This is a genomic window from Kribbella sp. (assembly GCF_035655035.1).
In the GTDB taxonomy this organism is placed as follows: domain Bacteria; phylum Actinomycetota; class Actinomycetes; order Propionibacteriales; family Kribbellaceae; genus Kribbella.
Genome location: NZ_DASRVN010000045.1, coordinates 1 through 55299, shown reverse-complemented (window position 1 = coordinate 55299; position 55299 = coordinate 1). Strand labels below are relative to the sequence as shown.

The 55299-nt window shown below is 70.0% G+C and carries 46 protein-coding genes; 21 read left to right on the top strand and 25 right to left on the bottom strand.

The genetic code is table 11. The annotated features are described in order from the left end of the window. From VFF46_RS03335 to VFF46_RS03320, 4 genes are all read left to right on the top strand, one after another. Positions 1-1189, top strand: a 1189-nt coding sequence (locus VFF46_RS03335; protein ID WP_325035507.1) for a DUF2264 domain-containing protein, incomplete at its 5' end; no start/stop codon positions are given. 95 nt (positions 1190-1284) lie between these two features. Further along, positions 1285-2256, top strand: coding sequence for an ABC transporter permease (locus VFF46_RS03330; RefSeq protein WP_325035506.1), 972 nt, complete (start codon positions 1285-1287; stop codon positions 2254-2256). Continuing rightward, on the top strand, positions 2253-3146 hold the full coding sequence (locus VFF46_RS03325; protein ID WP_325035505.1) for a carbohydrate ABC transporter permease: 894 nt from the start codon (positions 2253-2255) through the stop codon (positions 3144-3146). Before VFF46_RS03330 ends, VFF46_RS03325 begins: the two co-directional genes overlap by 4 nt. Positions 3147-3169: 23 nt before the next feature. Next, positions 3170-4801 carry a hypothetical protein gene (locus tag VFF46_RS03320; protein WP_325035504.1) on the top strand — a complete coding sequence of 544 codons (1632 nt, stop codon included), beginning with the start codon at positions 3170-3172 and terminating at the stop codon, positions 4799-4801. Between the two features lie 2 nt (positions 4802-4803). Here the strand turns inward: VFF46_RS03320 and VFF46_RS03315 are convergent, their stop codons facing one another. The 7 genes from VFF46_RS03315 to VFF46_RS03285 form a co-directional block, all read right to left on the bottom strand. After that, entirely contained in the window at positions 4804-5637 is an 834-nt protein-coding gene (locus VFF46_RS03315) for a hypothetical protein (RefSeq protein WP_325035503.1), read from the bottom strand. Continuing rightward, a complete protein-coding gene (locus VFF46_RS03310; RefSeq protein WP_325035502.1) occupies positions 5634-5939 on the bottom strand; it encodes a hypothetical protein in 306 nt (101 codons plus the stop codon). Before VFF46_RS03310 ends, VFF46_RS03315 begins: the two co-directional genes overlap by 4 nt. An 86-nt stretch (positions 5940-6025) precedes the next feature. Next, positions 6026-6895, bottom strand: a complete 870-nt coding sequence (locus tag VFF46_RS03305) for a sigma-70 family RNA polymerase sigma factor (protein ID WP_325035501.1) — start codon at positions 6893-6895, stop codon at positions 6026-6028. A gap of 24 nt (positions 6896-6919) precedes the next feature. Continuing rightward, positions 6920-7615 (bottom strand): NAD(P)-dependent oxidoreductase, encoded by a 696-nt coding sequence (locus VFF46_RS03300; protein WP_325035500.1) that lies wholly within the window; start codon positions 7613-7615, stop codon positions 6920-6922. A 69-nt stretch (positions 7616-7684) separates the two neighbouring features. Further along, positions 7685-8512: a carbohydrate ABC transporter permease gene (locus VFF46_RS03295; RefSeq protein WP_325035499.1), complete on the bottom strand. Its 828-nt coding sequence runs from the start codon at positions 8510-8512 to the stop codon at positions 7685-7687. A gap of 24 nt (positions 8513-8536) precedes the next feature. Further along, a complete protein-coding gene (locus tag VFF46_RS03290; protein WP_325035498.1) occupies positions 8537-9517 on the bottom strand; it encodes a sugar ABC transporter permease in 981 nt (326 codons plus the stop codon). Between the two features lie 7 nt (positions 9518-9524). Next, complete coding sequence (locus tag VFF46_RS03285; RefSeq protein ID WP_325035497.1) at positions 9525-10880, bottom strand: ABC transporter substrate-binding protein; 1356 nt, start codon at positions 10878-10880, stop codon at positions 9525-9527. A 169-nt stretch (positions 10881-11049) separates the two neighbouring features. Here VFF46_RS03285 and VFF46_RS03280 point away from each other — a divergent pair, with 169 nt between their 5' ends. After that, positions 11050-15603 carry a hypothetical protein gene (locus VFF46_RS03280; RefSeq protein ID WP_325035496.1) on the top strand — a complete coding sequence of 1518 codons (4554 nt, stop codon included), beginning with the start codon at positions 11050-11052 and terminating at the stop codon, positions 15601-15603. 91 nt (positions 15604-15694) lie between these two features. On the opposite strand, the gene VFF46_RS03275 is transcribed toward VFF46_RS03280, so the two are convergent. From VFF46_RS03275 to VFF46_RS03260, 4 genes are all read right to left on the bottom strand, one after another. Continuing rightward, on the bottom strand, positions 15695-16372 hold the full coding sequence (locus VFF46_RS03275) for a FadR/GntR family transcriptional regulator (RefSeq protein WP_325035494.1): 678 nt from the start codon (positions 16370-16372) through the stop codon (positions 15695-15697). Between the two features lie 27 nt (positions 16373-16399). Continuing rightward, on the bottom strand, positions 16400-17158 hold the full coding sequence (locus VFF46_RS03270) for an SDR family oxidoreductase (protein ID WP_325035493.1): 759 nt from the start codon (positions 17156-17158) through the stop codon (positions 16400-16402). Beyond that, complete coding sequence (locus tag VFF46_RS03265) at positions 17155-18015, bottom strand: fumarylacetoacetate hydrolase family protein (protein ID WP_325035492.1); 861 nt, start codon at positions 18013-18015, stop codon at positions 17155-17157. Before VFF46_RS03265 ends, VFF46_RS03270 begins: the two co-directional genes overlap by 4 nt. Before the next feature lie 229 nt (positions 18016-18244). Continuing rightward, on the bottom strand, positions 18245-19213 hold the full coding sequence (locus VFF46_RS03260) for an L-threonylcarbamoyladenylate synthase (RefSeq protein ID WP_325035491.1): 969 nt from the start codon (positions 19211-19213) through the stop codon (positions 18245-18247). Between the two features lie 48 nt (positions 19214-19261). On the opposite strand from VFF46_RS03260, the gene VFF46_RS03255 reads away from it, so the two are divergent. After that, positions 19262-20623 (top strand): MGH1-like glycoside hydrolase domain-containing protein, encoded by a 1362-nt coding sequence (locus VFF46_RS03255; protein WP_325035490.1) that lies wholly within the window; start codon positions 19262-19264, stop codon positions 20621-20623. Here the strand turns inward: VFF46_RS03255 and VFF46_RS03250 are convergent. After that, entirely contained in the window at positions 20607-22934 is a 2328-nt protein-coding gene (locus tag VFF46_RS03250; RefSeq protein WP_325035489.1) for an alpha-L-rhamnosidase C-terminal domain-containing protein, read from the bottom strand. The genes VFF46_RS03255 and VFF46_RS03250 overlap by 17 nt on opposite strands. A 40-nt stretch (positions 22935-22974) precedes the next feature. Here VFF46_RS03250 and VFF46_RS03245 point away from each other — a divergent pair, with 40 nt between their 5' ends. Continuing rightward, positions 22975-23736, top strand: coding sequence for an SDR family NAD(P)-dependent oxidoreductase (locus VFF46_RS03245; RefSeq protein ID WP_325035488.1), 762 nt, complete (start codon positions 22975-22977; stop codon positions 23734-23736). After that, positions 23733-24980: a wax ester/triacylglycerol synthase domain-containing protein gene (locus VFF46_RS03240; RefSeq protein ID WP_325035487.1), complete on the top strand. Its 1248-nt coding sequence runs from the start codon at positions 23733-23735 to the stop codon at positions 24978-24980. The genes VFF46_RS03245 and VFF46_RS03240 overlap by 4 nt, the downstream gene beginning before the upstream one ends. Here VFF46_RS03240 and VFF46_RS03235 read toward each other — a convergent pair. Continuing rightward, entirely contained in the window at positions 24936-26123 is a 1188-nt protein-coding gene (locus VFF46_RS03235) for a helix-turn-helix domain-containing protein (RefSeq protein WP_325035486.1), read from the bottom strand. The genes VFF46_RS03240 and VFF46_RS03235 overlap by 45 nt on opposite strands. A gap of 100 nt (positions 26124-26223) precedes the next feature. Here VFF46_RS03235 and hpnC point away from each other — a divergent pair, with 100 nt between their 5' ends. From hpnC to VFF46_RS03195, 8 genes are all read left to right on the top strand, one after another. Beyond that, on the top strand, positions 26224-27054 hold the full coding sequence (hpnC, locus tag VFF46_RS03230; protein ID WP_325035485.1) for a squalene synthase HpnC: 831 nt from the start codon (positions 26224-26226) through the stop codon (positions 27052-27054). Continuing rightward, on the top strand, positions 27051-27905 hold the full coding sequence (gene hpnD, locus VFF46_RS03225) for a presqualene diphosphate synthase HpnD (RefSeq protein WP_325035484.1): 855 nt from the start codon (positions 27051-27053) through the stop codon (positions 27903-27905). Before hpnC ends, hpnD begins: the two co-directional genes overlap by 4 nt. Next, positions 27902-29242 (top strand): hydroxysqualene dehydroxylase HpnE, encoded by a 1341-nt coding sequence (hpnE, locus tag VFF46_RS03220; protein ID WP_325035483.1) that lies wholly within the window; start codon positions 27902-27904, stop codon positions 29240-29242. Before hpnD ends, hpnE begins: the two co-directional genes overlap by 4 nt. Then, complete coding sequence (locus VFF46_RS03215; protein WP_325035482.1) at positions 29239-30279, top strand: polyprenyl synthetase family protein; 1041 nt, start codon at positions 29239-29241, stop codon at positions 30277-30279. Before hpnE ends, VFF46_RS03215 begins: the two co-directional genes overlap by 4 nt. After that, positions 30276-32183 carry a squalene--hopene cyclase gene (gene shc, locus VFF46_RS03210; protein WP_325035481.1) on the top strand — a complete coding sequence of 636 codons (1908 nt, stop codon included), beginning with the start codon at positions 30276-30278 and terminating at the stop codon, positions 32181-32183. Before VFF46_RS03215 ends, shc begins: the two co-directional genes overlap by 4 nt. Further along, positions 32180-33637 carry a 4-hydroxy-3-methylbut-2-enyl diphosphate reductase gene (ispH, locus tag VFF46_RS03205; RefSeq protein WP_325035480.1) on the top strand — a complete coding sequence of 486 codons (1458 nt, stop codon included), beginning with the start codon at positions 32180-32182 and terminating at the stop codon, positions 33635-33637. Before shc ends, ispH begins: the two co-directional genes overlap by 4 nt. Before the next feature lie 2 nt (positions 33638-33639). After that, positions 33640-34635 carry an adenosyl-hopene transferase HpnH gene (gene hpnH / locus VFF46_RS03200; protein WP_325035509.1) on the top strand — a complete coding sequence of 332 codons (996 nt, stop codon included), beginning with the start codon at positions 33640-33642 and terminating at the stop codon, positions 34633-34635. A gap of 97 nt (positions 34636-34732) precedes the next feature. Next, positions 34733-36106, top strand: coding sequence for a protein kinase domain-containing protein (locus tag VFF46_RS03195; RefSeq protein WP_325035479.1), 1374 nt, complete (start codon positions 34733-34735; stop codon positions 36104-36106). Positions 36107-36148: 42 nt separating this feature from the next. Here the strand turns inward: VFF46_RS03195 and VFF46_RS03190 are convergent, their stop codons facing one another. The 3 genes from VFF46_RS03190 to VFF46_RS03180 all read right to left on the bottom strand — a co-directional run bounded on the left by VFF46_RS03190 (position 36149) and on the right by VFF46_RS03180 (position 38937). Next, on the bottom strand, positions 36149-37195 hold the full coding sequence (locus tag VFF46_RS03190) for an ABC transporter substrate-binding protein (protein WP_325035478.1): 1047 nt from the start codon (positions 37193-37195) through the stop codon (positions 36149-36151). A 30-nt stretch (positions 37196-37225) separates the two neighbouring features. Further along, on the bottom strand, positions 37226-37999 hold the full coding sequence (locus VFF46_RS03185) for an ABC transporter permease (RefSeq protein ID WP_325035508.1): 774 nt from the start codon (positions 37997-37999) through the stop codon (positions 37226-37228). Between the two features lie 98 nt (positions 38000-38097). After that, complete coding sequence (locus VFF46_RS03180; RefSeq protein ID WP_325035477.1) at positions 38098-38937, bottom strand: ABC transporter ATP-binding protein; 840 nt, start codon at positions 38935-38937, stop codon at positions 38098-38100. 113 nt (positions 38938-39050) lie between these two features. On the opposite strand from VFF46_RS03180, the gene VFF46_RS03175 reads away from it, so the two are divergent. After that, entirely contained in the window at positions 39051-40688 is a 1638-nt protein-coding gene (locus VFF46_RS03175) for a sensor histidine kinase (protein WP_325035476.1), read from the top strand. After that, a complete protein-coding gene (locus VFF46_RS03170; RefSeq protein WP_325035475.1) occupies positions 40685-41365 on the top strand; it encodes a response regulator in 681 nt (226 codons plus the stop codon). The genes VFF46_RS03175 and VFF46_RS03170 overlap by 4 nt, the downstream gene beginning before the upstream one ends. Here the strand turns inward: VFF46_RS03170 and VFF46_RS03165 are convergent. From VFF46_RS03165 to VFF46_RS03130, 8 genes are all read right to left on the bottom strand, one after another. Beyond that, positions 41362-43581 carry a hypothetical protein gene (locus VFF46_RS03165; RefSeq protein WP_325035474.1) on the bottom strand — a complete coding sequence of 740 codons (2220 nt, stop codon included), beginning with the start codon at positions 43579-43581 and terminating at the stop codon, positions 41362-41364. The genes VFF46_RS03170 and VFF46_RS03165 overlap by 4 nt on opposite strands. 67 nt (positions 43582-43648) lie before the next feature. Beyond that, the gene (locus VFF46_RS03160; RefSeq protein WP_325035473.1) at positions 43649-43861 is read right to left on the bottom strand and encodes a hypothetical protein; all 213 of its coding nucleotides are present in this window, start codon (positions 43859-43861) and stop codon (positions 43649-43651) included. Next, entirely contained in the window at positions 43858-44646 is a 789-nt protein-coding gene (locus VFF46_RS03155; RefSeq protein ID WP_325035472.1) for a hypothetical protein, read from the bottom strand. Before VFF46_RS03155 ends, VFF46_RS03160 begins: the two co-directional genes overlap by 4 nt. A gap of 127 nt (positions 44647-44773) precedes the next feature. Continuing rightward, positions 44774-45340, bottom strand: coding sequence for a Chromate resistance protein ChrB (locus tag VFF46_RS03150; protein WP_325035471.1), 567 nt, complete (start codon positions 45338-45340; stop codon positions 44774-44776). Between the two features lie 12 nt (positions 45341-45352). Beyond that, positions 45353-46066, bottom strand: a complete 714-nt coding sequence (locus tag VFF46_RS03145) for a VIT1/CCC1 transporter family protein (RefSeq protein WP_325035470.1) — start codon at positions 46064-46066, stop codon at positions 45353-45355. Between the two features lie 86 nt (positions 46067-46152). Further along, positions 46153-47640, bottom strand: a complete 1488-nt coding sequence (locus VFF46_RS03140; protein ID WP_325035469.1) for an amidohydrolase — start codon at positions 47638-47640, stop codon at positions 46153-46155. Next, positions 47637-48245, bottom strand: a complete 609-nt coding sequence (locus VFF46_RS03135; RefSeq protein WP_325035468.1) for an FMN-binding negative transcriptional regulator — start codon at positions 48243-48245, stop codon at positions 47637-47639. Before VFF46_RS03135 ends, VFF46_RS03140 begins: the two co-directional genes overlap by 4 nt. Before the next feature lie 104 nt (positions 48246-48349). Continuing rightward, entirely contained in the window at positions 48350-50023 is a 1674-nt protein-coding gene (locus tag VFF46_RS03130; RefSeq protein WP_325035467.1) for a helix-turn-helix domain-containing protein, read from the bottom strand. Between the two features lie 145 nt (positions 50024-50168). Here VFF46_RS03130 and VFF46_RS03125 point away from each other — a divergent pair, with 145 nt between their 5' ends. Together VFF46_RS03125 and fes are read left to right on the top strand one after the other, a co-directional pair. Continuing rightward, positions 50169-51530, top strand: a complete 1362-nt coding sequence (locus VFF46_RS03125; RefSeq protein ID WP_325035466.1) for a M14 family zinc carboxypeptidase — start codon at positions 50169-50171, stop codon at positions 51528-51530. Beyond that, a complete protein-coding gene (gene fes, locus VFF46_RS03120; protein WP_325035465.1) occupies positions 51520-52722 on the top strand; it encodes an enterochelin esterase in 1203 nt (400 codons plus the stop codon). Before VFF46_RS03125 ends, fes begins: the two co-directional genes overlap by 11 nt. A 29-nt stretch (positions 52723-52751) precedes the next feature. Here the strand turns inward: fes and VFF46_RS03115 are convergent, their stop codons facing one another. After that, complete coding sequence (locus tag VFF46_RS03115; protein WP_325035464.1) at positions 52752-53927, bottom strand: amidohydrolase; 1176 nt, start codon at positions 53925-53927, stop codon at positions 52752-52754. A 142-nt stretch (positions 53928-54069) separates the two neighbouring features. Here VFF46_RS03115 and VFF46_RS03110 point away from each other — a divergent pair. Continuing rightward, positions 54070-55299, top strand: a 1230-nt coding sequence (locus VFF46_RS03110; RefSeq protein WP_325035463.1) for an ABC transporter substrate-binding protein, incomplete at its 3' end; no start/stop codon positions are given.

The following is a 55299-nucleotide window of genomic DNA, read 5'->3' as shown; positions in this document are numbered from 1 at the left end:
GGCGTACGTCGCCGGCGCGGCGGAACTGTTCGGCGCGGACGGCGCACCGCTCTACCAGGGCAGATCGTTGGTGTACCGGCACGCCGTCGTCGGCGCGCTCTGGACCGGCGCGGTCTTCGACGCGAACCCGCTCCCGCCCGGGCGACTCCGTCGTACGTGCCTGGGCGCGATCAAGTACTTCGTCGAGCGCGGCGCGTATGACAAGGTCGGCCTGCTCAGCCTCGGCTGGCTGGACCGGTTCGAACCGATGCGGCAGCCGTACTCCGGTCCGGGTAGTCCATACTGGGCGAGCCTCGGCTTCGCCGGGCTGCTGCTGCCGGAGACACATCCTGTGTGGACCGAACCCGAGCAGCCCGCGCCGATCGACGTCCAGGACCGGGTGCAGGCGATCCGCCCGATCGGCTGGCTGGTGTCGGGTACGACGTCGGACGGCATCGTGCGGGTGATCAACCACGGCGTCGACCACAGCACCGCGACGCCGCACGCGGAGAGCCCGCTGTACAACAGGTTCGGGTACTCGACCGCGACGGCTCCCGTGCCGCTGGTGGACGGTTCGGCGGGGGAGGCCGTGGACAATCAGGTTGCGCTCGTCGATGCCGGCGGGCGCTGGTCGCAGCGACCGTTGATCGATCTCGTTGCCATCGACAACCACCGCGCCGAGAGCCGCCATCTCGCGCGCTTCGCTCGCCCCGACGGGGATCCCGACGCGGGCCCGGAGCTGCACTGCGTCTCAGTGGTCCGCGGACCGATCGAGGTCCGCGCGGTCCGCCTAACGCCCAGCCCCGCGCCCGCGACCCGAACGGAGCCCGGCCGCGAGGCCGCGACACGAACGGAGCCTGGCGCCGCGGGCGCGGGGCGAGCGGAGTCCGGCGGCGCGGCCGCGGCGTTGGTGATTTCCGGGTATGCGGTCCCGCGCAAGCCGGCCGACGGGGCGCGGGCGGATCTGGTCAGCGCCCTGGTGGCGCTCACGCCCGGTGGTGTGACCGGCCGTTCGGTGCATGCACTCGACACGCCCTTCGGGGCCGGCCTCGACGTCCCGTGGTGCCGCTTCGACGCCCCGGAAGCGGACCGCTGGTACGTAGTCGCGTCGTACCTCGGCGCGACCACGCCGGAGTGGCCAGCGGTCGTGGTGTCCGGAACCGGCCGCCCGACCGTGACCTGGCCGGACGGCGCCACGGACGAGATCTGACCGGCCGCAAATCCTGTCCTAGTTTCGGTCAATCCAGCCGGTGGCGGGCGCCGGACAGCGGTCAATAACATCCGGGAAATCGAGAGGAGGAGTTCATGGCCATGACCGTCAAGCACAAGCTCGCCACCGCCGGCCGGACAACGGTCGCGAGCGAGTCGCCGCGACGGTTCCAGCGGCTGCGGCGGGACCGGATGCTGGTGGCGCTCGGCGTACCGGGTGCGACGGCGCTGATCCTGTTCCAGTACCTTCCACTGCTCGGCAACATCATCGCGTTCAAGGACTACCAGCCGTACCTGGGGATCACGGACGCGCCGTACGTCGGGCTGCAGAACTTCTCGTTCCTCTGGGACGGGAACCCGGCCTTCCGGAACGCGCTGGTCAACACGCTGATCCTGACCGTCGTCCAGGCCGTGCTGGTCTTCCCGATCCCGCTCGGCATCGCGCTGCTGCTGAACAGCCTGGCCGGTGAGCGGCTGAAGCGGCTGTTGCAGTCGGTGCTCTACCTGCCGCACTTCCTGTCCTGGGTGATCGTGGTCGCGATCTTCCAGCAGATGCTCGGCAACGCGGGCATGCTGAACACGTTCCTGATCCAGCACGACCTGCCGATGTTCCACATCATCGGCGTACCGGAGCTGTTCAAGGTGCTGCTGACCACGCAGGTGATCTGGAAGGACGCCGGCTGGGGGACGATCATCTTCCTCGCCGCGCTCGCCCAGGTCGACCAGGAGCAGTACGAGGCGTCGGCGGTGGACGGGGCGAACGCCCGGCAGCGGCTGTGGCACATCACGTTGCCGTCTTTGCGCGGGATCTTCGTATTGCTGCTGATCCTGCGGCTCGGCGACAGCCTGTCGGTCGGCTTCGAGCAGATCATCCTGCAGCAGGGACCGGTCGGTGCGGACGCCAGCGAAGTACTCGACACCTGGGTCTACAACAACGGCATCATCGGCGGCGACTGGGGGATGTCCACCGCGGCAGGCTTGGTGAAGAGCGTGGTCGGCGTGCTGCTGGTGATCGGCGCGAACAAGCTCGCCCACCTGTTCGGCGAACAGGGGGTGTATCAGAAATGACCACACGCCCGATCTGGATGGAGCAGCCGAACCCGCTGACGCAACTGGCGAAGTCCGTCGCGCTCGGCATCGCCGTACTGCTCGTCGTCATTCCGTTCTGGTCGGTGATCGCGACGTCGCTGGCGGACCAGAAGACGATCGACGCGTCCGGCGGCGGCATGGTGCTGTGGCCGGGCGGGGCGTCGATCGGGGCGTACCGGGCGATCCTGTCCGGGGGAGTGGTCACACGAGCGTTGACGATCTCCATCGGCGTCACGGTCGTCGGTACGTTGCTGTCCCTCACCGCCACCGCCGGGCTGGCCTACTGGCTGTCGCGGCGTGGAGCCGCCGGAGCGCGGCCCATGCTGATGGTGGTTCTCGGGGCGGTGCTGTTCAGCCCGGGCCTGATCCCCAGCTATCTCGTGGTCAAGCAGCTCGGCCTGCTCGACTCGTGGTGGTCGCTGATCCTGCCGGTGGTGGTGAACGCCTTCAACGTGCTGGTGATGCGGGCGTTCTTCCAGCAGTTGCCGCAGGAGCTGTTCGAGTCGGCGGCGATCGACGGGGCGTCCAGCGCGACCACGCTGGTCCGGATCGTGCTGCCGCTGTCCAAGGCGGTGCTGGCCGTGATGGGACTGTTCTACGCGGTCGGCTATTGGAACGCGTTCTTCAACGCGCTGCTGTACATCCAGAGCACGGACAAGTGGCCGATGTCTCTGGTACTGCGGACCTTCGTCGTGAACCAGACGACGATCGGCGGTGACCAGGTCGGCGCCGGGGCCGAGGCGATGCCGCCGCAGCTCCCGTTGCAGATGGCGATCCTGGTCGTCGCACTGGTACCGATCCTGGTCGTCTATCCCTTCCTGCAGAAGCACTTCGCCAAGGGAGTCATGATCGGCGCCGTCAAAGGTTGAGGCTTTCAGTCAGGAGAAATGCAATGGTGTACAGAGCAATCGGGCGCAGGTCCTTTCTGGCGGGTGCGGGAGGCGGAGCAGCAGCGCTCCTGGGCGTCTCGGGCTGCAGCAGCGGTGGCGGCAGCAGCCAGGCGAACTCGGTGGAGTCCAACAGCAAGGTCACGCTTCCGGCGTATACCGCGTACAGCGGGATCACGCCCGACCTTCCGGCCACCGCGAGTGGGGTCGACCCGGCGTTCCGGCACTTCCCGAAACAACGTCCGAAGTCGGTACCGGACAAGCCGGGGAACGGCGAGACGGTGAGCGGGATGAGCAACATCTTCCTGCCCGTCCCACCCGGTGCCGGAGGCAACAGTTACTGGGCGGGCCTGAACGACCGGCTCGGCGTGGACCTGAAGCTGCAGATGGTTCCGGCCGCGGACTACGAGCAGAAGTTCGCGACCACGATCGCGGGCAACGAGCTTCCCGACGTACTGCAGATGCGGCCGGTCGCGAACCTGCCTGCCCTGCTGGACAAGCGTTTCACCCGGCTGGACGAGCACCTGTCCGGGGACGCGATCACGAAGTACCCGAACCTCGCGAACATCCCCACGCGGACCTGGAAGTCGGCGGTGTACAACGGCGGGATCTACGGCGTACCGATCCCGCGCGGCGCCGTCCAGCTGTACAGCTTCATCCGGCAGGACCTGTTCGAGGCAGCCGGGGTGTCGCCGGAGCCGAAGAGCTTCGCGGAGCTGACCGAGACCGCGAAGACGCTGACCGACCCGAAGGCGCGGCGGTGGGCGTTCGGCGCCTGGAACCAGGTGCGGGACTTCCTGATGATGATGAACCAGGCACCGAACACCTGGCGTGCGGAGGGCGGGCGGCTCACCCACACGTACGAGACCGCGGAGTACAAGCAGGGCATCGCGGATCTCACACAGCTGTGGACGGCGGGTGTGATGCACCCGGACGCGTTCTCGGACCAGCTGCCGTTCAAGAACCTGTTCAACGCCGGGACGATCGCGATCAACGCGATCGACGGCTATCTCGGGTGGAACCAGTACATCCAGACAGCTGCCGGGAACCCGAAGTTCAAACTCGGGGTGATGCCGGTCTACACCCGCGCGGGTGGCGAGCTCGCTCCGTGGTGGCAGGGCAGCGGCATCTACTCGATCACCGCGCTGAAGAAGCAGACCGACCCGAAGAAGATCGAGCTGATCCTGCGGGTGCTGAACTGGCTGGCCGCCCCGTTCGGCACCGAGGAGTACGTGTACCGGGTGTTCGGCAAGGAAGGGGTTGACCACACCGTCAACAGCGACGGCGATCCGACACTCACCCAGGCCGGCCAGACCAACACGGCGATCCCGATCCGCTACCTGGCCGATGCGCCCGCGGTCGTCTACCAGCCGGGCCGGCCGCAGGACGCCGACGTACAGCACGCGTACCAGACGAAGGTCCTCGCGAAGGCGGCGGTCAACCCGACCGTCGGGTTGTTCTCCAACACCAACGCCGCCAAGAACGCCGTTCTGGACAAGGCGATCAACGACGGTGTGAAGGAGATCGTGCAGGGACGCAAGCCGATGACCACGTTCGACAGCCTGGTGAAGACGTGGCGCAACACCGGCGGCGACGCGATGCGCAAGGAGTACGAGACCCAGCTGCAGAACCGGTGAACCTAAGGGTTGGCAGCCCACGCGAATGCCACGAAGCCGAAGGCGGCGGCGATCGACAGCAGGATGACGATCGCCGTCGTGATGCGGTACCTCCGGCGGGTCCGGAGGTACTTGTCGACCCGGGCCACGCGCAGCAGGGCGTTGCGGTACTCCTGGAGCCGTGACTCCACGACGGCCCGTACTGCGTTCGCCCTCGCCGCCGTGGCTTGCTTCTCCGCGTCGGGTGCCTCGGCGATCGCCTTCTCCGCGTCGTACGCCGTGTCCTTGAGCTTGTGGTACTCGGTCCGTACCTCGTCGAACGCCGCCTTCAGCGCCTTCAGGCTGCCCGTGCCGCGGTGCAGCGTGCTGTCGAGCTCGACCTGACGCCGGAGGCGGCCGTTGAGTCCCCATCGGCGGGTCTCGGCGGCGAGCTTGGTGAGGCGGGTGAAGTCCGTGTTGGTCGGCGCCTGCGCGTGGTACAGCAGGCCGATCGCGATCAGGATTGCGGCGACCGCCGCGGTGACGCCGACCAGGGCGATGAGCAACCGATCGTGATCGGCGGACCAGCTGAGCTTGCCGATACTGGACAGCTGGCTGCCGGCGATCATCGCGGCGGCCACGGCGGCCAGCGCGCCGATCAGCCAGTTCACCGCCGTGCGCATCTGCTGCAGCGCTTCGGCGTGCACGTCGCCCCTGTCGACACTCGCACTGTCCGCCGGTTTGTCAGTTGCCGCGGGCAACGCAGATGCGGGCACCGGAGACGCCGAGGCCGCGCTCGGCGCGAGCTTGGCACCGAGCGCCTGCAACGCGGACCCGAGCACGTCCCGGGCCCGCAGGACCAGGCTCGCCGGGGTCACGACGTGCCTTCGGTTTCCCCGGTGTACTCGCCCTGCAGATTGCCGTCGACGAACACCCTGATCGTGACCTCGTTGGCCTCGGCGATCTCCCCGAGATCCTCGGTCCCGAGCTCCGCGCCCTCCGGGACCTCGACGTCGATCCGCAGCGCGTCCGGATGGTCGGCCAGCCAGCGGCCGATCCGTGCCCCGGACAGGCCCCGCGCACCGCGCACGGTGAAGATCTCGCCTTCGTCGCCCGCATCGTCCGAACCGATGATCCGGTAGGCGAAGATCTCGTCGTCGTCGCCATCCTTGCCGCCCATGTTCCCCCCACGCCTGCCCGGCGAGTCCGTCCCCTCCCAAGAGTTGCCCTCACCGTCACACGCTGTCAACAGGCACCGACAGGGGACTACTGGAGCCTCGCGAGCTTGCCGGTGTCGAGGACGAGGTCGATCTCGGTGATGCGGTCCCGGACGACCGTCATCCCGACCACCGCGACGATCCGGCCGCGGGTCTTCGCGATCACGCCGGCCGCGCCGTTGACGACGGCCGGGTGGCACAGGGTGGCGAACCGCGGGCCGTGCGCGGCGGCGTGTTCGGCGACGTCCGCGGCGCCGGTCAGCGGCGCGGGCGCGAGCCAGGTGCGGGACCCGGTGTCGACCCGGAACACCACCTCGGGATCGAGGACCTTGAGCAGCCCTTCGAAGTCGCCCGCCCGCGCCGCGTCCAGGAACGCGGTCGCGACCCGGAGTTGGGTGTCGAGGTCGGCGTCCGGGACCGACGGAGTACCGCGGATCCGCCGGCGCGCGCGACTGGCGAGCTGCCGGGCCGCGGCCGGGCTGCGTTCCAGGATCGGCGCGAGCTCGTCGAACGGTACGCCGAACATGTCGTGCAGGACGAACGCGAGCCGCTCGGCCGGATCCAGGGTGTCGAGGACGACCAGCAGCGCCAGCCCGACCGAGTCGGCGAGCAGGGCGGCCTGTTCCGGGTCGTGCTCGTTGCCGTCGGCGAGCAACGGTTCCGGCAGCGACGTACCGGCCGCCGTCTCCGGGTGGGTCCGGCGCGCCCGCAGGATGTCGATGCAGACCCGGCCGACCAGGGTGGTGAGCCAGGCGTTGATGTTGTCGATCGACGTGCTGTCGGAGCGGATCGAGCGGATCCAGGCCTCCTGCAGCGCGTCCTCGGCCTCGGTCGTCGAGCCGAGCATCCGGTACGCGATCGCCCGCAGCCGGGGCCGCTGCTCCGCGAAGTGGTCGGCGAACCACTGCTGGTCGTCCACGGTGTCTCCGGTCGTCGGTGCGGATCAGCGGCGGGCGAGGGCTTCGCCGAACATCAGCTGCAGCAGGCTCGGCGCGCCGTCGGTGGTGGTCACGGCGACGTTGCGATGCACCCACTCGGTGGTGTCCACCTGGGCGAGTACGGCCGCGGCCAGGTCGGCGCGGCTGGTACGGAAGCCGTCGGTGCGGTCTTCCTCCAGCCGGTACGCCGTCACTCGGTCGGCGTCGTACAGCCCGGCCGGGCGGACCACGGTCCAGTCGAGGTCCGTCGCCCGGAGGGCGGCCTCCAGCAGGCGCATGTCGGCGTACGTCGTCCTGCCGATCGTCGCGTTGACCAGCGGCTGGAGCACCTTGTTCATCAGGAAGCCCGCCTCGGCGTGCGGATGCGGATCGGTGGAGACCGAGGTGATCACCACGATCCGCTTGACGCTGTGGCGTTCCATCGCGGCGACGATGTTCGCCGTACCCAGGCTGTAGATCGTGACCGGTCGCCGGGTGAACGGTACGCCGAGCGCCGACAGCACGGCGTCCGCACCGGCGACGGCCGCCGCGACCTCCTCCGGATCGTTGACGTCGGCCTTCGCGACCGTGAGCCGCGTGTCGCTGATCGGGAACTCACCGGGCCGCCGAGTGACCGCGACCACCGTGTGCCCGGCGGCGAGCGCCTGCCTGGTCAGGTGCAGACCAGTACCGCCGTGAGCTCCGAACAGCGTCAACCTCATGCCAACCATCCTCCTCGAGTGCGTACGACCTACTTGTCGTCTCCCGAGGCAGGAATGTGACTGCGGTGCTTACTTGAGGCCGGCCAGCCGGACGCCGTTGACGATGTAGCGCTGGAAGATCAGGACCAGGATGATGGTCGGCAGGGCGGCCAGGGTGGAGCCGGCCATCAGCATGCCCCAGTCGTTGCCGCGCGACGAGCGGAACGTGGCGAGGTACTGCATGATCTGGGTCAGGTCCGGGTTCGACACGACCAGGACCGGCCAGACGTAGGAGTTCCAGTACGCGAGGAACGAGCCGATGCCGACCACGACGTACGGGCCGAGAGACTGCGGTACGAAGATCCGCAGGAAGATCTGCCAGCGGGTGGCGCCGTCGATCAGCGCGGCCTCCTCGACCGCGGCCGGCATGTTCAGGTAGAACTGGCGGAGGAAGAACATCTGCGCGCTGGACGCGACGCCCGGGACGATCAGCACCGCGAGCGTGTCCAGCATGCCGAGCTTGCTCACCACGACGAACGACGTCAGCAGGATCGCCATCGCCGGGATGAACATCGGCGTGATGCAGACGATCCACCACAGCCGCTTCCCGGCGAACTCGAGCCGGGCGAACGCGTACGCCGCGGTCGAGTTCACCACCAGGCTCGCGACGGTGAAGATGACCGCGCCGGCGAACGTGATCGCCATCGCGCGGACGAACGCCGGGTCGGCGAGGATCAGCCGGTAGTTCTCCACCCGCCACACGTCGGGGAAGAACTGGAACGGGCTGCGCAGCACCTCGGTCTGGCTCTTGAAGCCGGACATCGCCATCCACGCGAGCGGGAAGAGCGCGGTGACGGCGATGCCGGCCACCAGCAGGTACGACAGCAGCCGGCGTGGGGCGTACCACGTGCGGTTCATCGGAAAGGTCCTTTCGGTGACGCCTCAGGCGTCCGACGACTTCTCGGAGCTGACGACCCGGAAGATGATGATCGAGATGGTGCCGATGACGACGAACAGCAGCAGCGCCGCCGTCAGCGAGTAGCTCGTCGCGTACGGCGTACCGTCGCGGAAGCTGTTGAAGATGTACAGGTTCGGCGTGTTCGTGGCGTCCACCGGGCCGCCGTTCGTCATCACCAGCGGCAGCTGGAACTCCTGGATCGTCAGCGTCAGCCCGGTGACGAGCAGGAACAGGATGACGTTGCGCAGCGACGGGACCGTGATGTAGCGGGTGCGCTGCCAGAAGTTCGCGCCGTCCAGCCGGGCCGACTCGAAGTAGCTCTCCGGGATGTCGAGGATGCCCGCCAGCATGATCAGCGTGGAGACGCCGAAGCCGAGCCAGATCGCCGGGATCGCCACCGCCGGCAGCGCGGTCCCGGCCGTGTTCAGCCAGGCGACCGGTCCGTGGCCGAACAGCCCGATGAACCAGTTCGCGACGCCCTCGTCCTGGTAGATGAAGACGAAGATGATCGCCGCGACCACGCTCGAGACGACCGCCGGCACGTAGACCGTGGTCTTCATGAACGCCGCCAGCCGCTTCGACAACGTCGCGATGAAGCTCGCGAACAGCAGCGCGAGGACGAGGATCGCCGGTACCACCATCACCGCGAGCTTGAGGCCGACCCACAGCGACGCGTAGAAGTCCGGGTCGGTGAGCACGTACTGGTAGAAGTCGAACCCGACGAACTTGGCGTCCTTGTAGAAGGACATCTCGAAGAAGCTCAGGTAGAACGCGTAGACCAGCGGCCAGATCACGAAGATGCCGAGCAGGATCACCATCGGCGCGATCATGAGGTACGCGGTCAGGTGCGCCTTGAGGTGCCGCGGCACCTGCTCGCGGACCTTCCGCTCACGCCGGCGGGACGGGGCCTTCGAGCCGGCCACCTGGGTGACCGGGCCCGTCGGCTGGGTTGAGGTGTCGAGCATCGTCAGGTCAGCCCTTCGGTGCCGTGCCCTTGAGGTGCTGCTGCTTGATGACTCTGTCGATCGCGTCGCTGGCCTTCTGGGTCGCCGTCGGGATGTCGGACTTGCCCTTCATCACGGACTCGATCGCGGTCGCGAAGGCCAGCGAGATGTCGAACGGGTACGCCGGCTCCGCCTTGCCGGTGGCGACGACCTTCTCGCTGATGATCTTCATGAACGGGTCGGACGTGGCGGCCGGGTCGCTAGCCAGCACCTTGTCGACCGACGTACGTACCGTGTACTTCGAGAAGCCGCTCTGCCGGAAGAAGTCGGCCATGATCGCCGGGTCGCCGGCGAGCAGGTAGTCGATGAACTTCGCCGCCGCCTCCTTCTTCTTGGACTTGCCGTCGACCGTCAGCGTCCAGCCGCCGAGGGTCGCGGTCGGCTTGCTCGGGTCACCGTCGACGGACGGGAACGGCGCGACCGCGGTGTTCTTGATCATCGCCGGGAAGCTCTGCTTCAACTGGCCGACCGCCCATGAACCGTCCGCCATCATCGCCACCTGGCCCTGGCCGTACGGCGACGCGTCGGCGTACCCGACCTTCGGCTGCTGCGGCATCCAGCCCTTCTGGAACAGAGTCTGGTACAGCTGGAAGAGCTTCGTGTAGCACCCGTCCTTGGCGTTGGCCGCGGACCAGTCGTCGTTGATCGGCAGGTGGCCGCAGGCGTTGTACTGCAGGCCCCAGCTCGACCAGCCGAGGTCGGGCGCGACGGAGGCCATCGTCATCCCCTTGACGTTGCCCTTGGTCAGCTTCTGCGCCCAGGTGAGCAGCTCGTCCCAGGTCTTCGGCGGCGAGTTCGGGTCGAGTCCGGCGGCCGTCACCAGGTCCTTGCGGTAGTACAGCACGGTCGAGGGCTCGACCAGCATCGGGTACGCGTAGTGCTTGCCGTCGACCTTGACGAAGCCGCTGACGTTCGGCTTGATGTCGCCCCAGACCTTGTCCGGGAGCAGCCCGTCGAGTTCGGCGAACTGCCCGTTCGCGACGCCGGCCGGGATCCCGCCGTAGTTCGTGGTCGCGACGTCGGGCTGGGTGCCGGCGGCCTGCGCGGCCTTCAGCTTCTGCGTCCAGGTGTCACCGGGCACCACCTGGTACTTGACCTTGACGGCGGTCTGCGACGCGTTGAACTTGTCGACGTACGTCTTGAACCACTTCTGCTGGTACGGCTCGAACTGCTGCTGCCAGAAGGTGATCTCGGTCGTACCGCCCTTCCCGCCGGAGCTCCCCGAATTACCGGACGAGCCACAGCCGGCCAGAGCGAGCGTCGCGGCCACGGCCGATGCGACGAGAATCCTGAGTCTCGGGTACCGCCTGTTCCTGCTGTTCATGCCGGGGAGTGTGGCAGAAATCGATTTCCCGCACAATGGGGCAAGGAGCGATGGCAAGGCAACGATCTGGGTACGACGGTACGCCGCGACGGGGGCGGCTGCGGAGCGGGTTCGTGGGCTGACGCGGCGTGTACCGTGCAGCTGTGCTGGGACCGGGTGAGGTGCACGGGTGACGGGGCCGGACGTCGACTTCGGGCGGATCCGGGCCCACGGGACGCCGGCCGGGCGGGCGGCGGGGTTCGAGGAACTGGCGTCGCTGGTGGTGATGGCGGGAGTTCCGGGGCTGGTCGAGTGGCCGGAGCGGGTGGCGTTCGACCGGTTCGGGAATCCGGACGGCGGGCGCGAAGGTCGCGGGGTACTGCCGGGCGGGGAGGTCTGGGCCTGGCAGGCGAAGTACCTGTTCGCGCTGGGGAACGACGAGCTCGGTCAGGTGGACGCTTCGGTACGGCGGGCCGTGGAAACTGAGCCGAACCTGAGGCGTTACATCGTGGTACTCCCATACGACCGGCCCGCGGGGGACACCCGGCGCCGTGGCCGGGCCGTTCGGTCGGCGTACAGCAAATGGCTCGAGAAGACGGCGGAGTGGAAGCGGATCGCCGCGGACCGGGGCATGGACGTCGAGTTCGTGTACGTCGGAGCGAGCGAACTGGTCACCGAGCTGACGAAGGCCGAGAACGCCGGGCGTCTGCGGTACTGGTTCGGCACGTCGGTACTGACACCGGACGAGCAGCGCGACCGGCTGACCGACGTACTGAACAAGGCCGGCCGCCGCTACACCCCCAAGCTGCACGTCGAGGTCTCGCCCGCCGCAACACTCGAAGCCCTCGGCCGCTCGGACTCGTACCTACGCCGCATCCAGCTCGCACTGGCAGACGTACGCCGCATCCACTCGGCCCTGTCCACCCGCCAACGGCTCCAAACCGCTCAACCTGCCCCCTCCGCCCAACCGACTGACCCAAACCTCCCCGACCACCTGGCTGGCCCTGCCTTCTCCGCCCAGCCAGCTGGACCTGACCTCTCCGCCCAACCAGCTGGACCTGACCTCTCCGCCCAACCGGTTGGCCCTGACCTCTCCGACCACCTGGCTGGGGCTGAGGCAGCGCTCGACCGCCTCCTGGCGGCTGTGCGCAGCACGTCCCGCCTGCCTCAGGTGGCCGACGAGCTCACGACCGCAGAAGCCACCCTCCGCAAGGCCCTGCACCCCGCCGGTGAGGCCGCACGGGCACACCCGAACCGCAGCAGGCCGGCCGACGGGGCTGCGGTGGTGGGGCGGTTGGTGTCGAGTGGGCTGGAGGCTTTGTCTGGGGCGCTCGGGCTGGTTCGGAGTGTGGATACCGCCGCGGCTGATCGCGGAGTGTTGTTGATGACCGGGCGAGCGGGTGTTGGGAAGACCCACCTGTTCTGCGACGTCGCGTCGCGGCGTCTCGACGAGGGCCTGCCGACGGTCGTGCTTCTCGCGCAGGACTTCGACGACGGCGCACTGCTCCCGCAGATCGGCAAACTCGCCGGCCTGGACGGCCGCCTCGACGACGTTCTCGGCGTACTGAACGCAGCCGGTGAGGCCGCGGGCAGACCGGCGATGCTGATGATCGACGCGATCAACGAGAGCGCCCGCGCCGACCGGTGGGCCGACGAGCTGCGGGTGCTCGCCGGCGCGGTCGACCGGCACCCGCATGTGGTGCTCGCCGTCTCCTGCCGCACCGAGTTCGTCGAACCGGTTGTCGGCAGCAACGACTTCCCGTACGTCGAACACGTCGGCTTCGCGGAGTCCACCGCGCAGGCAGTCGACCGGTACACAGCGGAGTACGGGCTGGAACGCATCACGTTCCCGGTCCTGGACCCCGAGTTCGGCAACCCGCTGTTCCTGAAGCTCGCCTGCGAAGGTCTGAGCACCCTCGGGCAGCTCACCCTCGGCAACACCGGCCTGACGACGGTGTGCAACGCCTTCCTCGAAGCCGTGAACGAGCGCCTCGCCCGACCCGCCCGCTGCGACTACGACAAGGCGTCCCACCTCGTCCAGTCCGTCGTACGCCAACTGGCCGAGCTGGGACCAGGACCGTTCCCGCGCGCCAAGGTCGTCGAACTCGCCGACGCCGCGCTACCGAATCGGACCTGGTCGCGGAGCCTGTACGTCGGCCTGCTCCGTGAAGGTGTGTTGCTGGAGGCAACAGGTGATCACGTCGTCTTCAGCTACCAGCGGCTCGGCGACGTACAACGGGCCGTACTCCTGGCGGAGAAGCCGGCCGCCGGCTTGCGAGACTGGTACCTGACCCTCGACGACGCGAGCCGCTGGGCCGAGAACGGTGTCCTCGGTGCGCTCGGACTCGTCCTCCCGGAGACGCACGGCACCGAGATCCTGGATCTCTTCGGCAGCGTCGATCACCAGGTCGTCGACGCGTTCCTGCAGAGCCTCACCCTGCGGTCCCCGGAACACACCACCACCCGAACCACCGAGCTCGTCGCCGAGCTGCTGCCGGATCCTGCCGCCTGGCTCGCCCTGCTACAAGTCGCCTGCATACCCGGCCACACCGCAAACGCCGACTTCCTGCACCGAGTCCTCTCCACCCTCCCGCTCCCGAACCGAGACCAAACCTGGTCCAACTGGCTGTCGCCGCCGGACCCCCACCCGCCATCGAACCACCCCGAGCCGGTGGACAGGCAGGGGGCGTCGGCGCACGGCGAGGTGGATCGGCACGGGTCGTCGGACGGGGGAGTGGTGGTGAATCGGCAGGGGTTCTCGGATCGCGGCGTGGTGGTGGATCGGCGGGGGTTGCCGGACCGTGGCGTGGCGGTGGATCGGCGGATGTCCTCGGCGCAGGGCGAGGCGGTGGACCGCCGGACGCCCTTGGCGCATGGCGAGGCGGTGGATCGGCGGACGCCGTCGGTGCGTGGCGAGGCGGTGGTCGGTGTTGTCAAGGTGTTGCTCGAGTGGGCTTGGCCGCGGGTGCCTGTGGCGCGGCCGGACGGTGTCTCGCGGCTCGCTGCGTTGGTTATCGGGTGGTTTCTGACCTCCGCAGACCGCGAGTTGCGCGACCGTGCGACCAAGGCGCTGGTGGCGTTGGGGGAGGATCGGCCTGACGAGTTCGCAGCGGCGGCGAAGGCGTTCCGGGGATGTGACGATCCGTACGTCGTCGAACGTCTGACCAGTGCGCTGTGCGGTGTCGCGCTCCGCTCCACGAAGGCGGAGGTCGTCACGACGGTCGCCGACGCTGCCGCAGAGCTGGTCGCGGACGGCGTACCCGCACACCTCGTCACCCGCGACAACCTCCGCCGCATCGCGGACGCAGCCTCGGCCCACGGGTGGAGCGGTCCGGACTGGCACCCGCCGTACGGCGTAGCGTGGCCGATCGAGACCCTGAGCGACGACGAGGCGAACGGCTTAGCCGGGGCGGATCCATCGCGAGGTCGCGCCGCTTCTGATCGGCGGCCGCCGAACGGTCCACTCGGCGCCGTCGGGCGCGTCATCGAACCGGCGCTCGGCGGCGCCGGGCGCGTCCTCGAACCCGCGCTCGACGACGTCGGGCGCGTCCTCGAACCCGCGCTCGGCGACGACGGGCGCGTGCTCGAACCGGCGCTCGGCGACGTCGGGCGCGTGCTCGAACCGGCGCTCAGCGACGACGGGCGCGTGCTCGAACCGGCGCTCGGCGACGACGGGCGCGTGCTCGGACCCGCGCTGGGCGACCTCACGCGCCTCCTCGAGCCTGCGCTGGACGACTTCGTGACCGGGGACCGGGAGGCGCTGTCACAGCAGGCGCAGCGGGCCGTGCTGAGCCGTGCCGCGGAACTCGGCGGCGCCGCGCAATACGGCATGAAGTACCAGTGGATCGGTCTCTACGAAACGCTCGGCCGGCTTGCCGACAACCATCAACTGCAGGACCGGTTCGAGGAGGAGACCGGGCCGTTCGCGTACGACGGTCTCGACCAGCTCATCGGCCGTGACATCGACCCGACGGTGCTGGTTCGCGCGCGTCCCGATCCCGGCACGACCTGGTACGCGCCGGTAGCGGCCACCTTCGCGGACGAGCCGGAGGTTCACACCGACGTACCGGATCCGCTGGACCTGATCACGCTGACCGGTCCTGAGGAAACGCGCTGGCTCTCGCTCGTCAGGTACGACAACTGGACACAGCAACTGCCAACGGAACTAGCCGCCTCAGGAGCGCCGACCCTCAACGCATGGATGCGAACGCAATCGTATCTCGTTGCCCTGGACAACGTTCCAGAACTCCGTACCTGGGCCGAAGATCAGGACTACGAAGGCCGCTGGATGCCCGAGCATCCCGAAATCAGCAGCCGACTCCTGGCGACCTACCCGATCGGCTGGGATGTGAAAGCTCCCGAGCCGGATCTCCCGATTACTCTCCACCTTCCGAACTACGAGTACGCCGGCACCGGCACCACCCGAGACACCTCCGGCAGCGTGACGGGCTACGTACCCAGCCGACTCCTCTACGAGGTCCTCGACCTCAAACACGGCAACGACTTCGCCTGGCCCGACAGCGCCTCGCGCGCGGCAGTCCTCGACCCGACCGCCGGCCTGACCGCCGTCCGCACCTTCGTGATGCGACAGGATCTGACAACCGCACTGGCCCGCGCGGGATACACGTTGTTCTGGACAGTCCTCACACGCAAAGAACTGCTGAACGACGGGTACGACGAATACCGCGGGACCAGCGCGAGTGCCTCTTACCTCCTCGTCGACGGCATCGTCGAACGGATCTAGCGGTCACAGACCTCGCCGGCGCACCGCCGCAGCTATGGCAGGACGTGGTCGCCCTCGCGCAGGCAGCTCTCGGTGCCGGCGCGACCCGGTTCTAAGTGGCCAGGTTGCGGCGGATCCAGTTCTCGATGCCGGCGACGTGGGCGAGGGACAGTGCGGCGGCGACGCTCGGCTGTCGCTCGCCGATCGCCAGCGCGATCGCCCGGTGCTCGCGCTGGGTCTGCTCGAACGCGTCCTCCTGGGTGACGGCTCGCCACGCCCGCGCCTGATGGGTGCGGCCGGCGACGCTGTCGACGAGCGAGCAGAGCACCGGGTTGCTCGCGGCCGCCGCGATCCGGTGGTGGAACTCGAGGTCGTTCGCGACCAGGTCGGTGATCGGGCTGCTCGGCTCGACGGCCGCGGTCAGCGCCAGCAGCCCGGCCGCGTCGTCGTCGCTCATCAGCCGGGCCGCCTTCTCGGCCGCCATCGGCTCGAGCGCCCGGCGTACCTCGAACAGGTCGAGGATGCTGGAGTCCTGGTGGAAGTCGATGATGAAGCTCATCGTCTCCAGCAGCAGGTCGGGCGTCAGGCTGGTGACGTACGTGCCGTCACCCCGCCGGACGTCCAGGATCCGCAGCATCGACAGCACGCTGACCGCCTCCCGCAGCGGGCTCCGCGAGATGCCGAGCTGCTCCGCGAGGTCGGCCTCGCGGGGCAGCTTGTCACCGGGCTTCAGCCGGCCGTCGAGGATCATCGCCTTGATCTTCCCGATCGCGACGTCGGTCAGCGCCATGTGCCGCCTTTCAGTCTTCCTTGGGCCTCAGTCTTTCGGACGCAGCCGCAGCGTAGCCATCCCGCCGTCGACCGCCAGCGTGGTCCCCGCGGTCGAGCCGGACGTCGGCCCCGCGAGGTACACGATCGCGAGCGCCACCTCGTCGGCCTCGACCAGCCGGCCGTGCGGCTGGCGGGCGTCGAGCGCGGCGCGTTCGGCCACCGGGTCCGGCGCCGCGTCGAGCAGGCGCTGTACCCAGGGCGTCGCCGCCGTACCGGGGTTCACGCAGTTCACCCGGATACCTTCGCGGAGGTGGTCGGCGGCCATCGCCATGGTCAGCGACTGCACCGCGCCCTTCGTGGTCGAGTACAGCGCACGCTGCGGGATGCCCGTGGTCGCGGCGACCGAGGCGACGTTGACGACCGCGGCGGCCGGGGACTTCCGCAGGTACGGCAGGGCGGCGCGGGTGACCCGGACGGCGCCCATCACGTTCACGTCGAACACCTTGTGCCACTGGTCGTCCGGGTTGTCCTCGACCGTGCCCTGCGCACCGATGCCGGCGTTGTTGACCAGTACGTCGATCCGCCCGAACGCCTCCGCGACCTGCTGAACCGCGGCCCGCACGCTCTCGTCGTCGGTCACGTCCGCCCGGATCCCGAGGACGCCCTCGGGAGCGCCGGACGGGTCGAGGTCGAACGCCGCCACCCGCGCGCCGCGGGCGGTCAGTTCGCGGGCGGTCGCCGCGCCGATCCCGGAGCCGCCCCCGGTGACGATCGCGACGAGGCCGTCATACTCCGCGCCGCTCATCGTCCCGCCTCCCACGCGACGTACTCCTGGCGCTGCCGTCCGAGCCCGTCGATCTCCACCTCGACGACATCACCCGGCCGCACGTACGGGAACCGGCCGGACAGCGCGACACCTTCCGGCGTACCGGTCATGATCAGGTCACCCGGATCGAGCACCATGTACTGGCTGAGGTGGTGGATCACGGTCGCCACGTCGAAGATCTGGTCGGCCGTGCTGGAGTCCTGCCGCGGCTCGCCGTTCACGAAGCTGCGCAGCGTGAGCTTCTGGTGCTCGACCTCGTCCGGCGTGACCAGCCACGGGCCGACCGGGCTGAAGCCCGCGGCGATCTTGCCCTTGCTCCACTGGCCGCCGGACTGCTCGATCTGGAACGCCCGCTCGGACAGGTCGTTCGCGACCACGAAACCGGCCACGTGGTCGAGGCTCTCGGCGGGGGAGTCGAGGTACGACGCGCGCTTGCCGATCACGACGCCGAGCTCCACCTCCCAGTCGGTCTTCGTGCTGCCGCGTGGGATCGTCACCGAGTCGTTCGGGCCGGCCAGCGTGTTCGGCGCCTTGAAGAAGATCACCGGTGCCGACGGCGGCTCGGCGCCGGACTCGGCGGCGTGCGCGGCGTAGTTCATGCCGATGCAGACGATCGCGCCCGGGCGGCCGATCGGAGCGCCGATCCGCAGGCCGTCCGCGTTATCGACCAGCGGCAGTTCGCCGGCGGCCAGCGCGGTCGCGACCCGGTCCGGTCCGCCGGACTCCCAGAACCGCGCGTCGAGGTCCGCGGTGATGCCGGTGAGCTCCCGGACGCCGTCGTCGGTGCGGACGACCGGCACCTCCGCGCCGACCGGACCCAAGCGGGCGAACTTCATCGCGACTCCTTAGATGTTATCTTTGCCGGACTATTCTGGCCTTTTAAGCGAGTATCGGTAGCCTGGCACGCTAAAGATATGATGTCTAGCAGGCTGCCGCGATTGCCGTGCCGCACGCGTACCGAGCATCCCAACCGCTCGGGTTATCCACCGGCGTTCGGGGTTCTCTGCTGGTGTGCGAGTGAAGAACCCCCAAGGCGAATGGATAACCCGCTAACCACGCAAGGATTCAACCTGTGGTTGTGCGCGGGCCGGCGGCGCGGCGGAGGCGGTTGGCGATGGCGAGGCCGAGGCCTTCCTCCGGTGGGAGGGTGGCGAGGATGAGGTCGCAGCCCTGCTGGTCGAGGTCGCGGAGGTAGCCGAACAGGCCGCGCGCGTAGTCGGCGAGCGAGTCGGGGATGGTGACGACGGCATACGCCTTGATCGGGGCGTGGCCGGGTGGGAGCAGGACTCCGACCTTTTGGTCCGCGTGGCGCGCGACTTCGGCGGCGAGCTGATCGGGATCGACCAGTACGACGCGTGCTCGCGGGGCGTAGTGCGAGGGGTGCTGGCCCGGTACCCGGACGGTACTCGTGGACGGTACGGCGAGGGACCGGCCGAGGGCCGCTTCGAGGTCCTCGCGGGTCACGCCGCCGGGACGGAGAACGGTCGGGCTCGGGCCGGTGACATCCACGATGGTGGACTCGACGCCGACGCCGCACGGGCCGCCGTCCAGGACGAAGTCGACGTCGTCACCGAGCTCGAGGCGGACGTGCTCCGCAGTGGTCGGGCTGACGGAGCCGAAGCGGTTCGCCGACGGTGCGGCGACCGCGCCGCCGAATGCGGTCAGCAACTCCAGCGCGACCGGGTGATCCGGCACCCGGATCGCGACCGTCTCCAGCCCGCCGGTGGCCTCCAACGGCACCCGCCGGCCGCGCCGCAGTACGAGCGTCAGGGGACCGGGCCAGAACCGCTCGGCCAGTAGGCGCGCGGTGTCCGGTACGTCGTCGGCCCAGTCGTCGAGCTGTGCCGCGCTGCCGATGTGCACGATCAGCGGGTGCGAAGGCGGCCGGCCCTTGGTCTTGAAGATCCGGCCGACGGCCTGCGGGTCCTCGGCGTCGGCGGCCAGTCCGTACACGGTCTCGGTCGGGATCGCCACCAGGCCCCCGGCACGCAGTACCTCGACGGCCTTCTCGATCTCAGTGGTTCCTACCGGCACGCTGACCATGGTCTCACGGGTCGCGGCGCGTTCTGAAAGGGTGGGGGCATGACTGATCGCCCTGTGCTCGTGCCGCCCGCCGGATCGCGTGGCGAGGATCTCCAAGCCTGCTACGCCGCGGCGCTGCACAACCTGCTCGACGTGAACACGATCCAGGACGGGAGTACGGCGTACCTGCGGGCCGGCGGCGGGTACGCCGAGCCGTGGACGCGGGACGCCGCCATCAACACCTGGCATGCGGCGAGCCTGCTCTCGCCCGAGGTCGCCAAGCACACGCTGCTGAAGGTCTGCACCGACGGACTGATTGCCCAGGACAACCAGTGGTGGGACCAGATCATCTGGGTGATCGGCGCCTGGCACCATCAGCTGGTGACCGGTGACACCGCGTTCGCCGCGGAAGCGTTCCGGATCGGTGCCGCCTCGCTGGACATCCTCCGCCGGGATCGCTTCGACGCGTCGACCGGCCTGTACCGGGGGCCCGCGCTGATGCAGGACGGCATCGCCGGCTATCCGGAGCCGCCGTACCAGCCGGGGAACGAGTCGTCGTTCGTCCTCGACCACCCTGGAGCGGACGAGATCCGCTGCCTGTCGACGAACGCGGTGTACGCCGGCGCGCTCGGTTGCCTCGAGCAACTGGCGGCCGCAGCCGGTGCGGATCCGGCGCCGTACGCCGAGCAGCGCGCCGAACTCGTTGCCGCCGTCAACGAACACCTGTGGTCGGAGGAGACCGGGCAGTACGGGTACTTCCTCGGTCCGGACGGGCTCGATCTGCATCAGGAGACCGCCGGGCTCGCGCTCGCGGTGGAGTTCGGCATCGCCTCGCCGGAGGTTGTCGCGGGCATCCATCACGAGCCGTTCGGCGTGGTGAACGTGTGGCCGCCCTTCCCGCGGTTCGACGCCGCCCACCCGGGACGGCACAACGCGATCTGCTGGCCGATGGTGATGGGGCTGTGGGGGTACGCGGCAGCGAAGGCGCGGCAGGCGGCGGAGTTCGGCCGTACGGTCGACGACCTCGTCCGGCTGTTCCGGTCGAGCGGTGACGAGTTGTTCGAGCTCTACAATGTGACAACCGGCGAGGTCGACGGCGGCTGGCAGGTGGGGCGGCAGTGGGAGTCGCTGCCGCATCAGACCTGGTCCGCCACGGCTTTGCTGCGGCTGGTCCACGAAGGGTTGTTCGGGCTGGAGTTCGGTACGGACGGCATCACGTTCCGGCCGACGGTGCCTGCGTCGTACGCCGGTGAGTGGTCGCTGCGGTCACTCCGCTACCGGGCGGCGACGCTCGACGTGACCGTGCGGGGCGAAGGTACCGAGGTCCGGTCCGTCCGCCTCGATGGTCAGGACGCGCCGTACGTACCCGCCACGCTCACCGGTCACCATCAGGTAGAGGTCCTGGTCAGCTCGTCACGGTGATCTCGGGCGGTGCGGTCACCTCGGCCGGACCGCCCGCCACCGCGCGGACCTCGAGCGGGCCGTACGGCGTCGGTACGGACGCCTGCGCCCATTCGAGTCCGCCGAGTTGCGGTGCGACCGTGACGGCCGTCATCCCGGGAGCCGTCGGCCGGACGCCGAGGAGCGTCGCGACGTAGTGGTAGAGCGGATGCGCACCCCACGCGTGGCAGTCGCTTCGGGTCGGCTCGGGGTGCTCGATCACCGTCCGCAGGCCCTGATCCAGCAGCCCGTACCAGAGCCCGAGCCGGTCGAGCAGGACGTCGGTCCGCCCGATCCGGTGCAGCGCCTCGAACAGGTAGTGATCGAAGTACACCGTGGTCCGCGCCAGCCCCGGCGGCGGGTCCTGGAGCATCGTCCGGACGGCCGTCTCGCCGTACTTCGCTCCCGCGAGCAGGGCCAGCGATTGCGCGTGCTCGCTGAAGGCGGTATGCGCGAGGTCGTCGGCGTACAGGCCGCGGTCGGCGTCGTAGAAGGCCTCGTCGGCGGCATCGAGGAGACGGTCGGCCAGCTGTGTGTACTGGTCGGATGTACCGCCCAGCCAGGTCTCCAGCTGGGCGGCCTGGCGCGCGACCAGGGCCGGTTGTAGATGCAGCACCGCGGACACGCCATGGCTGGGTCCGGGCCAGTCCGCGTGTACTTCGCCGTCCTGGACGATCCCGGGCGGGCAGCCGGCTTCCCAGCCCGGCACCCAGTCGGTGAAGTTCCAGCCGTGCACGGCGTGGAAGATCCCGCGGTCGTCGACGGTACGGCGGTGTGCGTCGAGGGCGGCGCGGACGCCGGGCATCAGCTCGGCGACGAAGGCGAGATCGCCGCGCCACAAGGCGAAGTCGTGCACCATCGCGACCCACCACAGCGTGAACGGCGGGATCGGGGAGGACTGCCGGGACGGGGTGCGGGACAGCACCAACCCGTCGTCCTGCTGGCTGTGGGCGAAGGCGCGGAGTGCCTGGCGGGCGAGGGCGTCGTCGCCGGTGGTCGCGTACGCGATCAGGCATTGCAAGCGGGTGTCACCGGCGTACTGGAGCTGCTCGTAGTACGGGCAGTCCATCGTGGTTTCGTGGCTGCACGCCTGGAGTGTGCGGAACGCGAGTGCGCCGACCCGGGCGAGGCGTGGGTCGCTGGCGGTGAAGCGGCTGCGGTCTTCGTACGGATAGTGGGTCTCGCGGAAGCGCAGCCCGGTGATGGTCAGCGGTTCGGTCGTGGTCGTGACGAGGACCTCGACGTACCGGCCGGACTGCCACCACAAGGTGCTGTGCTGTTCGTGGCCGCCGCCGGCGATGAAGAGGTCGCCGATGCCGTCCTCGTCGAGTCCGGGGCGGCCGAAAAGCTTGCCTTCGACAACATCGCGATGTCCCTTGCCTGCTTGGGGATTCCTCTCGTAGAGGGACTCCTGCCAGAGCAGGCGTACTTCGGCGTCGCGCCCGCCGTCGAGATCGAGGACGGGATACGCGCAGACGTACTGGTCGAGGTCGATCAGCACCCGGCGACACATCCGCGGCGGCAGCACGAGCGCCGTACCGTCGAGCAACCGCTGCCAGTCGCGAGCCTCATCCTCCAGGTGGTCGGCCGGATCCACCACCCGCTGCCGAGTCGGCTCGCCGACCGGATGCTCCGCGACATGTCGTACACGCCCACCCCCAAACCACCGCTGCACGGGCGCAGGCAACCGAGCAGGCACCAGCACCCGATTCGACCGGCACGCCTCGGCAGGCGTGGCGTCGGGCCAGTCGCCGGTCTGCCAGCCCCACGGGTACGCGCGACCGTCGCTGACGTGCCGTGCTCCGCACCCGTACCCGGCGCCCTTGGGACGCAGGCCGTGCCCAGGCAGCACGGCAGCCTGCCAATCCGCCGAACCGGTGTCGAGGTCGAGCCCGGACGCCTCGGCCGCAAGGAAGAAGGTCGGCCCGTCACCGGCGCTCAGTTGAGCCAAGGGTGCATCGTCGCCGAGGCTCCACACCCGCGCCGCCAGCCAGTGACCTCCGGCCGGCAACTGCAGGCGGTAGCTCTCGTACGCCCAGTGCGCGACATCACCCCGCGACGGCCCACGTCCGACGAGCTCCCCGTCGACCCACAGCTCGTACCGCTCGTCGGCGGAGACGTGCACCACGACCTCGGCGGCCTCCGCGGACTCGACCCGCAGGCGGAAGCCGACGACCGCAGGTCGCCCCGCTCGAGCGCTGGGGTCAGCCCCGGTCTCCGCGTGAATCCAGCGGGCCGCCCACTCGGTCGGGCCTTCGTCGAGCTGCAGCTGCTGGACCTCAGGTATCGGCATCGTCCAATGGTGACAGGTAGCCTCAGCGAGAGGAGGTGCGATGCGACTGGACGGCAAGGTCGCGTTGGTGACCGGAGGCTCGGCGGGGATCGGCGCGGCGGTGGCCGATCACCTGGCAGCCGCCGGGGCACACGTCGTCGTGCACGGCCGCGACGAAGAACGCTGCGCCGCGGTGGCCCGGCGCGCCGGCGGCACCGTCGTACTCGGAGACCTGGCCACCCCCGGCGCGGCAGCGGTCCTCGCGGACGCCGCGCTCGCCGTTCACGGGCGGATCGACGTACTGGTCGCGAACGCCGGCGTCGGCTGGTCCGGCCCGTTCCGCGACCTGAGAGCCGACGAGCTCGACCGCCTGGTCACGCTCGACCTGCTCGCGCCGCTGCACCTGGTTCGTTGCCTGCTGCCCCCGATGCTCGACCGCCGCGACGGTCACCTCGCCCTCGTCGGATCGGTCGCCGGCCGTACGGCGGTCGCCGGCGAGGCCGTCTACGCCGCCACCAAGGCCGCGCTCGACATCTTCGCGGAGAGCCTTCGCCTGGAACTTCGTGATACAGGTGTCAGTATGAGCCTTACCGTCCCCGGCGTCGTGGACACCGGGTTCTTCGCCGCACGTGGCCGTCCGTACGACCGGAAACGCCCGAAGCCGGTGCCCGCCGCGGTGGTCGCGCGGGCGCTGGTCGATGGCATCGCCAACGACCGCGCCGAGACCTGGGTGCCGAGCTGGCTGCGCGTCGCACCCGCGGTCCGCGCGCTGGCTCCCGGCCTCTACCGGCGGCTGTCCGCACGGTTCGGTGAGCGCGTGTGAAGGGCGTCGTCGTACCGTCGGCGGACGCGTTCTTCCTGCACGTCGAAGGCACCGGCGCGGCACAGCACGTCGGCGGTGTCGTCGTCCTTGAGCCGAGTGATCGGCGCCCGTCGATCGACGAGGTACGCAGGCTGGTCGCGGGCGGATTCGCCCGGTTGCCGAGGATGCACCAGCGGCTCGGGCCGACGTCACGGTGGCGCCGGCCGCGCTGGATCGAGGTCGAGCACGTCGACCTGGACTGGCACGTCAGCGAGTACCGGTCGCCGGACGGCTGGGCCGGGCTGCTGCGTTTCATCGGCGAGCTCGCGGAGCAGCCGATGACTCGCGACCGTCCACTGTGGCGGATCGTGCTGGTCCGCGACGTCGGCCCGGGTGGTGCGGACGCGCTCGTCGTACTGCTGCACCATTCGATTGCCGACGGCATCGGTGCGGTCATGCACACGTTCAGCCTGTTCGAGCCCCAACCCGTACTACCGGTACCGGTAGGTCCGATGCCAGGCCGGTTCGCGCGGGCGGCGGCGGTCGCCATGGGCCTCGCCGAGCTCGCGACCGACGGCGTCGCGGGGCCGTTGCCACCCGGTTCGTTGCGCCGCGAGTTCGGCGTCGCCGAGGTCGAGCTGGACGTCGTACGGCGGGTCGCCGCGGCCCGCGGGGTCCGCGTGACCGACCTGCTGATCGCCCTGCTCGCCGACGGGGTGTACGCCGTGTCGACAGGGCTCCCGTCAACGATGAGGTTCTCGGTGTCGACGGTGGTGCGGACACCGGGCAGCGCGGTCGAGGGCAACGCGATCGGCGCGACCATGGTCCGGGTGCCGGTCGACGGCCGCCCGTTCGACGAGCTGCTGGCCGAGGTCGCCGCCCGGAACGAACGGCTCCGCCGCTCGACACGAGCGCTGGCCGCCCGGTTCGTGATGGCGACCGGCCTCCGGGTGGTCCCGGAGCCGGCCGTCCGCTGGTTCGCGCAGACCGTGTACGGGCCGCGGTTCCTGCACGCCGTGGTGTCGAACATGCCCGGTCCCTCGGAGCCGATGACCTTCGCCGGCGTGCCGCACCACCGGGTGTACCCGATCCTGCCGCTGGCGCCCGGCTCGCCGCTGTCCGTGGGGGCCTTGAGCTGGGGCGGTGTGCTCGGGATCGGGCTCGCGACCGACCCCGAGCTGATCGACGCCGCCGCGCTGGCCGGCCACGTGAACCGCGCGCTACGGGCCGGGCCACTCGAGGGCGAGGAAGAGGCGAGCGCGTGAGTCGGGGTCGTCCAGGCGGTCGCCGTACAGGGTCCTGAGGCGGGCCATCCGGTAGCGCACGGTCTGCGGGTGGATGTTGAGCTCGTGGGCGATCGCCTGCCGGTCGCCGAAATGCCGCAGCCAGCTGGCCAGGGTCTCGGCGAGCCGTTCCCGGGCGGCCGCCGTCTCGCCGTCGAGCGGGGCGAGCATCTCGTCGCGGAGCGCGGCGACCAGTGCCTCGTCGCGCCACACGATCAGCGCGTCCAGGTGCTCGTCGGCGAACACCGGGTCGTCGGTCAGTACGCCGGTACTCCGCAGCCGGACCGCGATCCGGGCGATCTCCAGGCTGCGCGGCAGCTGCGCCAGCGCGACCGCGTTGCCGACCACCGCGCCCATCCCGGCGAGCTCCCGGCCGAGCTGCAGGCGGCGCCCCGGACCCGACGGTTCCGGAACGATGGCGCCGACCACGAGGCCGTTGCGCCGGATCGGCAGGGCGCCGGGCTCGAGCCGCGCGACCAGCGTGCTCGCGGCGTGGTGGTCGCCGCTGTAGATGACGACCGCGGCGGTGTCCGGGATCCGCCAGGCCGCCTGCGCGGCCACGGTCCGGATCGCCTCGGTGCTGGCCCGCCCGGCGAGCAGCAGATTCGCGAGCTCCTCGCGGCGGCGCTCGCGGGCCACCGCGTCGTCGATCTGCTCCTGCAGGTACCCGTTCGCGGCCGAGAACGAGAGCTGGTTGACGAAGACGAACACCGAGTCCGCCAGCGCGGCCAGGTTGTCCGGCGCGAACTCCAGCTGGAGCGCGGTCGCCGCGACGTGCCGCCAGGCGACCCGGGCACCGAGCTGGAAGGCGGTCAGCAGCCGGGTCAGGTCGTTCCCCTCCCGCAGCTGGCGGCGCCCGATCTCCTCGAACACCGGGCGGACCCCGGCGTCGGCGTGCTCGAACGTGGTCTGCCCGGGACTGCCCAGATTCTCGAGTGACATGTCGAGCAGCCGGTGCACGAACAGCTCGGCGGGCCCGAGGACGGCGTCCCGCTGGGTGTCCAGGAAGTCGGCGTAGTCCGGCCAGTGCTCGGCCAGCCGGTCACGGACCTCGGCGAGCAGATCCGGCAGGTCGGCGAGCAGAGCCTTCTCCAGGCCGGCGCGATCGAAGGTGGCGATGGTCATGTGCCCTCCGGCGCAACTGTAACGCGGTGACAACTTCCGGCCGCGGAAATGTTCTCGACCGAGGCAGAATTGGCATCGAAGCGCTTTCGATGATGGAAGCGTGCACCCAGACGGTCTGCAGAGCGAACTCGGCAGGAGGGAACACGGGGAGAACTTCCCTGTTGCGTTGAAAGTCCTCCCCGGCGCCCCGCGGGAAGGGCTGCATGCCGTCTACGCCTACGCGCGGACGGTCGACGAGCTGGGCGACAGCCATCCGGGCGACCGTACGGCGGCCCTGCTCGCCTTCGCGGACGACCTGGACCGGCTGTGGTCCGGCCGGCAGCCGGTGCATCCGGTCCTGCGCCGGCTGCTTCCGGTCGTGCGTGCCCACGACCTCCCGGCGGATCCGTTCCACCGGCTGATCCAGGCCAACCTGCAGGACCAGACAGTCACGCGCTACCAGTCGTTCGACGACCTCCTCGGCTACTGCCGGCTGTCCGCCGATCCGGTCGGCCGGCTGGTGCTGGGTGTCTTCGACGTCAACGATCCCGAGACCGAGCGACTGTCGGACCTCGTGTGTACGGCGCTGCAGCTGGTCGAGCACTGGCAGGACGTGGGGGAGGATCGCCGGGCCGGGCGGGTCTACCTGCCGCAGGAGGACCTGACGACGTACGGCGTCCCCGAAACTGATCTCGACGCGTCCGAGGCGTCCGAGGCTCTGCGTCAGCTGATGAGCTTCGAGACCGAGCGGGCTGCCCGGCTTCTCGGGGACGGAGCCGGGATCGTCCGGCGGCTGCACGGCTGGGCGCGCGTGTCGGTGGCCGGGTTCGTGGCCGGTGGACAGGCGACGGTCCGGGCGTTGCGTCGTACCGGCGGTGATGTCCTGGCACACGAAGCACGGCCGTCGAAGGCGGACACGATCCGGCTGCTGGTGAAGGCGGTGGCGCGATGACGGTCGCCGACGCGTACACCGCCTGCCTCGACATCACGAAGTCGGAGGCGCGCAACTTCTACTACGGGATCCGGCTGCTGCCGACGCCGAAACGCAACGCGCTGTCGGCTCTGTACGCACTGGCCCGGCGGATCGACGACATCGGCGACGGCGACCTGCCGTTGGCGGATAAGCGAACCGCGCTGGCCACGGTCCGCAAGGATCTCGGGCGGATCGACGACCTGAACGATCCGGTGTACGTCGCGGTCGCCGACGCGGCCCGCCGGTACCCGGTCCCGCTCGGCGCCTTCGAGGAACTCGTCGACGGGGTCGAGACGGACCTGGGCGACGTACGGATCGCCGACTTCGACGAGCTGGTCGTGTACTGCCGCCGCGTGGCCGGGTCGGTCGGGCGGCTGTGCCTGTCGATCTTCGGTACCGCGGACGCGGACTTCGAGATGCTCTCGCAGTACGCCGACCAGCTCGGCATTGCGCTGCAGCAGACGAACATCCTGCGCGACATCCGGGAGGACTTCGGCAACGGGCGGATCTACCTTCCGGCGGACGAGCTGGAGCGGTTCGGCGCGCGGATCGCGCTCGACGAGCACGGCGTACTCGAAGACCCGCAGGGACGGCTGGCCGGATACATCCGGTACGCCGCGGGCCGGGCGCAGGACTGGTACTCGCTCGGCTGGCGGTTGCTGCCGTACCTGGACCGGCGCAGCGGTGCGTCGTGCCGCGCGATGTCGGGGATCTACCACCACCTGCTCCGCCGGATCGGCGCGAACCCTGTGCTCGTGTACGACCGGCGGCTGTCGCTGTCGACGGCGGAGAAGGCGCAAGTGGCACTCGCATCGTTGGTGCGGTCATGAGGCGGGTGGCGGTCGTCGGCGGCGGCCTGGCCGGGATCACCGCGGCGCTGAAGCTGGCCGACGCGGGGTGTTCGGTCGTGGTGCTGGAGGGACGGCCGAAGCTTGGCGGGCTGACGCATTCGTTCGAGCGGAACGGGAGGTGGATCGACAACGGGCAGCACGTGTTCCTCCGGTGCTGTACGTCGTACCTGAGGCTGCTCGATCGCCTAGGAGTGCGGGACCAGGTGCACCTGCAGCGGCGGCTCGACGTACCGGTGCGGAGCGGGCGGCACGCCGGGGTCGGGAGGATCCGGCGGAACGGGATGCCGGCGCCGCTGCACCTCGGGCCCGCGTTGCTGTCGTACCGCTGGCTGACTGTCGCGGAACGGCTTGCGGCCGTGCGTGCGGCGCTGGCGATGGGCCGGGTGGACCGTACTGCCGCGGCGACCGACGCGCAGTCCTTCGGGGACTGGCTGGCGGCGCACGGGCAGGATGCGCGGGCAGTGGAGGCGTTGTGGGAGCTGATCGGGATCGCGACGCTCAACGCCCGGGCCGATGACGCGTCGCTGGCCGTTGCGGCGACGGTGTTCCAGCTCGGACTGCTCGAACGCAGCGACGCCGCGGACATCGGTTGGTCGGCCGTGCCTTTGCAGCAGTTGCACGGCGACGCCGCCGCGCGTGCGTTGACGGCGGCCGGTGCCGCGGTGCGGTTGCGCGCGCGGGTCCGGGCGCTGGACGAGAAGGACACTGGATGGGCGATCGAGGGGGAGACGTACGACGACGTCGTACTCGCCGTGCCGCCGGCCGACGCGGCCGGGCTGCTGCCGGACGGGGCGGTCGACCTGCCCGCGGGGTGGGCGGCGGCCCTCGGTAGCTCGCCGATCGTCAATGCGCATGTGGTGTTCGACCGGGTGGTACTGGACGAGCCGTTCGTCGCCGGGGTGGACAGCCCGCTGCAGTGGGTGTTCGACCGCGGCACCGAACCGGACGGCCAGTACCTCGCGGTCTCGCTGTCCGCGGCCGACACACTGGTCGACGTGCCGGTCGCGGACCTCCGCGAAGTGTTGGTACCCGCTCTCCGGCAGTTGCTTCCCGCGGCTGCCGACGCGCGTGTGAAGGAGTTCTTCGTGACCCGAGAACGCAATGCCACCTTCCGGCCGGCGCCAGGATCCGGCCGGCTCCGTCCCGGCGCGACCACCCACCGCGCCGGCCTGCACCTGGCCGGTGCCTGGACCGCGACCGGCTGGCCCGCCACGATGGAGGGCGCGGTCCGCAGCGGCGAGGCGGCGGCCGCCTCGGTGCTGAGCCCCTCGGTGCCGAGCGCCGCGGCCGTACCGGTTCCGGACGCCGCCTCATGACCGCCGTCGAACCGATGCCGTCGGCAACCAAGGCACCGGAGCTGCTGGCCCGCGGGCGCGACCTGGTCGAGCCGTCGTTGCGGACGGCCCTCGACCGCCTGGACGACCACACCCGGCTGATCGCGTCGTACCACTTCGGCTGGTGCGACGCGGACGGCCGGCCGATGACCGCCAGCTCCGGCAAGGCGATCCGCCCGGGGCTGACGCTGCTGGTCGCCGAGGCGGTCTGCGGTACGCCGGAACCGGGGATCCCCGGCGGCGTCGCGGTCGAGCTGATCCACAACTTCTCGCTGATCCACGACGACCTGATGGACCGCGACACCCGGCGCCGGCACCGCCGTACCGTGTGGTCGATCTGGGGCGACGCGACCGCGGTCCTGGTCGGGGACGCGCTGGCCTGTCTCGCCGACGAGGTGCTGGGCGAGTGCGACTCGCCGTACGCCGCCCGTGCCGCGCACGCGCTGGCGGTCGCGACCCGGGAGCTGATCCGCGGCCAGGTGCTCGACCTGGCGTTCGAGCAGCGCGACGACGTCGGGATGGACGAGTGCGTCGACATGGCCGTCGGCAAGACCGGATCGTTGCTCGGGGCATCGGCCGAGCTCGGCGCGATCCTGGCCGGCGCCACCCCGGCGGTCTGCGAGGAGTTCCGGAGCTACGGACGTGAGCTGGGCGTGGCGTTCCAGCTCGTCGACGACCTGCTCGGGATCTGGGGTGAGCCGGAGAAGACCGGCAAACCGGTGTTCTCGGACCTGCGGGCGCACAAGAAGACGCTGCCGGTGGTGTGGTCCCTGGAGTACGGCGGGACGTACGGGCAGGAGCTGGCCGACTGGCTCGCGAGGCCTGGCGTACCGTCCGAGGAGGACGTCCAGCGGGCCGCCGTACTGGTCGAACGCGCCGGCGGTCGTGAATGGGCGGTCGCCGAGGCCGGGGAGCGGGTACGGAGGGCTGGTCGGGCCTTGTACATGGCGGGTGTGGACCCGGCCGGACGTGCGCAGTTCGACGAGCTGTCGCGGTTCGTCGCGGAGCGTCAGCTGTGACGGCCGAGCGGCTGGAGGCGCGCACCGATGCCGACGTCCAGGAGTGCCTGGACTCGGCGGTGGCGTACCTGCGGTCGCTGCAGCACGAGGACGGATGGTGGAAGGGTGACCTGGCAACCAACGTGACGATGGACGCCGAGGACCTGATGCTGCGGCACTTCCTCGGGGTCGCGACGGCGCAGACCGATGCGGAGACGGCGCGGTGGATCCGGTCGCAGCAGCGGGCCGACGGTACCTGGGCGACGTTCCCGGGTGGGCCCGGTGATCTGTCGACGACGGTCGAGTCGTGGGTCGCGTTGCGGATGGCCGGTGACGATCCGGCGGCCGCGCATCTGGCCGGCGCCGCGGAGTTCATTCGGTCTGCCGGTGGTGTCGAGAAAGCGCGGGTGTTCACGCATATCTGGCTTGCGTTGTTCGGGTTGTGGTCCTGGGACGACTGCCCGGATCTTCCGCCTGAGCTGATCTTTCTGCCGAGTTGGGCGCCGTTGAACGTTTACAACTGGGCCTGCTGGGCGCGGCAGACGATCGTGCCGTTGACGATCGTGAGCGCGCATCGGCCGGTGCATCCCGTTGAGTTCACCGTTGACGAGCTGAGGGTGGGGACGCCGGCGGTGGCGCGCGGGCCGCTGTGGCGGCTCGACGGGGCGTTTCAGTGGCTGGACGTCGTACTGAATACGTATACACGCTGGGGACCGCGCGGGCCGTTGAAGTGGCTGCGGCGGTTGGCGATGCGGCGTGCTTCCGAGTGGATCGTGGCGCGGCAGGAGGCCGACGGCGGGTGGGGCGGTATCCAGCCGCCGTGGGTGTACTCGCTGATCGCGCTGCGGGTGATGGGGTACCCGATCGATCATCCGGTGCTGGCGGCCGGGCTGCGCGGGCTCGACGGGTTCACGGTGCACGCGGAGACCGCCGACGGACCGGCGCGGTGGCTCGAGGCGTGTCAGTCGCCGGTGTGGGACACCGGGCTGGCGGTGGCGGCGCTGCTCGACGCCGGGGTGGATCCCGCCGACGAAACGGTGCTCAAGGCAACGGATTGGCTGCTGGCCGAGCAGATCGACGCGCCGGGCGACTGGCAGGTGCGGCGGCCGGGGCTGGTCAGTGGGGGATGGGCGTTCGAGTTCGCGAACGACGGGTATCCCGACACCGACGACACGGCCGAGATCGTGCTCGCGTTGCGGCGCGTCGTACATCCGGAGCCCGAGCGGTTGCGGGCGGCGCTGGACGACGCGGTGACGTGGACGACGGGGATGCAGTCGGCTGATGGCGGGTGGGGTGCGTTCGACGCGGACAACACGGACACGACGGCGTTGAAGCTGCCGTTCTGCGACTTCGGTGCGGTGATCGACCCGCCGTCGGCCGACGTCACCGCGCACGTGGTCGAGATGCTCGCCGCGGAAGGCCTCACCGATTCCGGCGAGTGCCGCCGCGGGGTGCGGTGGTTGCTCGCCGCGCAGGAGGACGACGGCTCGTGGTTCGGTCGTTGGGGGACGAACCACGTGTACGGCACGGGGGCCGTCGTCCCGGCGCTGATCGCCGTCGGCATGAGCCCCGGCGATCCGGTCGTCCGGCGGGCCGTGCACTGGCTGGAAACCCACCAGAACCCCGACGGCGGCTGGGGCGAAGACCTCCGCTCGTACACCGATCCCACGTGGAGAGGCCGCGGCGACTCCACCCCCTCCCAAACCGCCTGGGCCCTACTCGCCCTCCTGGCCGCCGATCCTCGGGGTGAGGCTGTTCAGCGGGGGCTTGCGTATCTGGTCGACACCCAGCGCGCGGACGGCGGCTGGGACGAACACCGCTACACCGGCACCGGTTTCCCCGGCGACTTCTACATCGGCTACCACCTGTACCGCCTGGTCTTCCCGATCTGGGCCCTCGGCCGCTACCTGAGGAGCCCCCGATGACCGCCACCGTCTGCACCCCCCTGTACGCCGAATGGCTGGCCCTCCACCCCACCCACCCCGTCCACACCGGCCGCTCCCGCGGAACCCCGCACGAGGGCCCGGTCCTCGTCGCGGGAGTAGCCGGCGCCCTGGTCGAGGGAATCGCGGCAGGCGACCTCGTAGTCGCGACCGAAGTCGAAGACGTGCGTCGGGGCCGAGCTGTGCCTTGTGATGCGGCTGCGTTTGTCGTGGGGGAGTTGCGACGGCTTGGATTCACCGTGCACGCGGGACCGGTCGTGACGACCGATCATGTCGTGGACTCGGCCGCGGAGCGGGCGGTGTTGGCGGCGTGTGGGGCGGTTGCCGTTGATACCGAGTCGGCATTGCTGGCGGGGGATGACGGGCGGACCGTCGTGGTACGGGCGATTGTCGACACGCCTGACCTCCCGCTGCGGCGGGTCGGGATGCCGTGGCGTGGTGCGCGGGCGCTGCGTGAGCTGCGGCGTACGGCACCCGTGATCAACGCGTGGAGAGCCGCCACCGGCGAGCGGGAAGTGCTGCTGGCGGCGCCGCGCTCGTTCTGTGCCGGGGTGGAGCGGGCGATCGAGACGGTCGAGCGGGCGCTGGAGCGGTTCGGCGCGCCGGTGTACGTCCGTCGTCAGATTGTCCACAATCGACACGTCGTCGACGACCTCGAGCAACGCGGCGCGATCTTCGTCGAAGAGGTCGACGCGGTCCCCGAGGGCGCCGTACTCGTGCTCGCCGCCCACGGCGTCGCGCCGACAGTCCGCGTACAGGCAGCCGAGCGCCACCTCCAAGTCATCGACGCCACCTGCCCGCTGGTCGCCAAGGTCCACCAGGAGGTACGCCGGTACGCCGCCAACGACAACACCGTCGTACTCATCGGCCACGCGGACCACGAAGAGGTCGTCGGCACCACCGGCGAGGCCCCGGATCACGTACGAGTCGTCTCCACCCCCGCCGAGGCCGAGGCGATCCAGGTACCGGACCCGGCGCGCGTCGCCTACGCAATGCAGACCACCCTCGCCGTCGAGGAGGCCTCCGAAACCGCGGCCGTCCTCCGCCAACGGTTCCCGACGCTCAAGGGCCCCCGCACCGACGACATCTGCTACGCGACCAGCAACCGCCAGGCGGGCGTCCGCGCGATCGCCCGCCGCTCCGGCCTGGTGATCGTCGTCGGATCCCAGAACTCCTCCAACTCGCACCGCCTCGTCGAGGTCGCCGAGGCCGCGGGTACTCCCGCCGTACTCGTCGACGACGCCGGCGACCTGCCCCTGGACCGGCTGGCCGGCGCCACCAGGGTCGGCATCACCGCGGGCGCGTCCGCCCCGCCGGCTCTCGTCGACGAACTCGTCAACTGCCTGTCCGGACTCGGCCCGATCACGGTGACCGAGACCGGCGAACCGGCCGAGGACGTCCGGTTCGTGCTACCGAAAGAGGTGACCCGGCCGTGAGCATGCCACTGCGGCAGTCCGTCCGCCTGGGCGGATACCTGATGAAACAGAAGCTCCGCCGCCGGGAGAAGTTCCCGATCCTGCTCGAGCTCGAACCGCTGTACGCCTGCAACCTGAAGTGCGCCGGCTGCGGCAAGATCCAGCAGACCCACGACTGGCTCAAGCAGCGGATGCCTGTCGAGCAGGCGGTCGCGGCGGTCGAGGAGTGCGGTGCACCGATGGTGTCGATCGCCGGCGGCGAACCACTGATGCACAAGGAGATCGACGAGATCGTCCGGCAGTTGCTGGCCCGGAACAAGATCGTCTTCCTGTGCACGAACGCCGTACTGCTGCCGAAACACCTGCACAAGTTCACGCCGCACAAGAACTTCGCGTGGATGGTGCACATCGACGGACTCCGCGAGCGGCACGACAAGTCGGTCTGCAAGGACGGCGTGTTCGACGAGGCCGTGGACGCGATCCGGCAGGCGCAGGCGGCCGGCTTCCGGGTGATGACCAACACGACCTTCTTCGACACCGACAGCCCGCAGGACGTGATCGACGTCCTCGACTACCTGAACGACGATCTGAAGGTTGACAACATGCAGATCTCGCCGGGGTTCGCGTACGAGAAGGCGCCCGACCAGGAGCACTGGCTCGGCCCTGAGGAGACCCGGCAGTTGTTCCGCAAGGCGTTCGGCGACGGGCGGCGGAAGAAGTGGCGGCTGAACCACTCGCCGCTGTTCCTCGACTTCCTGGAGGGCAAGGTCGACTTCGACTGCACCGCCTGGGCGATCCCGCTGTACTCGCTGAAGGGCTGGCAACGACCCTGCTACCTGATGGACGACGGGTACGTCGAGACGTACCAGCAGCTCCTCGACGAGACCGACTGGTCGAGTTACGGCCGCGGCAAGGACCCGCGCTGTGCGAACTGCATGGCGCACTGCGGGTACGAACCGACCGCGGTGGTCGCGACCCTCGGCTCCCTCCGCGAGTCCCTGCGGGCCGCGATCGGCTAGCCACGAGCGGTGACGGGGGGCGCCCGTCGGGTCACGCCTTGTGCAGCGAGTAGCCTGACCGTGGACTGGCGGACGGCGTGGTGGGGTACAGGGACGGATGTTGATCGGCGAGCGGTACCGGCTGGGAGCGTCGCTGGGGCGTGGCGGCATGGGTGAGGTGTTCCGGGCGACCGACGAGTTGCTCGGGCGTGACGTCGCGGTGAAGATGCTGCTGCGGTCCGGCCAAGACCCCTCGGCTGCTGAACGGTTCCAGCGCGAGGCGCGAGCCGCGGCGCGGTTGAGCGACGCGCACATCGTGGCGGTGTACGACTTCGGGCAGTACGACGACAACTTCTTCCTGGTGATGGAACTCGTCGAGGGCCGTTCGGTCGCGGGCGAGATCACCGAGGACGGCCCGGTGCCGTGGGAGCGCGCGATCACGATCGTCGAGCAGGCCGCGGCCGGCCTGGCGGCGGCGCACGCGGAGAACGTCGTCCATCGCGACATCAAGCCGAGCAACCTGATGATCTCCGCGGACGGCGTGGTGAAGGTCGCGGACTTCGGGATCGCGGCGCTGCCCGGCGCGGAGACCAACGAGCTGACGATGACCGGGCAGATCATCGGCAGCCCGCACTACCTGTCACCGGAGCGCGCGCGGGGCGAGAAGGGCGGCCCTGAGTCGGATGTGTACGCGCTGGGCTGCGTGCTGTACCAACTGCTCACCGGCCGGCCGCCGTTCATGGGTGATCACCCGACCGCGGTCCTGTACCAGCACGTCGACGCCGACCCGGTCCCACCGAGCCGGCTCCGCCCGGAGCTCGCCGGCCCCTACGAGAGCCTGCTCCTCCGCATGCTCGCCAAGGACCCGGCCGACCGCCCGACCGCCGCCGAGCTCACGTCTGTCCGGACGGCGGCCGAGCGCTATCCAATCGCCGCGCTGCCAACCGTCGCGCAGGCCGCCCTCGCGCAGTCCACTCAGGCGATCGCGGCACCGCTCGTAGCGTCGGCGCCCGCGCGACCCGCTCGTGAATCCGGCAAGCCCCTCCTGATCGCCGTCGTCGCCGTACTCGCGGTAGCCGGCGCCGTCGCGGCCGGCCTCGTCCTGCACAACACCGGAGGCAAGAACCCGCCGACCGTCGACGTAGGCCCGCCGCCGAGCGCCACCAGCGGTACGCCGACGACCACGCCGACGACCGACCCGTCCAGCACCGACACCGCCACCAACGCAACCCGCCGTACGACGGACACCCCGTCCTCTATCGCGTCAACGCCGAGCAGCACCCCGTCGTCCACACCGTCCATCCCGACGACCACCCCCAAGACGACGCCCTCCACGACCCCGTCGAAGCCCACCACCACTCCCACCAGCACGCCCACGAGAACCCCCTCCTCACCCACCCCGTCGTCCACCCCCACCTCGACGCCGCCAAGCACCACGCCGCCCCCCACCACCTCGACCACACCGCCACCGTCGAGCACGCCAACGCCGTAGGCGCCCGCGGGGGGAGCGGGCGCCTACTTCGGGGGGAGGGGGCTACTTGGTGTTGGTGGCGAAGTCCGTGGTGTAGGTCTTGCTCAGGTCGATCTTGTCCTTCTGGGACTTGACCGTGTCGCTGAAGGTGCCGAGCACGTCCAGGACGGTCTCCGGGCCGCCCTTCGGCATCACGCCGTCGGTGGTGAACATCGGCGAGGAGTCCTTGATCGACTTGACGTACAGGGCCTTGTCGGCGCCGGCGTAGTCGGCCGGCATCTTGTCGGCGATCTCCGCGGGGGAGTGCGTCGAGATCCACTGCATCGTCTTCACGAACGCGTCGGCCACCTTCTGCACGGTGTCCTTGTTCGCGTCGACGTACGCGCAGTCCATGTACAGGGATGCGGCCGGGTACAGCCCGCCGAGCGCGGCCTTGGTGCCTTCCTCGGTGCGCATGTCGATCAGCACCTTGCCCAGGTTCTTCGAGGTGATGGTGGCGATCGTCGGGTCGGTCGTCATCCCGGCGTCGATACCGCCGTTGGTGAGGGCGGCGACGAACGTCGACCCGGCGCCGGCCTTGACCGTCGTGTAGTCCTTCGTGGACACGCCGTTCTTGGTGGCGAGGTACTGCGTCAGGTAGTCGGTCGACGAACCGGGCGACGTCACGCCGAGCTTCTTGCCCTTGAAGTCCTTGGCCCCGGCCAGCGACGCGGCCTGCTTGTTCGAGACCACCTCGGCCTCGCCGGGTACCTTGGCCAGCTGTACGACGCTCTTGATGCACTTGCCCTGCGCCTGCAGGGTGATCGTGTGGTCGTAGAACCCGACGACGCCCTGCACCTGACCGGCGACCAGGGTGTTCTCGGCGCTCGCGCCGGACGGCTCGTCGGCGAGCTTGACGTCGACCCCGGCGTCCTTGAAGTACCCGAGCTGCTGGGTGAGCATCGCGGGCAGGTAGATCACCTTGTTGATCCCGCCGATCATGATCTTGACCTGCGGGGTGCCGTCGGCGGAGGTGGTGGTGGCGGTGCGGGAGTCGCGGCAGCCGGCCAGCGCCAGCGCGGCGACGGGCAGGAACGCGACCGCGGCAACGGTCAGTCGGTTGAGACGCATGCGAGTTTCCTTTACAGAAGCAGGGGAAGATCAGGCGGTTGCGGTCTGGGAGACGCTGGAGGGACGCCAGGCCGTCAGCCGGGCCTCGGCCTTGGAGATCAGCCATTCGGCGCCGAGCGCGATCACCGTGGTGACGATCATCCCGGCGTAGATACCGGCCGCGTCGAAGTTGCCCTGGGCATGGTTGATCAGAATGCCGAGGCCCTTGTCGGCGCCGGTGAACTCCCCGACGATCGCGCCGATCAGCGCGAACCCGAAGGCCACGTGCATCGACGCGAGGATCCAGGACGTGGCGCTCGGCAGGATGATCGAGCGCATCAGGTCCCAGCGCGAGGCGCCGAGGATGCGGCCGTTGTCCACCAGCACCTTGTCCACCTCGCGGGCGCCCTGGAAGGCGTTGAAGAACACCGCGAAGAACACCAGCACGAACGCGGTGGCGACCTTCGAGGACAGCCCGAGGCCGAACCAGATCACGAACAGCGACGCGAGCACGATCCGCGGGATCGCGTTCGCCGCCTTGATGAACGGTGCCAGGACATCGGCCAGGAACCGGCTGCGGCCGAGCAGGACGCCGAGCACGACGCCGGCGACCGTGCCGAGGACGAACCCGGCGACCGCCTCCTCGAGGGTGACCGCGATGTTCGACCAGATCGAGCCCTGCGAGGTACCGACGGTGAACCAGTCCACCAGCTTGGCCCAGATCCGGCTCGGCATCGAGTAGTAGAACGGGTCGATCACGGTGCGCGCGGCGAGTTCCCACGAGCCGAGCCAGACCGCCACCAGTGCGATCCGGACGACGTGCACCAACCAGGGGGGGCTGCCCGGTGCGGCCACGCAGGAACGCCCACGCGCCGGTGTTCCGCGGTACGGCGTCCGGCGCTGCCGTGGCCGGCGTACGGGTATCAAGCGACATGCGAGGCTCCTCGGGCTCGGGTGATCTCGACCTCTTCGCGCAGGCTGTCCCACACGCGCCGGTAGAGCTCGGTGAACTCCGGCGTCAGCCGGATGTCCTCGACCTTCCGCGGCCGCGGCAGGTCGATCGCGACCTCGTCCTTCACGGTCGCCGGGCCGGCCGTCATCACGACCACCCGGTCGGCGAGCGCGATCGCCTCGGTCAGGTCGTGGGTCACGAACACCACGGCGGCGCCCGTACCGGACCACAGCCGCAGCAGTTCGTCCTGCATCAGCTCCCGGGTCTGTACGTCGAGGGCGCCGAACGGCTCGTCCAGCAGCAGCAGCGACGGCTCGGTGATCAGGGTCTGCGCCATCGCGACGCGCTTGCGCATGCCGCCGGACAGCTGGTGCGGGTAGCGGTCCTCGAATCCGGTCAGGCCGACGCGGCCGATCCAGTCCTGGGCACGGCGTTCGGCGTCGGCCTTCGCGACGCCGCGGTACCGCAGCCCGAGCGCGACGTTGTCCAGGACGTTCTTCCAGGGCAGCGTCGCGTCGGTCTGGAACATGTACCCGACGCCGTCCGGGATCCCGGAGACCGGGCGGCCGTGCACCAGGACGTGGCCGGACGAGGCGGGTTCCAGGCCGGAGACCAGGGACAGGGTGGTGGACTTGCCGCAGCCGGTCGGACCGACGACGGTGACGAACTCGCCGGCGCCGACCTCGAGGTCGACGTCGGTGATCGCCGTGAACGCGCCCCGGTCGCGGGTCGCGAAGCGCTTCGTGGCCTGGCGCAGCGCGATGGCCGGGCCAGCGGTGCCCGTGCTGGGCTTCGGTGTGACAGGGGTCATGGCGGAAGACCGTAGGAGCGCGCCGCCGCCGCCGGAACCCTTGCGCTCGTTGTGGTGGCTAGCCGCACAACTCGCGTTCTGCGCATTCTGCTCACGGGCCGTATGGTGGACCGATGGCCACCGTAACAGCCGGTTCCACGCGGCTCGGTCCGCGTTCCTGGCGACTGCGGACCCAGGCGATCGTGTTCCAGGCGGCGTTGCTGACGAGCATCCTGCTGCTCTGCCTGGTGGTGTCCGGCCTGGTACTGCGCAGCGACCTGGAGGGCCAGTACGAGCAGCGCGCACTGGCCGTCGCCCGGTCCGTCGCTCAACAGTCCGGCCTCGCCGGGCTCGTCACCACGACGAAGCCGAGCCCCACCGGTCCGGTACAGGTCGCGGCGGAGCGGGTCCGGGTCGCGACCGGCGCGCTGTACGTCGTGGTCACCGACGACGCGGGCATCCGGTACAGCCACCCGACGCTGACCGAGGTCGGCCAGCGGGTCAGCACCGACCCGTCGGACGCGCTGTCCGGCCGCGAGGTGGTCGCCGTACAGGAAGGCACGCTGGGCGACTCGGCGCGCGGAAAGGTTCCGTTGCGGACCCCGGACGGCCGCGTGGTGGGGGAGGTCAGCGTCGGGATCTCGATGGACGACCTGAACCTCCGGCTCCGGCAGTTGGTGCTGCTGCTGGCGCTGATCATGGTCCCGGTGCTCGGGCTCGGCATGCTCGGCGTGGTCACGCTGGCCAGACGGCTCCGGCGTACGACGCTCGGCCTGGAGCCGGAGGAGATGGCCGATCTGCTCCGCGAGCATGCGGCCGTCCTCGGCGGCGTCCGGGACGGCGTACTGGCGATCGACGACCGGGAACGGGTCACGGTCGCGAACGACGAGGCGGTCCGGCTGACCGGCGGTGGCCCTATCGTCCGCGGCCGGCAGCTGGACATGTCAGGTGCCCCCGAGGAGATCGTCGAGCTGTTCCGGCTCGACCAGGCACCGACCGGCGCGCTGCGGGTGATCGACGACCGGGTCCTCCTGGTGACCCGGCTCCCGGTGCGGCGGGACGGCCGGGACCTGGGACAGGTGCTGATCCTGCGGGACCGCTCCGACCTCGACGAGCTGGGCCGTGAGCTCGAAGCGACCAGGGCGTTGACGGACGCCCTGCGCGCGCAGGCCCACGAGTACACGAACCGGCTGCATTCGCTGGCCGGGATGCTGCACGTCGGGCACGTCGACCAGGCGCTCGAGTACCTCGACGACCTCCGGGTCTCCGCGACCCGGCCCGACGGCGTCACCGATCCGTACCTGGTCGGCCTGCTGACCGCGAAGACCGCGGCCGCCTCGGAGGCGGGGGTCGAGCTGCGGACCGGCGACTCAACCTGGGTCGACGGCCGCCTGCGACGCCCGCTGGACACCGTGACCGTGGTCGCGAACCTGGTCGACAACGCGATCCGCGCCGCCGCCGAGACCACACCGGCGCAGCGCCGCCCGGCCTGGGTCGAGATCACGCTGGCGTCGTCCGGCGAGGACCTGATCGTGCACGTTCTGGACAGCGGCTCCGGGGTGCCGTCCGGCGCCGACGTCTTCGGGTACGGCGTCACGTCGCGGGCCGCGGCCGACGGGCACGGGATCGGCCTCGTACTGGCCCGGCAGACGGCCCGCTCGCACGGCGGCGACGTCCTGCTGGTCGATGCCGGTGGCAACGAACACGGCGCCGTCTTCACCGCCCGGCTGCCGGGTGTGATCAGCGGCCGGACGGACGGAGGCAGTCGATGAGCAGGATCGGCGTACTGGTGGTCGACGACGATTTCCGGGTGGCCGGCGTGCACGCGTCGTACGTCGAAAGGGTGCCGGGGTTCCGGGTCGTCGGGGTCGCGCACACCGCCGCGGACGCGATGCGGCTGGCGGAGGAGACCGAGCCGGAGCTCGTGCTGCTGGACGAGTACCTGCCGGACGCGCCCGGTTCGGCGATCATCCGGACGCTCGGTGCGGCGGTGATCGTCATCAGTGCGGCCGACGACGCGGAGACGGTCCGGCGGGCGGTCGCGCTGGGGGCGATCAACTACCTGGTCAAGCCGTTCCCGCCGCAGGTGCTGGCCGATCGGCTGGCGGCGTTCGCGCGGTTCCGGCAGCAGGTCGACGGTGACCGGCGGCTCGACCAGAACGCGATCGACCGGGCGTTCGGCACGTTGCGGGAGGGGGACTCGTCGGCCGGCGCGCTGCCCAAGGGCCGCTCCGCGGTGACCGCGGATGCGATCCGGGACGCGCTCCGGGGCGCCGGCGAGCCGCTCACCGCGGCCGCGATCGCGGACCTGACCGGCGTCTCCCGCGCCACCGCGCAGCGCTACCTGTCCGACCTCGTCCGTGCCGACCGGGTCGAACTCACCCTCCGCTACGGCACCACCGGCCGCCCCGAACACCGCTTCGCCTGGCGCGGCCGCCCGCGCGGCTAAACGACGACCACTCGGTCCACGCCGGGTGGTAGGTGTAGGACGATTCGGGTTGGGGGTTCGGCCCAGGTCGTGGTGTGCCGGACTTCCAGCGTGCTGCCGACAAGCTGGAACCGCAGGGTCATCGGGCCGTAGAGCGTCGGCATTCCCTCGAACACGGTCTCCTGATCCGCGGAGATCCAGGCGCTGGGACAGAGCCGGAGCAGATGTAGCTCACCCGGCATGATGGCATCGTCGATCACCGCGTGCCGAGCCGCCCAGACGATCAGCGGCTGCACGCCGACCATCCCGTACATCCCGTGCCGATGCTCACCGGCGATGTACGTCTGCGGCGAGATCGCACCGGTCATCAGGCCGTACAACCCTTCCAGAAAATGCTCACGATCGCCCAGTTCCCAACTGTGGAACAGATTCCAGCTGTAGCAAGGCTCCGCACTGCTCTGCTCATGATCGAGAACCACCCGATCCAGCGCCGTATGATGCGCCGGATCGAAGTTCGCCGTGTTCGGCCCCACCCGGAAGTACTCCACGAACGACCGCATCAACGGATCCGCCGCCGGCATCAGCCCCGCCCACACCGACATCAACGCGCCGCCGTCGAACAGCTCCAGCTCCGGCCAGGCGCTCTCCGGCCCGTAGAACTTGCTCGGCAGCACCGGCCACGCCGTACCGTCCGAATCCGTCCACGTCGGCGCTTCCGCGGTCCGCAGCGCACGGACGTACGCCGCCCTGAACCGCTCGCCGACCTCCGCGAACTCGGCGGCCCGCGGATGCCCGATCCGCCGCAACAACTGCACCGCGCTCGTCAGGCCCCGGTACGTCCACGCCTGGATCGACACCGACTGCTGCTCGACCCCGGTGTCGTTCGCCTTCGCCGGCGGCATCAACCCGGCCACCGCCGGATGGTCGACCGACGCGCACGCCCGGGCGATGAACTCACACGCCTGCACAACCGGCTCGATCCACCGCGACACGAACGTCTCGTCGCGGCTCAGCAGCGCGTGCCGCGCGACCGCTTCGAGGATCGCGCCGTGGTCGCTCAGCCAGTCGAACGACTGCAGGCTCAACGGCGTCGCGAAGAACCCCGCGTTCGACATCCCGTCGTACGCCGACCCCGGCGGCCGCCGCACGCCCTGCGAGGCGCGGTACAGCTCCAGGTGGGACGCGACCAGGTCGTGGTGGCCGAGCAGGTCGAGGAACATGTGGCTGACCATCGACGTCGGCGTACTCCACAGCACGTCGTACCCGAACGACCCGGTCAGGAACGTGGGCAGCCCGGTGTCCGGGCTCTGCTCCGCGATGATCTCGGCCAGCTGGACACTGCGCCGGAAGAACTCGTCGACGTACTTCTCGGGCGTCCGGATCACCGCCGCGGTCCGCGGTTCCCAGTACGCCTCGGCCTCGGCGAGCGCCCCGCCGTACCCGAGCGCCACCTCCTCGTCGACGGGGCCGGGCAGCATCGGCAGCAGCACGTCGACGTACGCCCCGACGCGCGCCTCGAGGACGATCTCCAGGTCGTACACGCCGGGCGCCGTCATCCGGAGCGACGTCCCCGGCGCCACCAGCCGAACGTTGCCATCGGCATCGACAACCCGATCGCCGTGCAACTCCAGCGCGCCGTCGAGCGGAGCGGCCGACGGCGTCACCTGCATCGTGATCCAGGCCTCCTGCTGCTCCGGCGGATCGACCACGTGCGTCAGGAACACCTTGCTCAACCGCAGCGCGAACCGGAACTCCTCCGGCGGCCGTACGTCGTTCACCTGCTCGACCTCGAACCGCGTCCACGCGTAGATCGGCTCCAGCGCCGTCTCCACGTCCCGCCCGCCGGCCAGGTGCGCGAACGTCGACTGCCGTAGTACGAGACCCTCCTGGCGCCGGTGTTCGGTCCAGAGTACCGGCGTCGCGGTGTCCGTCCGCCAGCCCTGGATCCCGACGCCGAAGTCGGTGCGGTGCAGGTACTGCGGCGTGGTGGGCATCGGCGGGATCCGCCCGCGGTCCGGCATCACCACGGTGAGCTGGAAGTCCCGGCCGCGGTACGGCGCCAGGTACGGCTTGAGCGTGGGGGAGTCGCTGGGCGGGAGCGCGACGGCCGGCTGGCAGACCGTCGTGCCGTTGTAGAACACGTCGAACCGGAACAGGTGTGACGGCCGGCCGACCGGTGTCCAGACCTGTCGCTGCGGAGCCCACCAGGTGAGCGCCTGCTCTGCATTCGGGTCCATCAGGAGCTCCTTCCGGTATCCAGGAAAAGTCTTCGGGATACCGGAAGGAGATGCAAGAGGGTGCCGGTTACTTCTTCCGGACGTCGATCGCCAGGCTGATGCTGAACGCGGCGATTACCAGGACGCCGCCGAGCAGCGTGAGCGCGGTGTCGTTCAGCGCGCCGGTGAGCATCACGACCACCAGCACGGCGAGCGTCGTGACGACCGCGGCGGCGATCTTCCAGTCGTCGCCGATGATGAAGTCGTACCAGAACTGGCCGAAGGCCTTCAGATACTTCACTTCTGCACCTCCACGGGAACGACGGGGGCCGCGACGGCGGGCTTGCGGAGGATCGCGATGAAGACCCGGCTGAGCACCAGCCAGGCGGCGATCAGGACCAGGATCATCAGGTCGTGGCCCGGCCAGTTGAGGCTCTCCCGGCCGTGCCGGAAGATGCCGATGCCCTCGACCGACCAGTACGTCCCGAAGGACGCGAGCAGCAGGCCGACGCCGTACTTGAGCAGGTTCTCGTTGATCATCGACAGCGGCCGGCGGAGCGCGACGGCGATCGCGAGCACGACGACCACGGCGGCCGCGGCGCCGCCCGCGGCGACCGGGATGTTCTTCGCGTTCAGGCCGAAGGTGAGCACGATGAACACGACCTCCATGCCCTCCAGGAACACGCCCTTGAACGAGACCATGAAGCCGAACAGGTCGATGCCGCCCTTGGACTCACCGGCCGCCTTGGCCGCCTCGACCTCCTCGCGGTAGATCGCGTCCTCGTCGTGCACGGACTTGCGTCCGGACGATCTGAGGATCGCCTTCCGCAGCCACTGCAGGCCGAAGATCAGCAGCAGGCCGCCGATCGCGAGCTGCAGCGCCGACTCCGGCAGCCAGGTCGCCAGCGCGTACCCGGCCGCCAGGGTGACCACGGCGAGCACGGCCAGCGCCGCGAACGTTCCGGCCATCGCCGACCGCCAGCCGCGGGTGTACCCCATCGCCATGACGATCGTGGTGGCCTCCACCATTTCCACGAAACACGCGACGAACGTCGCGATGATCAGTCCCCACGTTGCCGCGTCCATCTCTCACATCCTCCACTGCGAATGAAACATATGCTGCACGAAACGATAGTTACACAGTATCGAGGTGTCAACGAAACGCCAAGACCCGGCCGAACGTCCGCCGGCCGGGTCTTCGGGGGAGCTGAGGTCAGGCTTCGCCTTCGGTGCGGTCGTAGACGTCGGCTTCGAACTCCTCCAGGAGGCGTTCGCAGTCGGCGACCTTGCTGCGGGCGAGGTCCTTGCCGTCGGCACCCATCCAGTCGCGGCCCTCGACCTTGGCCAGCCAGCGGCGGAGTTTCTCCAGGTCCTGCCGGATCTCCTCGGCCTCCTCGAACGTGTAGTTCTCCCGGAACCGCTCGAACTCGATCTCCTTGACGAACTTGGTGTCGCACTCCTCGACGATCTCGGCGTACTCCTTGGCCGACTGGTCGAGGAAGCCGTCGGCGAACTGCTGCCGGACGTCGTCCTCCACGTCGGTGAGCGTCAGGAACACGCTCGACCCGCCGAGCTCGGTCACCCGCGCCCGCACCTTCTCCATCCCGGCGCGCAGCTCCTCGCGGTCGGGCAGTACGCAGACCGCCTGCTGGACGTAGAACCCGCCGAGCCGTTTCAGTTCCCGCCACACCGCCACCCGGGCCCGCGAGGAGTCGCTGGGCACCTTGTAGATCAGCAGGAGCCAGCTCTCCGGCTTCTTGGTGGTACGTCGGGTCGCCATCAGACCAGGTTACTAGGACAGCCCGGTCCCGACCGCGAGACCGATGGCGAACGTCACGGCCGCCGACAGCCCGCCGAGCAGCAGTTGACGGCCACCGCCGTACCAGAACGGGCGCGCGGTGATCTTGCCGACGATGCCGCCGGTGACGACCAGGCCGAGCGCGCTCAGCAGCAGCGCGGGCAGGATGCTGCCGGCGCCGAAGACGAACGGGATCAGCGGGATCAGCGCACCGACCGCGAACGCGGCGAACGACGAACCGGCCGCGACCCACGGCGAGGGCAGGTCGTTGGGGTCGACGCCGAGCTCCTCGCGGACGTGTACGTCGAGCGCGACCTCGGGGTTGGCCGTCAGCTCGCGGGCCACCTCGGCGGCCAGCTCGGGCCGGAGTCCCTTGGCCTCGTACATCAGCGCGAGCTCGCGCTCCTCCTCGACCGGGTGGATCTCCAGCTCACGCTTCTCGACGGCGATCTCGGCCTGCATCAGCTCGGCCTGGGACGACACCGAGGTGAACTCGCCGGACGCCATCGAACAGGCACCGGCCACCAGCCCGGCCAGGCCGGTCATCAGGACGACCTTGCCGGTCGCGCCGCCGCCGACGACACCGGCGACCAGCGCGAAGTTCGACACCAGGCCGTCCATCACGCCGAACGTCGCGGGCCGCAGCCAGCCGCCGGTGACGTCGCGATGGGAGTGGTGGATCTCGGGTTCCACGACTTCCGCGGTCATCAGAACTTCCCTTCCGCACTGAGGTGAGCCTTGCCGAACTGAGGTTTGCGTAACCTCAGTTAATCTGCATCACCTGTTACATCAGTTTATTCGTTACCGAAATCATCGGCAAGGAAGGTCACCCTGCCGGCCACCAGCGTTGCCAGTACAGGCAATGCGCGCAGGTCGGCGTTGGACAACGTCGCGGGGTCGGCGGGGACCAGCACGAGATCGGCGGGGTCGCCAACGCTGAGTTGCCGCCGGCCACCAGTTGCGGCCCGGAGGGCGGCGTGCAGGGGGATCGCCTGCTCGACGTGCCACGGCGGCCGGTCGTCGTCGGTGCGGTGTACGGCGTCGGCGATCGCGTGCCAGGGATCGGGTTCGGCAACCGGGGCGTCGGATCCGAGCTCGAGTGTCGCCCCGGCCCGGAGCAGCGAGCCGTACGGGAACGCGGACCGGTCCGGCCAGTGCCGATCGGCGACGTCGCGATCGCTCATCGCGTGCTGCGGCTGGATCGACGTGATCAGGCCCGGCCGGGCGAACCTGGCCGCGTCGTCGGGCCTGACCAGTTGGGCGTGCTCGATCCGGCCGCGGCAGCCGACCCGGTCGAACGCGTTCAGCGCGATGGTGTTCGCGTGATCGCCGATCGCGTGCACGGCGGGGTCGAGGCCGTTGCCAGCGGCAAGCGTCATCAGCGAGACCAGGTCTTCTTCGTCGATCAGCAACAGCCCGTGCTGCTCCCCGGCGTCGGCTTCCGGGTACGGGTCGTGGCAGTACGCCGTCCTGGTGTTCAGCGAGCCGTCGGCGACCAGCTTGAACGGCCCGACCTCGATCAGGCCGTGACCGCCCGGCACCGGGTGACCGGTGCGCAGCCCGAGTTCGATCGCCTCGTCCAGCCAGGGCCGCCAGATCGAGGTCTTCACCCGCACCGGCACCGGTCCCTGTTCCGAGCGGCGCAGCCAGTCGGCGCGGTTGTCGGCGTACTCGAAGTCGATGATCGAGGTGATGCCGCGGCGGGCGGCGGCGCGGGTGGCCTCGAGGACCCAGCGGTCGACGAGTTCGGGCGGTACGTTGCGGGACAGTTCGTAGTTCACCTGGATGCAGTCCTGCTCCCGCAGTACGCCGGTCTCGTCCTCGCGGCCGAGGTGTTTGAGCAGGGCGGGGCTCAACCAGATCGCGTGCAGGTCCTGGCTGATCACCGCGACCCGTACGCCGGGCAACGCCGACTCGAGCAGATCCTTGTGCGGTGGGGTCGTCCACAGGCCGTCGCGGAAACCGTGTGCCATCACGACATCGCCTGCCGACAGCGGCGGACGGTCCCGCAGCGCGGCGGACACGAGTTCGACGGCCTCGGTCGCCGACCGGGCGCGCTGGACGTCGATCCGGCGGCGCCGTTCGGCCCATTGCGCGGTGTGCACGTGGCCGTCGATCAAGCCGGGGAGGAGTGTGGCGCCGCGGTGGTACAGCACCTCGTCGCCGGTCTCCGGGACCAGGTCGCCGATGGCAGAAAGTCGATTGTCGACAATCCGCACGTCGACAATCGGGCCGTCGCTGCCGAGCCGGATCTGCCGCAGAACGATCGGCTTCGCGGTCATTGGCCGACCCCGTAGGAGCGCATGGTCGCGGCGAGTTCCGGGTTGCCGTGCACCGGGTCCGCGTCGAGTCCGGCCAGCACTCCGGCCTGGTCGGCTGCGGGTTTGTCCTGGCTCAGCTTGGCTTTCGCGACCACGCGGGACGGCACCAGCCGGAACCCGGTGGTGTGCGGGGCGAGCCGTTGGGCGTACTCCGTCACCTGGTCGAGCCGGAACGGGTTCGGTCGCGCCTGCTCGTAGTGGTCGACGGTCCGGCTGAGCACGTCGTACGTCTCGTCGGCGGTGAGCAGGTCGGGACGGCCGTACAGGTGGCAGACGACGAAGTTCCAGGTCGGGACGTACGGGCCGCCGGCGTACCAGTCGGGGGTGATGTAGCCGTGTGGGCCTTGGACGATGACGACGACCTCGTGCCGGCCGAGTTCGTGGCCGTCGGCGTCCGTACGGGCGAGGTGGCCGACGATCGACTGGTCGGGTTCGAGGAGGATCGGGGCGTGGGAGACCACCAGCCCGGTTGGGAGGTGGCTGACCAGGGTGACCCAGGAGTGACGGGTGACGAGGTCCTGGATGCGGGCGGGGTCGGTCAGGGCGTAAGCGGGGTTCTCCAGCATGCGAGAACCGTAGGTTTCCGGCACCGGCCCCGGCTTTGTCGCGCGGGCAACGATTGCCCCCCGCCTGTTGTCGGACCCGACAGGCCACCCGATCAGCCCGCGGGTCAGTCGATCAGGCGGAGGAGGCGGAGTTGCAGCCAGGTGGCGAGGATCTGGTCGCCGTCCTCGAGCGACAGGTCGAACATCGTCTCGATCCGCCGGATCCGGTACCGCATGGTGTTCTCGTGGATGTTCAGCGCCTCGGCGGCCCGGACCGCGTCCCCGAACGAGCTCAGGTACGTCAGCAGACTCTCGGCGTACTCCGTCCCGTGCAGCTGATCGTGCTCACGAATCGCGCGCACCGGCCCGAGCAACTGCCCCTCGACGGCGGCGCCCTGGTTCGCGACCATCCGCAGTACGACCTCGGTCCGCACCTGTTCGACGCTCGCGACCCGCGGCGTGGGTTCGCCGCGGGAGGACCGCCCGCTGAGCACCGCGAGCACCCGGTCCGCCATCGCCCGCGACTCCGGTACGTCGGCGAGCCCGGCGGCGCAGGACCCGATGCCGACCAGTACGTCGAGATGCCCGGAGCGCTGGATCGTCGCCGCCAGATCGTCGGCCAGCTTGAGCAACCGCGGGGACGGCTCGTCGGTGGTCCGGGTCGGGAGCAGCGCGTAGACGACGCCGGAATCCGTGACACACAAGGCGCTCGAGTGCCACGCCTCGCAGTACAGCGTGACCAGGTCGACGATCCGGGACGCGGCCAGGATCGGCTCGACGTCGTCGCCGACCGGCGCGATCACCAGCACGATGCTCGACGTGTCCGGCTTGATACCGAGCTGGGCCGCGGCGCTGCGCGGCGCGACCGCGCCGTCGAGCAGCAGCCGGAGTGCCTCGGTACGCCGGGCCCGCTCGGGATCGCGTTGCCCGCGGGCCCGGAGCAGGTGCAGCGTGGTCGCCCGGGCGGCGTCGGCCAGCACGAGTTCGGCGCGGGCGACCACCGGCGGCCGGTCGGTCAGCACCCAGATCAGCCCGAGTGCCTCGGTGCCGGCCCGGACCGCGATCGCCATCCGGCTCGCGTACTCCGGCGCGGGGCTCTCGAAGTACACCGGGCTCTCCGAGCGCAGCACCGCCTGGTACTCCTCGTAGTTCGTCGGCCGGTCCGGGGTCTGCCGGCCGAGGATGCCGAGCCGGCGGATCTCGTCGATCTCCTGGTGCGGGAGGTTCGAGTACGCGATCACCCGGCCGGTCGGGTCCTCGATCGTGATCGCGCCGCCGACCGAGGTGGCGATCGCGTTCGCCAGCGCGAACAGGTCGCCGAGCCCGATCGCGGCGAACCGGTCGGTGGCATCGGAGAACGCGGGCGCCTTGCTGGAGCTGATCAACGCGTCGAGGTGCCGCCAGGCCATCTCGTCCGGAGTGGTCAGCAGCGCGACCCCGGTCTCGTCGGCGGCCTGGGCGAGCCGGGTCAGATCGTCGCCGAACGCCTTCACTACAACGGCTCGGTAGCCGGCCGCCCTGGCGTCATGGACGGCGTCGACGGCCTTGGCCGACGGGCTTCCGGTGAGCAGCAGGATGCCCGCGTCGGCGGGCGGCAGCGGCTCGCCGGGTCCGTGGACGACGACCTCGCGGACGTGGTCGGACAACCGGCCGCCGGCGGTGATCACGTGCAGCGCGTGCGGGCCGAGATTCTCCACGATCCGGTCCAGGGTGCGGTCCGGCGCGTCGGCGGGTGGTTCGACGGGCACGACAAAGGTCGCCGACGGGATCGACGTCTCCGGGCTGGACCGACCGTGCATACAGCGAGAATAGACCTCCTGGCCGGGATCGCTTTGTCGGATCCGACAAAGCGATCGCGCAATCTGGTGGGCTGGACCAAGGCTCTCGCGAGGTCCGCCGACCCACCATGAGAGGCCCGTCCGGACGATCGAGGAGGCGACCCGGGTGCTGCCTGCCTGGCTGGAGACCGAGCTGCAATCCGTCCCGGAGATCGCGGTGTTCAGTACCGCCGACGAGCTCGTCGCGGACCTGACCCGCCTGCACGATCTCCACCCCGCACTGACCTCGTTGCGCCGGATCGGGACCTCCCGGCTCGGCGACCCGCTGTTTTGCCTGACGATCGGCTCGACCGGCCCGGACGCGCTGGTGTTCGGGCTGCCGCATCCGAACGAGCCGATCGGCGGCCTGACCGCGCTGCATCTGGCCCGCCGGCTCTGCACGGACGACGGACTGCGGGAACGGCTCGGGCATCGCTGGCACATCGTCGCGTGTATCGACCCCGACGGGCTCCGGCTGAACGAGGGCTGGCTCAAAGGCCCGTTCACCCGCGAGCACTACGCGCGGAACTTCTACCGACCGGCCGGCGACGAGCAGATCGAGTGGACCTTCCCGCTCGACTACAAGACGGCGTACTTCGACGAGGTGCTGCCGGAGACGGCCGCGCTGATGCGGGTGATCGACCAGGTCCGGCCGCAGCTGATGTGTTCGCTGCACAACACCGAGGTCGGCGGCGCGTACTACTACCTGTCGCGGCCCGAGCCCGAGCTGCACGGCGTACTGCAGGAGATCCCGGAGCGGCTGGGGCTGAGCCTGGATCGCGGTGAGCCCGAGTCGCCGTCGATCGAGCGGTTCGCCGACGGGATCTTCCGGATGCCGGACATCGAGTCGATGTACGACTACTACGTCGAGCACGAGGACCCGTTGCCGGAGAAGTTCGGCGGGAACAGCAGCCACTCGTACACCCGCCCGTACGGCACGCTGACGCTGCTGAGCGAGTTGCCGCACTGGGACGACGCGCGGGTGAGCGACGCGTCGCCGACCACCACGTCGTACTCCGAGGTCCTGCGCGAACAGGCGGCCGGGTTCCGTGAGCTGGTGGGGTGGATGGAGGAGATCCTGGCCGCGACCGGGGACGAGCTGACCGCGGGGTCGGCGTTCGTCCGGGCCAGCCGGTACTACGCGCGGGCGCTGGCGCCGTCGCCGGACGGGATCGAGAAGCGCGCGGCGGAGCCGGAGGCACAGCGACCCGCGACGGTCGCCGAGCTGGCTTCGGTCCGGGACTCGGTACACATGTTCCGCCTCCGGTACGCCGGAATGTTGCTCCGGGCCCTCGACGGAGAGGTTGCCATCGGCAACGCGACGCCGGCGATCCGGGCGGCGCAGCGGCGGCTGGCCGCGCAGTACGACGACTGGCTCGCGGACGCGGCGGAGGCGGCGTCGATGGTGCAGATCCCGATCGGCTCGCTGGTCGCGTCGCAGTACGCCGCGTTGGTCGCGACCGCCGACCACCTGACCCGTGCCCGTTAGCCCGCGCATCGAGCAGCTCCGCTCGGACCTTGCCGGAGGTCCCGGCGTACTGGCGCGTTTCTGGGCCGAGGTGGCGCTGACCGGCACGCCGTTGATCGAGCCGTACGACGAGGAGCAGCGGCTGGTCACGTTCCTGTGGAAGGAGGAACGGCCGGTCGACACGGTCGCGGTGATCGGCGGACCCGCGTTGTGGTGGGAGATCCCGGACAACCAGTTGGAGCGGCTGGACGGTACGGACGTCTGGTTCCGCACCTACGTGGTCCGGGCCGATCACCGGGCGCGTTACGTGCTCTCGCCGGGCGATTCCTTGGAGCCGCTGGCCGCCGCCGGTACGCCGGAAGCCGTGGCGCGGGCGGCGACGTTCGTACCGGACCCGCTCAACCGGTCGCCGTTCACGCTTCCGGGTGTCGCGGGCGATCCGGTGAGTCCGCCGCAGCGCTTCTCCACCTTCGCGCTCGACCGGGCGACGCCGCGGGACTGGTGCGCGCCGCGAGCCGCCGTACCGCGGGGCGCGATCCGCGAGACGACCGTCGCGTCGGAGGTGCTGGGGAACGAGCGGACCGTCTGGCTCTGGGAGTCGGCCGTCCAGGGACCGGATCCGGCGCTGCTCGTGTTGCTGGACGGGCGGGACTGGAACGAGGCGTTGCCGATCTTCCCGACGCTCGACAACCTGGTCGCCGCGGGGGAGTTGCCGCCGCTGGTCGCCGTACTGCCGGACAGTGTCGACTTCACGACAAGGGCTCGCGAGTTGCCTTGCAATGAAGGGTTTCTGCAGTTTCTTACGGACGAGTTGTTGCCGTGGGCGCGGAAGCGGACCGGGGCGACGGGGGATCCGCGGCGGACGGTGATTTCGGGAAAGAGCTACGGGGGTCTGGCGTCGGTGTTCGCCGGGGTGCGGCGGCCGGATGTGTTCGGGACGGTGATCGCCCAGTCGGGATCGTTCTGGTGGAGCCCGCCGGGCGAGGAGCCCGAGTACCTGCTGCGGCAGGTCGGCCGGGAGTTGCCGGTGCGGTTCTGTCTGGATGTCGGCCTGCAGGAGGGGGATTGGATGATCCCGCAGACCCAGCGCCTCGCGGCCGCCCTCGAGCAGTCCGCCGACGAGGTCGTCTACCGCGAGTACAACGGCGGCCACGACCTGAACTGCTGGCTCGCCGAACTCCCCACCGAACTCCGCTGGGCGTTCGGCACGTAGAACGCCGCCTACCGCGGGGCGTTCGTTGGTCAGGCCCACCAGTCGCGGCCGTTGATCGTGCCGACGCGGCGTTCGTTGTTCCAGCGGAACACCTCGCGGCCCTGCTGGTACGCGAGTTCGACGCGCTGCATCGGGTCGAGCGGGTCGCCGGACCAGACGCACAGGTCGGCGTCTTTGCCCGGGGCAAGGGATCCCAGCCGGTCCGCGATCCCCAGCGCGCGGGCGGGGTTGAGCGTGACGGCGCGCAGCGCGACGTCGCGGTCGAGCCCTTCGCGGACGGCGTACGCGGCCTGGACGATCAGCAGGTTCGCCGGGATCACCGGGTGGTCGGTGACCAGCGAGAGCTCGATGCCGGCCTCGGCGAGCAGCCGTGCGTTGCGGAACGCCCGGTTCCGGAGCTCGACCTTTCCGCGGCCGACGATCAGCGGGCCGAGCAGCACCGGGATGTTGCGCTCGGCAAGGAGTTCCGCGACCAGGTGCGCCTCGGTGCCGTGGTCGATCACCAGGTCGTAGCCGAACTCGTCGGCCAGCCGGACCGCGGTCCGGATGTCGTCCGCGCGATGGCAGTGCTGCCGCCACGGGATCTCCCGCCGCAATACCCGCCCGAGCGCCTCCTTGCCGAGGTCGACCGGCGTACCGTCGTACTGCCGGGCCTCGGCCAGCGCCTGCCGGATCACCGCGGCGATGCCCATCCGGGTGGCCGGCAGCCGGCCCGCGTCACCGTGGTACCGCTTCGGGTTCTCGCCGAGCGCGGACTTCATCCCGGCGGGGGAGCGCAGCACCATCTCGTCCACGGTCCGGCCGGTGCAGCGGACCGCGACGGTCTCGCCCGCGATCGGGTTGCACGAGCCGGGGTTGATCCCGACCGCGAGCACGCCGCCGCCGACCGCATCCCGGAACCCTTCGTCCGCCGGGTTGATCGCGTCCAGCGCGCGCAGTTGCGCGGTCACCGGGGTGGTCGCCTCGTCGTGGTCGTCACCCGCCCAGCCCTCGCCCTCCTCGAGCGTGCCCATGTGGGTGTGCGCGTCGACCAGCCCTGGCAGCACCCAGCGGCCGCGGGCGTCGACGACGGTGGCGCCTTCCGGTACGTCGACCGCGGCGCCCACGGCCACGATCCGCCTGGCGTCGATCAGCACCGTCCCGCCCGGGATCGGTGGTCCGTCGATCGGGACCACGGTGGCACCACGGATTGCCAGCATCGTCATGGTCTGCATCCTGTCCGGATCGACCCCGCTTTGAGGCTGTCGATCTCGACAACATCACCCCGGCGAATCTGACCTGCCCGATAAGGCTGCCTGTTCGCGATGCCGCCCAGGATGGGGCAGACCGATCCCCTGGAGGCCCCTGATGACCGGAATTCCCGCCAGTTCCGCGGCCCGTGTGCGGCGGCGCGTGGTCGCCGTACTCGCGGCCTGCTCGATGCTGGTGCTCGCCGCCTGCGCCGGGAAGAGTTCGGCCTCCGACGGGGACAAGAGCTTCTCCGTCGGCATCCCGGCGTTCTTCGTGCAGAACCTGACTCCGGGCAGCTCCGGCAGCAGCTACGTCGACTACGCGATCTGGTCGCCGCTGACCAGGGTCGACGGGCAGAGCGGCAAGCTCGAGATGCTGGTCGCGGACTCGATCGAGTCGGCCGACAACACCACCTGGACGATCAAGCTCAAGTCCGGCTGGACCTTCCAGGACGGTACTCCGGTGACCGCGCAGTCGTTCGCGGATTCCTGGAACGCGACCGCGCTCGGTGCCAACGCGCTGACCAACAACGCGTCCACCTCGATCTTCGCCGGGTACGCCGCGATGAACCCGCCGAAGGGCAAGCCGGCCGCGAAGACGTTGTCCGGCGTCCACGTCGTCGACAAGTCCACGCTGAAGGTCACGCTGGTCAAACCGAACGCGCTGCTGCCGTACATCCTGTCCTCGACCACGTTCGCGCCGCTCCCGGCGAGCGCGGCCAAGGACCTGAAGAACTTCGGCACGCACCCGATCGGGAACGGCCCGTTCAAGACCAGCGGCTGGGACACCGGCGCGCAGGACATCAAGCTCGAGCGCTACGACGGGTACGGCGGCACCAAAGCCCTTGCCAGCGGCATCGACCTGCACGTGTACCAGCAGACCGGCGCGATCTACACCGACTTCCAGGCCGGCACGATCGACCTCGCGCTGCTGGACGGCGCGGACCTGTCGAAGGCCAAGAAGGACACCCCGAGCCAGGTCGTCGACGTCCAGTACCCGGCCGTCGTGTACCTGAGCTTCCCCTTGTACGACAGCCGGTTCGCGAATCCGCAGCTGCGCAAGGCGATCTCGATGGCGATCGACCGGGACGCGATCGTCAAGTCGCTGCTGGCCGGCAACGCGAAGGCCGCCACCGGCCTGGCGCCGCCGACGCTCACCGGCGGCGGTGAGGCGAAGTGCGATGCCTGCAAGTACGACCCGCAGCAGGCGAAGGCCGCGCTGCAGGCGGCCGGCGGCTGGAACGGCCCGATGACGCTCTACACCTACCAGGACCCGACGAACGAGAAGGTGCTGCAGGCGATCGCGAACCAGCTCCGGACGAACCTCGGCCTCCAGAAGGTCAGCTTC

Excerpts from the sequence above, each read along its gene's own strand:
- VFF46_RS03330 (WP_325035506.1), top strand. The coding sequence starts at position 1,285 with ATGGCCATGACCGTCAAGCACAAGCTCGCCACCGCCGGCCGGACAACG.
- VFF46_RS03325 (WP_325035505.1), top strand. The coding sequence starts at position 2,253 with ATGACCACACGCCCGATCTGGATGGAGCAGCCGAACCCGCTGACGCAA.
- VFF46_RS03320 (WP_325035504.1), top strand. The coding sequence starts at position 3,170 with ATGGTGTACAGAGCAATCGGGCGCAGGTCCTTTCTGGCGGGTGCGGGA.
- VFF46_RS03310 (WP_325035502.1), bottom strand. The coding sequence starts at position 5,939 with ATGGGCGGCAAGGATGGCGACGACGACGAGATCTTCGCCTACCGGATC.
- VFF46_RS03300 (WP_325035500.1), bottom strand. The coding sequence starts at position 7,615 with ATGAGGTTGACGCTGTTCGGAGCTCACGGCGGTACTGGTCTGCACCTG.
- VFF46_RS03295 (WP_325035499.1), bottom strand. The coding sequence starts at position 8,512 with ATGAACCGCACGTGGTACGCCCCACGCCGGCTGCTGTCGTACCTGCTG.
- VFF46_RS03290 (WP_325035498.1), bottom strand. The coding sequence starts at position 9,517 with ATGCTCGACACCTCAACCCAGCCGACGGGCCCGGTCACCCAGGTGGCC.
- VFF46_RS03285 (WP_325035497.1), bottom strand. The coding sequence starts at position 10,880 with ATGAACAGCAGGAACAGGCGGTACCCGAGACTCAGGATTCTCGTCGCA.
- VFF46_RS03275 (WP_325035494.1), bottom strand. The coding sequence starts at position 16,372 with ATGGCGCTGACCGACGTCGCGATCGGGAAGATCAAGGCGATGATCCTC.
- VFF46_RS03270 (WP_325035493.1), bottom strand. The coding sequence starts at position 17,158 with ATGAGCGGCGCGGAGTATGACGGCCTCGTCGCGATCGTCACCGGGGGC.
- VFF46_RS03265 (WP_325035492.1), bottom strand. The coding sequence starts at position 18,015 with ATGAAGTTCGCCCGCTTGGGTCCGGTCGGCGCGGAGGTGCCGGTCGTC.
- VFF46_RS03255 (WP_325035490.1), top strand. The coding sequence starts at position 19,262 with ATGACTGATCGCCCTGTGCTCGTGCCGCCCGCCGGATCGCGTGGCGAG.
- VFF46_RS03250 (WP_325035489.1), bottom strand. The coding sequence starts at position 22,934 with ATGCCGATACCTGAGGTCCAGCAGCTGCAGCTCGACGAAGGCCCGACC.
- VFF46_RS03245 (WP_325035488.1), top strand. The coding sequence starts at position 22,975 with ATGCGACTGGACGGCAAGGTCGCGTTGGTGACCGGAGGCTCGGCGGGG.
- VFF46_RS03235 (WP_325035486.1), bottom strand. The coding sequence starts at position 26,123 with ATGACCATCGCCACCTTCGATCGCGCCGGCCTGGAGAAGGCTCTGCTC.
- hpnD (WP_325035484.1), top strand. The coding sequence starts at position 27,051 with ATGACGGTCGCCGACGCGTACACCGCCTGCCTCGACATCACGAAGTCG.
- hpnE (WP_325035483.1), top strand. The coding sequence starts at position 27,902 with ATGAGGCGGGTGGCGGTCGTCGGCGGCGGCCTGGCCGGGATCACCGCG.
- VFF46_RS03215 (WP_325035482.1), top strand. The coding sequence starts at position 29,239 with ATGACCGCCGTCGAACCGATGCCGTCGGCAACCAAGGCACCGGAGCTG.
- ispH (WP_325035480.1), top strand. The coding sequence starts at position 32,180 with ATGACCGCCACCGTCTGCACCCCCCTGTACGCCGAATGGCTGGCCCTC.
- hpnH (WP_325035509.1), top strand. The coding sequence starts at position 33,640 with ATGCCACTGCGGCAGTCCGTCCGCCTGGGCGGATACCTGATGAAACAG.
- VFF46_RS03195 (WP_325035479.1), top strand. The coding sequence starts at position 34,733 with ATGTTGATCGGCGAGCGGTACCGGCTGGGAGCGTCGCTGGGGCGTGGC.
- VFF46_RS03190 (WP_325035478.1), bottom strand. The coding sequence starts at position 37,195 with ATGCGTCTCAACCGACTGACCGTTGCCGCGGTCGCGTTCCTGCCCGTC.
- VFF46_RS03180 (WP_325035477.1), bottom strand. The coding sequence starts at position 38,937 with ATGACCCCTGTCACACCGAAGCCCAGCACGGGCACCGCTGGCCCGGCC.
- VFF46_RS03175 (WP_325035476.1), top strand. The coding sequence starts at position 39,051 with ATGGCCACCGTAACAGCCGGTTCCACGCGGCTCGGTCCGCGTTCCTGG.
- VFF46_RS03170 (WP_325035475.1), top strand. The coding sequence starts at position 40,685 with ATGAGCAGGATCGGCGTACTGGTGGTCGACGACGATTTCCGGGTGGCC.
- VFF46_RS03165 (WP_325035474.1), bottom strand. The coding sequence starts at position 43,581 with ATGGACCCGAATGCAGAGCAGGCGCTCACCTGGTGGGCTCCGCAGCGA.
- VFF46_RS03155 (WP_325035472.1), bottom strand. The coding sequence starts at position 44,646 with ATGGACGCGGCAACGTGGGGACTGATCATCGCGACGTTCGTCGCGTGT.
- VFF46_RS03150 (WP_325035471.1), bottom strand. The coding sequence starts at position 45,340 with ATGGCGACCCGACGTACCACCAAGAAGCCGGAGAGCTGGCTCCTGCTG.
- VFF46_RS03145 (WP_325035470.1), bottom strand. The coding sequence starts at position 46,066 with ATGACCGCGGAAGTCGTGGAACCCGAGATCCACCACTCCCATCGCGAC.
- VFF46_RS03140 (WP_325035469.1), bottom strand. The coding sequence starts at position 47,640 with ATGACCGCGAAGCCGATCGTTCTGCGGCAGATCCGGCTCGGCAGCGAC.
- VFF46_RS03135 (WP_325035468.1), bottom strand. The coding sequence starts at position 48,245 with ATGCTGGAGAACCCCGCTTACGCCCTGACCGACCCCGCCCGCATCCAG.
- VFF46_RS03130 (WP_325035467.1), bottom strand. The coding sequence starts at position 50,023 with ATGCACGGTCGGTCCAGCCCGGAGACGTCGATCCCGTCGGCGACCTTT.
- VFF46_RS03115 (WP_325035464.1), bottom strand. The coding sequence starts at position 53,927 with ATGACGATGCTGGCAATCCGTGGTGCCACCGTGGTCCCGATCGACGGA.